Source organism: Sutcliffiella sp. NC1 (assembly GCF_027594365.1).
In the GTDB taxonomy this organism is placed as follows: Bacteria; Bacillota; Bacilli; order Bacillales; family Bacillaceae_I; genus Sutcliffiella; species Sutcliffiella cohnii.
Genome location: NZ_CP115153.1, coordinates 4,641,279 through 4,698,607, shown reverse-complemented (window position 1 = coordinate 4,698,607; position 57,329 = coordinate 4,641,279). Strand labels below are relative to the sequence as shown.

General features: G+C 39.3%; 64 protein-coding genes (2 of these 64 cut by a window edge). 55 read left to right on the top strand and 9 right to left on the bottom strand.

All coding sequences use genetic code 11. From position 1 onward, the window contains the following. From O1A01_RS24205 to spoIID, 15 genes are all read left to right on the top strand, one after another. Positions 1-258: the 3' portion of an NADH-quinone oxidoreductase subunit A gene (locus O1A01_RS24205; protein WP_066420492.1), read on the top strand. Its footprint begins 117 nt before the window's first position; the window shows 258 of its 375 coding nt (coding positions 118-375); the start codon falls outside the window, past its left edge; it ends in the stop codon at positions 256-258. Then, complete coding sequence (locus tag O1A01_RS24200) at positions 249-761, top strand: NuoB/complex I 20 kDa subunit family protein (protein ID WP_066420496.1); 513 nt, start codon at positions 249-251, stop codon at positions 759-761. Before O1A01_RS24205 ends, O1A01_RS24200 begins: the two co-directional genes overlap by 10 nt. Positions 762-764: 3 nt before the next feature. Next, positions 765-2,105 (top strand): NADH-quinone oxidoreductase subunit C, encoded by a 1,341-nt coding sequence (locus O1A01_RS24195; RefSeq protein WP_270065243.1) that lies wholly within the window; start codon positions 765-767, stop codon positions 2,103-2,105. Positions 2,106-2,108: 3 nt separating this feature from the next. After that, positions 2,109-3,209, top strand: coding sequence for an NADH-quinone oxidoreductase subunit D (locus O1A01_RS24190; protein WP_270065242.1), 1,101 nt, complete (start codon positions 2,109-2,111; stop codon positions 3,207-3,209). Next, a complete protein-coding gene (gene nuoH / locus O1A01_RS24185) occupies positions 3,209-4,219 on the top strand; it encodes an NADH-quinone oxidoreductase subunit NuoH (RefSeq protein ID WP_066420501.1) in 1,011 nt (336 codons plus the stop codon). The genes O1A01_RS24190 and nuoH overlap by 1 nt, the downstream gene beginning before the upstream one ends. 43 nt (positions 4,220-4,262) lie before the next feature. Continuing rightward, on the top strand, positions 4,263-4,682 hold the full coding sequence (nuoI, locus tag O1A01_RS24180) for an NADH-quinone oxidoreductase subunit NuoI (protein ID WP_066420504.1): 420 nt from the start codon (positions 4,263-4,265) through the stop codon (positions 4,680-4,682). Next, positions 4,679-5,194 carry an NADH-quinone oxidoreductase subunit J gene (locus O1A01_RS24175; RefSeq protein ID WP_270065241.1) on the top strand — a complete coding sequence of 172 codons (516 nt, stop codon included), beginning with the start codon at positions 4,679-4,681 and terminating at the stop codon, positions 5,192-5,194. The genes nuoI and O1A01_RS24175 overlap by 4 nt, the downstream gene beginning before the upstream one ends. Next, positions 5,191-5,505, top strand: coding sequence for an NADH-quinone oxidoreductase subunit NuoK (gene nuoK / locus O1A01_RS24170; protein WP_066420506.1), 315 nt, complete (start codon positions 5,191-5,193; stop codon positions 5,503-5,505). The genes O1A01_RS24175 and nuoK overlap by 4 nt, the downstream gene beginning before the upstream one ends. A gap of 73 nt (positions 5,506-5,578) precedes the next feature. Continuing rightward, a complete protein-coding gene (gene nuoL, locus O1A01_RS24165) occupies positions 5,579-7,447 on the top strand; it encodes an NADH-quinone oxidoreductase subunit L (RefSeq protein ID WP_270065240.1) in 1,869 nt (622 codons plus the stop codon). Beyond that, a complete protein-coding gene (locus O1A01_RS24160; protein ID WP_066420509.1) occupies positions 7,444-8,970 on the top strand; it encodes a complex I subunit 4 family protein in 1,527 nt (508 codons plus the stop codon). Before nuoL ends, O1A01_RS24160 begins: the two co-directional genes overlap by 4 nt. A 7-nt stretch (positions 8,971-8,977) precedes the next feature. Next, positions 8,978-10,519 carry an NADH-quinone oxidoreductase subunit NuoN gene (gene nuoN / locus O1A01_RS24155; RefSeq protein WP_066420510.1) on the top strand — a complete coding sequence of 514 codons (1,542 nt, stop codon included), beginning with the start codon at positions 8,978-8,980 and terminating at the stop codon, positions 10,517-10,519. Positions 10,520-10,698: 179 nt separating this feature from the next. Beyond that, positions 10,699-10,932 (top strand): DUF1146 family protein, encoded by a 234-nt coding sequence (locus tag O1A01_RS24150; RefSeq protein ID WP_066420511.1) that lies wholly within the window; start codon positions 10,699-10,701, stop codon positions 10,930-10,932. Between the two features lie 168 nt (positions 10,933-11,100). Next, positions 11,101-11,895, top strand: a complete 795-nt coding sequence (locus O1A01_RS24145; RefSeq protein ID WP_066420512.1) for a YwmB family TATA-box binding protein — start codon at positions 11,101-11,103, stop codon at positions 11,893-11,895. A gap of 32 nt (positions 11,896-11,927) precedes the next feature. Continuing rightward, a complete protein-coding gene (gene murA / locus O1A01_RS24140) occupies positions 11,928-13,229 on the top strand; it encodes a UDP-N-acetylglucosamine 1-carboxyvinyltransferase (RefSeq protein WP_066420513.1) in 1,302 nt (433 codons plus the stop codon). Positions 13,230-13,655: 426 nt separating this feature from the next. Continuing rightward, positions 13,656-14,675 carry a stage II sporulation protein D gene (gene spoIID, locus O1A01_RS24135; RefSeq protein WP_270065239.1) on the top strand — a complete coding sequence of 340 codons (1,020 nt, stop codon included), beginning with the start codon at positions 13,656-13,658 and terminating at the stop codon, positions 14,673-14,675. 47 nt (positions 14,676-14,722) lie between these two features. On the opposite strand, the gene O1A01_RS24130 is transcribed toward spoIID, so the two are convergent. Beyond that, complete coding sequence (locus O1A01_RS24130) at positions 14,723-15,157, bottom strand: pentapeptide repeat-containing protein (RefSeq protein WP_270065238.1); 435 nt, start codon at positions 15,155-15,157, stop codon at positions 14,723-14,725. 14 nt (positions 15,158-15,171) lie between these two features. Beyond that, positions 15,172-15,630 (bottom strand): AraC family transcriptional regulator, encoded by a 459-nt coding sequence (locus O1A01_RS24125; RefSeq protein WP_270065237.1) that lies wholly within the window; start codon positions 15,628-15,630, stop codon positions 15,172-15,174. A 235-nt stretch (positions 15,631-15,865) separates the two neighbouring features. Here O1A01_RS24125 and O1A01_RS24120 point away from each other — a divergent pair, with 235 nt between their 5' ends. The 16 genes from O1A01_RS24120 (at position 15,866) to O1A01_RS24045 (ending at position 32,987) form a co-directional block, all read left to right on the top strand. After that, positions 15,866-16,735, top strand: a complete 870-nt coding sequence (locus O1A01_RS24120) for a hypothetical protein (protein ID WP_270065236.1) — start codon at positions 15,866-15,868, stop codon at positions 16,733-16,735. A 659-nt stretch (positions 16,736-17,394) separates the two neighbouring features. Continuing rightward, the gene (locus tag O1A01_RS24115; protein WP_235858330.1) at positions 17,395-18,165 is read left to right on the top strand and encodes a stage II sporulation protein SpoIIQ; all 771 of its coding nucleotides are present in this window, start codon (positions 17,395-17,397) and stop codon (positions 18,163-18,165) included. Between the two features lie 241 nt (positions 18,166-18,406). Beyond that, entirely contained in the window at positions 18,407-20,110 is a 1,704-nt protein-coding gene (locus O1A01_RS24110; protein WP_270065235.1) for a two-component system sensor histidine kinase NtrB, read from the top strand. A gap of 157 nt (positions 20,111-20,267) precedes the next feature. After that, positions 20,268-21,950: a two-component system sensor histidine kinase NtrB gene (locus O1A01_RS24105; RefSeq protein ID WP_270066464.1), complete on the top strand. Its 1,683-nt coding sequence runs from the start codon at positions 20,268-20,270 to the stop codon at positions 21,948-21,950. A gap of 132 nt (positions 21,951-22,082) precedes the next feature. Next, complete coding sequence (locus tag O1A01_RS24100; protein ID WP_270065234.1) at positions 22,083-23,696, top strand: gamma-glutamyltransferase family protein; 1,614 nt, start codon at positions 22,083-22,085, stop codon at positions 23,694-23,696. A gap of 280 nt (positions 23,697-23,976) precedes the next feature. Then, positions 23,977-24,537, top strand: a complete 561-nt coding sequence (locus O1A01_RS24095) for a chromate transporter (protein WP_066421188.1) — start codon at positions 23,977-23,979, stop codon at positions 24,535-24,537. Further along, positions 24,537-25,067, top strand: a complete 531-nt coding sequence (locus tag O1A01_RS24090) for a chromate transporter (protein ID WP_066421216.1) — start codon at positions 24,537-24,539, stop codon at positions 25,065-25,067. Before O1A01_RS24095 ends, O1A01_RS24090 begins: the two co-directional genes overlap by 1 nt. 29 nt (positions 25,068-25,096) lie before the next feature. Then, positions 25,097-25,696, top strand: coding sequence for a pyroglutamyl-peptidase I (pcp, locus tag O1A01_RS24085; protein ID WP_270065233.1), 600 nt, complete (start codon positions 25,097-25,099; stop codon positions 25,694-25,696). 635 nt (positions 25,697-26,331) lie between these two features. Beyond that, complete coding sequence (locus O1A01_RS24080) at positions 26,332-27,165, top strand: DUF1028 domain-containing protein (protein ID WP_270065232.1); 834 nt, start codon at positions 26,332-26,334, stop codon at positions 27,163-27,165. Positions 27,166-27,446: 281 nt separating this feature from the next. After that, the gene (locus tag O1A01_RS24075) at positions 27,447-27,629 is read left to right on the top strand and encodes a hypothetical protein (RefSeq protein ID WP_066421198.1); all 183 of its coding nucleotides are present in this window, start codon (positions 27,447-27,449) and stop codon (positions 27,627-27,629) included. A 20-nt stretch (positions 27,630-27,649) separates the two neighbouring features. Continuing rightward, positions 27,650-27,955 carry a DUF4212 domain-containing protein gene (locus O1A01_RS24070; protein WP_066421203.1) on the top strand — a complete coding sequence of 102 codons (306 nt, stop codon included), beginning with the start codon at positions 27,650-27,652 and terminating at the stop codon, positions 27,953-27,955. Between the two features lie 41 nt (positions 27,956-27,996). Beyond that, a complete protein-coding gene (locus tag O1A01_RS24065) occupies positions 27,997-29,652 on the top strand; it encodes a sodium:solute symporter family protein (protein WP_066421206.1) in 1,656 nt (551 codons plus the stop codon). Positions 29,653-29,771: 119 nt separating this feature from the next. After that, positions 29,772-30,215 (top strand): hypothetical protein, encoded by a 444-nt coding sequence (locus O1A01_RS24060; RefSeq protein WP_066421207.1) that lies wholly within the window; start codon positions 29,772-29,774, stop codon positions 30,213-30,215. A 16-nt stretch (positions 30,216-30,231) separates the two neighbouring features. Further along, positions 30,232-32,070 (top strand): DUF294 nucleotidyltransferase-like domain-containing protein, encoded by a 1,839-nt coding sequence (locus O1A01_RS24055; protein WP_270065231.1) that lies wholly within the window; start codon positions 30,232-30,234, stop codon positions 32,068-32,070. A 10-nt stretch (positions 32,071-32,080) separates the two neighbouring features. Continuing rightward, positions 32,081-32,722 carry a 3'-5' exonuclease gene (locus O1A01_RS24050; RefSeq protein ID WP_066421209.1) on the top strand — a complete coding sequence of 214 codons (642 nt, stop codon included), beginning with the start codon at positions 32,081-32,083 and terminating at the stop codon, positions 32,720-32,722. A gap of 16 nt (positions 32,723-32,738) precedes the next feature. Continuing rightward, positions 32,739-32,987 (top strand): hypothetical protein, encoded by a 249-nt coding sequence (locus O1A01_RS24045; RefSeq protein WP_443081792.1) that lies wholly within the window; start codon positions 32,739-32,741, stop codon positions 32,985-32,987. 11 nt (positions 32,988-32,998) lie between these two features. Here O1A01_RS24045 and O1A01_RS24040 read toward each other — a convergent pair whose 3' ends face one another. Continuing rightward, a complete protein-coding gene (locus O1A01_RS24040) occupies positions 32,999-33,445 on the bottom strand; it encodes a GNAT family N-acetyltransferase (protein WP_270065230.1) in 447 nt (148 codons plus the stop codon). Between the two features lie 126 nt (positions 33,446-33,571). On the opposite strand from O1A01_RS24040, the gene O1A01_RS24035 reads away from it, so the two are divergent. The 16 genes from O1A01_RS24035 (at position 33,572) to O1A01_RS23960 (ending at position 46,905) form a co-directional block, all read left to right on the top strand. Continuing rightward, positions 33,572-34,057, top strand: a complete 486-nt coding sequence (locus O1A01_RS24035; RefSeq protein WP_066421214.1) for a tetratricopeptide repeat protein — start codon at positions 33,572-33,574, stop codon at positions 34,055-34,057. Positions 34,058-34,091: 34 nt separating this feature from the next. Beyond that, positions 34,092-34,793 (top strand): ribosomal eL19 family protein, encoded by a 702-nt coding sequence (locus O1A01_RS24030; RefSeq protein ID WP_270065229.1) that lies wholly within the window; start codon positions 34,092-34,094, stop codon positions 34,791-34,793. Then, the gene (locus O1A01_RS24025; protein WP_270065228.1) at positions 34,790-35,347 is read left to right on the top strand and encodes a YdcF family protein; all 558 of its coding nucleotides are present in this window, start codon (positions 34,790-34,792) and stop codon (positions 35,345-35,347) included. Before O1A01_RS24030 ends, O1A01_RS24025 begins: the two co-directional genes overlap by 4 nt. A 12-nt stretch (positions 35,348-35,359) precedes the next feature. Continuing rightward, positions 35,360-35,839 (top strand): GNAT family N-acetyltransferase, encoded by a 480-nt coding sequence (locus O1A01_RS24020; protein WP_270065227.1) that lies wholly within the window; start codon positions 35,360-35,362, stop codon positions 35,837-35,839. Between the two features lie 141 nt (positions 35,840-35,980). Beyond that, a complete protein-coding gene (locus O1A01_RS24015; protein WP_270065226.1) occupies positions 35,981-36,997 on the top strand; it encodes a LacI family DNA-binding transcriptional regulator in 1,017 nt (338 codons plus the stop codon). Between the two features lie 148 nt (positions 36,998-37,145). Next, positions 37,146-39,230: an amylo-alpha-1,6-glucosidase gene (locus O1A01_RS24010; protein ID WP_270065225.1), complete on the top strand. Its 2,085-nt coding sequence runs from the start codon at positions 37,146-37,148 to the stop codon at positions 39,228-39,230. A gap of 64 nt (positions 39,231-39,294) precedes the next feature. Continuing rightward, the gene (locus O1A01_RS24005) at positions 39,295-40,551 is read left to right on the top strand and encodes an ABC transporter substrate-binding protein (RefSeq protein WP_270065224.1); all 1,257 of its coding nucleotides are present in this window, start codon (positions 39,295-39,297) and stop codon (positions 40,549-40,551) included. A 185-nt stretch (positions 40,552-40,736) separates the two neighbouring features. Then, on the top strand, positions 40,737-41,579 hold the full coding sequence (locus O1A01_RS24000; RefSeq protein ID WP_270066462.1) for a carbohydrate ABC transporter permease: 843 nt from the start codon (positions 40,737-40,739) through the stop codon (positions 41,577-41,579). A 14-nt stretch (positions 41,580-41,593) separates the two neighbouring features. After that, positions 41,594-42,421 carry a carbohydrate ABC transporter permease gene (locus O1A01_RS23995; RefSeq protein ID WP_270065223.1) on the top strand — a complete coding sequence of 276 codons (828 nt, stop codon included), beginning with the start codon at positions 41,594-41,596 and terminating at the stop codon, positions 42,419-42,421. Positions 42,422-43,152: 731 nt separating this feature from the next. Beyond that, positions 43,153-43,677 carry a GNAT family N-acetyltransferase gene (locus tag O1A01_RS23990; protein WP_270065222.1) on the top strand — a complete coding sequence of 175 codons (525 nt, stop codon included), beginning with the start codon at positions 43,153-43,155 and terminating at the stop codon, positions 43,675-43,677. A 49-nt stretch (positions 43,678-43,726) separates the two neighbouring features. Beyond that, positions 43,727-44,017 carry a hypothetical protein gene (locus O1A01_RS23985; protein WP_066421147.1) on the top strand — a complete coding sequence of 97 codons (291 nt, stop codon included), beginning with the start codon at positions 43,727-43,729 and terminating at the stop codon, positions 44,015-44,017. A 15-nt stretch (positions 44,018-44,032) separates the two neighbouring features. Continuing rightward, complete coding sequence (locus tag O1A01_RS23980) at positions 44,033-44,524, top strand: GNAT family N-acetyltransferase (protein WP_270065221.1); 492 nt, start codon at positions 44,033-44,035, stop codon at positions 44,522-44,524. A 303-nt stretch (positions 44,525-44,827) separates the two neighbouring features. Beyond that, positions 44,828-45,412 (top strand): hypothetical protein, encoded by a 585-nt coding sequence (locus O1A01_RS23975; RefSeq protein ID WP_270065220.1) that lies wholly within the window; start codon positions 44,828-44,830, stop codon positions 45,410-45,412. A gap of 15 nt (positions 45,413-45,427) precedes the next feature. After that, complete coding sequence (locus O1A01_RS23970; protein ID WP_066421137.1) at positions 45,428-45,613, top strand: hypothetical protein; 186 nt, start codon at positions 45,428-45,430, stop codon at positions 45,611-45,613. 230 nt (positions 45,614-45,843) lie between these two features. Further along, complete coding sequence (locus O1A01_RS23965) at positions 45,844-46,392, top strand: hypothetical protein (RefSeq protein WP_270065219.1); 549 nt, start codon at positions 45,844-45,846, stop codon at positions 46,390-46,392. A 276-nt stretch (positions 46,393-46,668) separates the two neighbouring features. After that, positions 46,669-46,905: a hypothetical protein gene (locus O1A01_RS23960; protein WP_270065218.1), complete on the top strand. Its 237-nt coding sequence runs from the start codon at positions 46,669-46,671 to the stop codon at positions 46,903-46,905. Between the two features lie 25 nt (positions 46,906-46,930). Here O1A01_RS23960 and O1A01_RS23955 read toward each other — a convergent pair whose 3' ends face one another. The 3 genes from O1A01_RS23955 to O1A01_RS23945 form a co-directional block, all read right to left on the bottom strand. After that, entirely contained in the window at positions 46,931-47,263 is a 333-nt protein-coding gene (locus tag O1A01_RS23955) for a BsuPI-related putative proteinase inhibitor (RefSeq protein WP_270065217.1), read from the bottom strand. Between the two features lie 90 nt (positions 47,264-47,353). Next, on the bottom strand, positions 47,354-47,725 hold the full coding sequence (locus O1A01_RS23950; RefSeq protein ID WP_270065216.1) for a type II toxin-antitoxin system HicB family antitoxin: 372 nt from the start codon (positions 47,723-47,725) through the stop codon (positions 47,354-47,356). Positions 47,726-47,738: 13 nt separating this feature from the next. Next, positions 47,739-47,936 carry a type II toxin-antitoxin system HicA family toxin gene (locus tag O1A01_RS23945; protein WP_270065215.1) on the bottom strand — a complete coding sequence of 66 codons (198 nt, stop codon included), beginning with the start codon at positions 47,934-47,936 and terminating at the stop codon, positions 47,739-47,741. Positions 47,937-48,121: 185 nt separating this feature from the next. Here O1A01_RS23945 and O1A01_RS23940 point away from each other — a divergent pair, with 185 nt between their 5' ends. The 5 genes from O1A01_RS23940 to O1A01_RS23920 all read left to right on the top strand — a co-directional run bounded on the left by O1A01_RS23940 (position 48,122) and on the right by O1A01_RS23920 (position 52,012). Continuing rightward, positions 48,122-48,682, top strand: coding sequence for a hypothetical protein (locus O1A01_RS23940; RefSeq protein ID WP_270065214.1), 561 nt, complete (start codon positions 48,122-48,124; stop codon positions 48,680-48,682). An 11-nt stretch (positions 48,683-48,693) separates the two neighbouring features. Continuing rightward, positions 48,694-49,524: an SMI1/KNR4 family protein gene (locus O1A01_RS23935; protein ID WP_270065213.1), complete on the top strand. Its 831-nt coding sequence runs from the start codon at positions 48,694-48,696 to the stop codon at positions 49,522-49,524. Positions 49,525-49,596: 72 nt separating this feature from the next. Then, a complete protein-coding gene (locus O1A01_RS23930) occupies positions 49,597-49,977 on the top strand; it encodes a hypothetical protein (RefSeq protein ID WP_066421107.1) in 381 nt (126 codons plus the stop codon). Between the two features lie 114 nt (positions 49,978-50,091). Further along, positions 50,092-50,916 carry a phytoene/squalene synthase family protein gene (locus tag O1A01_RS23925; RefSeq protein ID WP_270065212.1) on the top strand — a complete coding sequence of 275 codons (825 nt, stop codon included), beginning with the start codon at positions 50,092-50,094 and terminating at the stop codon, positions 50,914-50,916. Positions 50,917-51,013: 97 nt separating this feature from the next. Further along, entirely contained in the window at positions 51,014-52,012 is a 999-nt protein-coding gene (locus O1A01_RS23920; RefSeq protein WP_270065211.1) for a zinc-binding dehydrogenase, read from the top strand. A 34-nt stretch (positions 52,013-52,046) separates the two neighbouring features. Here the strand turns inward: O1A01_RS23920 and O1A01_RS23915 are convergent, their stop codons facing one another. Together O1A01_RS23915 and O1A01_RS23910 are read right to left on the bottom strand one after the other, a co-directional pair. Continuing rightward, positions 52,047-52,499, bottom strand: coding sequence for a DUF2269 family protein (locus O1A01_RS23915; protein WP_066421098.1), 453 nt, complete (start codon positions 52,497-52,499; stop codon positions 52,047-52,049). Positions 52,500-52,616: 117 nt separating this feature from the next. Next, a complete protein-coding gene (locus tag O1A01_RS23910) occupies positions 52,617-52,775 on the bottom strand; it encodes a hypothetical protein (protein WP_157076715.1) in 159 nt (52 codons plus the stop codon). A 743-nt stretch (positions 52,776-53,518) separates the two neighbouring features. Between O1A01_RS23910 and spoIIID the strand changes: the two genes are divergently transcribed. The 3 genes from spoIIID to O1A01_RS23895 all read left to right on the top strand — a co-directional run bounded on the left by spoIIID (position 53,519) and on the right by O1A01_RS23895 (position 57,183). Further along, a complete protein-coding gene (gene spoIIID, locus O1A01_RS23905) occupies positions 53,519-53,782 on the top strand; it encodes a sporulation transcriptional regulator SpoIIID (RefSeq protein WP_066421805.1) in 264 nt (87 codons plus the stop codon). 334 nt (positions 53,783-54,116) lie between these two features. Then, positions 54,117-55,118, top strand: coding sequence for a rod shape-determining protein (locus tag O1A01_RS23900; protein ID WP_270065210.1), 1,002 nt, complete (start codon positions 54,117-54,119; stop codon positions 55,116-55,118). 622 nt (positions 55,119-55,740) lie between these two features. After that, positions 55,741-57,183: a glycoside hydrolase family 1 protein gene (locus tag O1A01_RS23895; RefSeq protein ID WP_270065209.1), complete on the top strand. Its 1,443-nt coding sequence runs from the start codon at positions 55,741-55,743 to the stop codon at positions 57,181-57,183. Positions 57,184-57,280: 97 nt separating this feature from the next. Here the strand turns inward: O1A01_RS23895 and O1A01_RS23890 are convergent, their stop codons facing one another. Continuing rightward, a protein-coding gene (locus O1A01_RS23890) for a hypothetical protein (protein WP_066421819.1) crosses the window boundary here: on the bottom strand, positions 57,281-57,329 show its end. It continues 380 nt past the right edge of the window; only the last 49 of its 429 coding nucleotides appear in the window; the start codon falls outside the window, past its right edge; its stop codon occupies positions 57,281-57,283.

Below are 57,329 nucleotides of genomic sequence, written 5' to 3'. Positions count from 1 at the left end.
CCAAACGCAGCAAAGCAAACAACGTATGAAAGTGGTATCGACCCGTTTCACGATTCTCGTGTTCAGTTTAATGTTCGATATTACATTTTCGCATTACTGTTTGTCATCTTTGATGTAGAAACCGTATTTTTATATCCATGGGCTGTTGCTTATGAGAAGCTAGGAGTCTTTGCATTAATTGAAATGCTTATCTTCGTTGTTATGCTTCTTATCGGACTTATCTATGCATGGAAGAAGAAGGTGTTAAAATGGACCTAAATTTAGAGAATATTTCACCAGAGGAAATGGAAGAGTTAAAGCAAACTGTATTTCTTACCACGTTAGAAGAGCTAAAAGCATGGGCGCGAAGTAATTCAATTTGGCCAATGACGTTTGGTTTAGCTTGTTGTGCAATTGAAATGATGGGAGTTGGATCGTCTCACTACGACTTAGATCGTTTTGGGTCGTTTTTCCGTACATCTCCTCGTCAGTCAGATTGCATGATTGTATCAGGTACCGTTACGAAAAAAATGGCGCCTGTTTTAAAACGTTTATATGATCAAATGCCTGAGCCGAAATGGGTCATAGCGATGGGGTCCTGTGCGACTGCTGGCGGTCCATATATTAAATCCTATTCCGTAGTAAAAGGAGTGGACCAAATAGTACCGGTTGACGTATATATTCCAGGTTGTCCTCCAAATCCTGCGGCTCTTATTTATGGAATTAATAAACTGAGAGAAAAGATTCGCTATGAAGCAAAGACTGGGAAGAAGGTGATCTAGTCCATGAGCGATGAGAAAAGTTTAGAAGAATTAAAGAAGGAAGCAGCTGCGAAGGCGAAAGCGGCAGCTCTAGCTAAAATGAAAGCTAAACAAGATGAAGCAGAAGCAAAGGATGAATCCCCTTCTGAAGAAGAAAGCGACCTTGACTTAGCGAAGAAAAAAGCAGCAGCGGTAGCAAAAGCGAAGGCGGCTGCACTAGCGAAGCAAATGGCGAAAGAAGCTGAAACTCAAGAAGAAGCACCATCCGCAGAAGAAGAAAGCGATCTTGATTTAGCGAAGAAAAAAGCAGCGGCGGCAGCAAAAGCGAAGGCAGCGGCATTAGCGAAACAAAAGGCGAAAGAAGCGACTGAGGCAGAAGCAGGCAGTAGTAATTCGGATGATGACAAGGAAAAAGCAATTGCATTAGCAAAAGCAAAAGCGGCGGCAGCGGCAAAAGCAAAGGCAGCAGCGTTAGCGAAGAAAAAACGTGAAGGCGATGCAGAGGAAAGCGAAGACGCATCGGATGACAAGGAAAAAGCAATTGCATTAGCAAAAGCAAAAGCAGCAGCGGCGGCAAAGGCAAAGGCGGCCGCACTAGCGAAGCAAAAACGTGACGGTGGAGCAACTGATGGAGACCCATCAGATGAAAAAGCAAAAGCGGCTGCAGCAGCAAAAGCAAAAGCAGCAGCGGCGGCGAAAGCAAAGGCGGCCGCACTAGCGAAGCAACAGCGTGACGGCGGAGCAACTAGTGGAGACGCATCAGATGAAAAGGCAAAAGCAATCGCAGCAGCAAAGGCAAAAGCAGCGGCGGCGGCAAAAGCAAAAGCAGCTGCAGCAGCGAAGGTAGGCGGCAAAGCGGCAACAGAAGCGGAACCGGAAAAGCCATCGCCTAACCAAAAATATTTAGATAAATATTTAAAAGTAATTCAAGAGCATTTAGGAGAAGATGTGCTTGAAGACTCCTATATTAATAGACTATCGAAAGACGTGCCAACATTAATAGTGAAGCGAGAAAGCTATTTTAAGCTAGCAGAGTTCTTAAGATACAATGAACAGCTCGGTTTTGAATATTTGTCTGAGTTACATGGAACTGATTTTGAGACACATATGGAAATATATATACACTTATATTCCTATAAAAATAGTCAATCCGTTGCTGTAAAGGTGAAAGTAGACCGGGACAATCCAGAGATTCCATCTCTCCAACCAGTTTGGGCGGGAGCAGATTGGCCAGAGCGTGAAGCGTATGACTTATTAGGAATTATTTTTACAGGTCATCCGAACTTAACGCGAATTATGATGCCGGATGATTGGGTTGGATATCCATTACGTAAAGATTATGAGCCGTTTGATGTGGAGGTGTAGCAAATGATTCGTACAGAGGAAATGCTATTAAACGTTGGACCTCAGCATCCAAGTACACACGGAGTTTTTCGTCTTGTTGTAAAAATTGACGGGGAAATCATTACAGAAGCTACACCTGTCATAGGGTACCTTCATCGTGGTACAGAAAAATTAGCTGAAAACTTGCAGTATACACAAATTATTCCGTATACAGACCGAATGGATTATCTCTCTGCGATGACAAACAACTATGTAATCTGTCATGCAGTAGAAACAATGATGAATATTGAAATTCCGGAAAGAGCGGAATATTTACGAGTACTTGCAATGGAATTAGGACGCGTCGCGAGCCACCTTGTATGGTACGGTACATACTTGTTAGATATCGGGGCTGTATCTCCTTTTCTTTACGCGTTTCGTGAAAGAGAAATGATCATTAATCTATTAAATGAGCTTTCTGGAGCACGCCTAACGTTTAACTACATGCGTGTAGGAGGCGTAAAATGGGATGCGCCTGAAGGCTGGATTGAAAAGGTAGAAGAATTTGTTCCATATATGCGCGAACAACTGAAAGGCTACCACGAACTAGTAACGGGTAACGAAATTTTCTTAAGCCGTGTAAAAGGAGTTGGACGTTACACGAAAGAGGACGCTCTTCAATACTCACTAAGTGGGGCAAACTTACGCTGTACTGGTGTGAAGTGGGATCTTCGCAAAAATGAGCCATATTCGATTTATGATCGTTTCGACTTTGATGTTCCAGTTCAAAATGGTGGAGACGCATGGGCTAGATATCAAGTACGCATGGCTGAAATAGAAGAATCATTAAAAATTATCGAGCAAGCGGTCGCTCAGTTCCCTAGTGAAGGTCCAATTATGGCAAAAGTACCGAAAATAATTAAAGCACCTAAAGGAGAGGCGTACGTTAGAATTGAATCGCCTCGTGGTGAAATTGGTTGCTACATTAACAGTGATGGTAAAAAAGAGCCATATCGATTAAAGTTTCGTAGACCATCTTTCTACAACCTTCAAATTCTCCCAAAACTTTTAAAAGGAGAAAATATGGCAAACTTAATCACGATACTAGGTGCAATTGATATCGTACTTGGGGAGGTGGATGGCTAATGATGCAAGAGCTACTCCATTCTACTCCTAGTTTAACGAATTTTTTTATCTTTTTCGGATTAGCGGTAGCGCTATTATTAGCTGTATTAGGATTCGTAACGTACGGAATTTTAGCAGAGCGTAAAGTAATGGGATTTATGCAAGCACGGATGGGGCCAAACCAAGTAGGTGGGAAATGGGGGTTACTACAAACGGTAGCCGACGTTTTAAAGCTTCTTTTAAAAGAAGATACGATACCAAAATTAGCGGATCGTCCACTTTACATTTTAGCACCAGTTATCGCTTTTACACCTGCATTCATGGTGTTAGCAGTTATTCCTTTTACAGATAAATTTCAATTTGCGGATATTGGAGTTGGCTTATTGTACTACATTGCCATCTCTGGTATTACAACAGTCGGTGTAGTCGCAGCAGGTTGGGCATCCAACAACAAATACTCCTTACTTGGAGGAATGCGCGCGGCGGCCCAAATGATTTCATACGAAGTACCGCTTGTTATGTCGGTAATCGGAATTATCCTTTTAACAGGAAGTTTAAACTTAAACGATATCGTCCTAATGCAAGGGGAGACAGCTTGGTTCATTATTCTTCAACCGGTAGGGTTTTTAATATTCCTTATTGCATCAGTGGCAGAATTAAACCGTACACCATTTGACTTACCAGAGGCAGAATCAGAACTAGTTGCTGGTTATCACGTTGAGTATTCAGGGTTCCGTTGGGCATTCTTCATGCTTGCAGAGTACGTTTATTTATTCGCGATGGCTGCGCTAACAACTGTATTATTTTTCGGTGGATGGTTACCACCATTCGAATTCTTAGGATTCATTCCGGCAGGCGTATGGTTTGCACTGAAGTTCAGTTTTGTCGTCTTCCTACTAATCTGGTTCCGTGTAACGTTCCCTCGTTTGAGAGCGGATCATTTAATGGAGTTCGGTTGGAAAGTACTATTACCAGTAGCATTAGCAAATATTTTCGTCACAGCAATTATTAAAGAAATTTTCTTTAAGTAAATAAGCCCGTTTTATCGGGAAAAAAATGTAGGGGTGAAGCGAAATGCGCGGTCTTGCAAAAGGTTTGAAGTATACCCTTAAAAACTTAACTATGAAAAAAGTAACGTATAATTACCCGGAAGAACCGCTTCCACTACCTGATCGTTTTCGAGGTATTCAAAAGTTTTACCCGGAAAAATGTATCGTTTGTAATCAGTGTGCCAACATTTGTCCAACTGATTGCATTCAGCTAACGGGTAAGAAACATCCAGACCCAAACAAAAAAGGAAAAATCATCGATACGTACGATATTAACTTTGAAATTTGTATTTTATGCGACTTATGTACAGAAGTTTGTCCGACAGAGGCGATTGTCATGACAAATAACTTCGAGCTTGCAGAATATAGTAGAGATCGTTTATTTAAAGATTTAGAATGGCTAGATGAAAATGATACAAACGTCCGAAGGGAGAATAAAGCATGAGCGGAGAATTTCTCATATTCTTATGTTTAGCACTTGTTGCAATCGCTGGCGCCGTGCTGATGCTCAATCTTACGAAAGTAGTACACATGGTTGTTTCCTTAGTGTTTACATTCATAAGTATTGCAGGTATTTACGTTCTTCTTTCGGCAGAGTTTGTAGCAGCTGCACAAATCCTTATATATTCAGGTGCGGTCACAATTATTATTTTATTCGGAATCATGTTAACGCGTCACAACGACCATAGTGAAACTTCAAGTGTAGGCCGAAAACTACTTGTCTTTGTCGGTATCCTTGGTTTCGCAGCTGTTACGTATTTCGGTATTTATAATTTAGAGCTAGGAGAACAAGCAACGGAGTTACACGTAAACAATACGGAGCAAATTGGACTAGCGATTTATGCACATTACGTTATTCCGTTTGAATTAACGTCTGTTTTACTATTAGTAGCTTTAATTGGGGCTATTGTATTAGCAAAACGGGATGATGATGAAGAGGAGGCGAAAGATAAATGAGCAGTGTACCTTTATCAGCCTACCTCGTGCTAGCACTTATTTTGTTTTGTATCGGCCTATACGGTGCATTTACAAAACGAAATGTCGTCATTGTACTCATTTCAATCGAGCTAATGCTAAATGCAGTGAACATCAACTTAGTCGCATTTAGTAAATTTGGGATGAACCCATCGATTACAGGGCAAGTTTTCTCCCTGTTTGTCATAACGGTCGCAGCGGCAGAAGTTGCAGTAGGAATAGCAATACTCATTGCACTTTATCGCAACCGTCGTACCGTCAATGTCGATGAAATGAATTCATTGAAGCATTAAAAACAGTGGAAGAACTTGTTTGAGAAAGCATGAGGTAACATAGCCTCGTGAATAGAGAAGGGGATTTGATACGATGATGGAGAATGCTTGGCTTATCCCGCTTTTTCCGCTGATCTCCTTTATCCTATTAATACTAGTAGGTAAAAAACTGAAAGAATCGAGTGCGTATATCGGTATTGCGCTCACACTCGTATCATTCGTTCTATCTACATTAGTATTATGGGATCGGCTATCAGCACCAACATATTATCAATCATTTACTTGGTTAACGATTGGAGATGTACAGCTTACAGCGGGATTTGAAGTAAATCAATTAAATGCATTAATGCTTTTCGTAGTGTCATTAGTCAGCTTACTCGTACATATTTACTCTAAAGGCTATATGCACGGGGAAGGCCGTTTTCCAGTGTACTATTCCTATTTAGGTCTTTTCACCTTTGCGATGCTGGCACTAGTTATATCACCGAACCTTTTACAACTTTATATTTTTTGGGAATTAGTTGGGGTCGGTTCATTTTTATTAATCGGATTTTATTTTTACCATGATGAAGCGAAAGCCGCTGCGAAAAAAGCGTTTATTATGACGCGTATCGGGGATGTAGGATTATTCATCGGGATCATTCTATTATTCTGGCAAGTTGGCAGCTTCGAATATCGTGATATATTTGCTAGTTTAGAAGCGGGTGCTATTTCCTACGAAATGATAACGCTCATTGCGATTCTTATTTTCGTTGGGGCAATTGGGAAATCTGGTCAGTTTCCGTTACATACTTGGCTACCAGATGCGATGGAAGGTCCAACACCAGTTTCTGCTTTAATCCATGCAGCGACAATGGTAGCAGCAGGGGTTTACTTAGTAGCAACACTATTCCCGCTATTTAATGCAAGTGAAGCTGCAATGATGACAGTAGCAATTGTTGGGGCATTTACAGCCATTTTTGCAGCATCGATCGGTCTTGTACAAAAAGACATTAAACGAGTATTAGCCTATTCAACTGTCAGTCAGCTTGGATTTATGATGCTTGCTCTAGGTGCTGCTGGATATGTTGCAGGTGTTTTCCATTTAACGACACATGCGTTCTTCAAAGCACTTTTATTCCTTGCAGCCGGAAGTGTCATCCACGCTGCTCAATCACAAAATGTAGAAGAACTCGGCGGATTATGGAGCAAAATGCGCTTAACTGGGATACTCTTTTTAATCGGTACGTTAGCGATTAGTGGATTCCCGCTATTCTCAGGTTTCTTTAGTAAAGAGGAAATTTTAATAGCAGCATGGGTAAACGGTAATCCGTTCTTATTCATCATTGCACTAATTGCTGCATTTTTTACAGCTTTTTATATGTTCCGCTTATTCTTCATGGTGTTTACAGGAAAGAGTCGTGGAGATCAACGTCATGTTCACGAATCACCATCTGTCATGACGATCCCGATGATTGTTCTTGCTGTTTTAGCAGTAGGAGCAGGGTTTATTAATACACCGTGGTTCGGTCATCATTTAGGCGATTGGCTTACAGAAGGAACGGTTCTCTATGGACCAGCACATATTTCAGGTCCAGCTTGGATCATGATTGTGGCAACGTTAGTATCGTTCGCAGGAATTGCGTTAGCTTACTTTATGTACAATAAAGGGTCCATTCCGCGTGACTATTTCAGCGAAGGAGCTCCTGCAGCGTATAGCATGTTATACAACAAATATTGGATAGATGAGCTTTACAAAGGGACGTTTGTATACGGGTCAAAAGTGATCGGTCTATTCTTTAAATATATCGATGAATTCCTCGTACAAGGAACGATGAAAGGAATTGCTTCTTTCACGCAAACGCTCGGTAAAATAGGTTCGAAAATGCAAAACGGTCAAACACAAACGTACGGTGCTGTCGCGTTTGTCGGTTTAGCAGTATTATTAGTCATCTTTGCGTTAGTAGGGGGGTATATCGGATGAGTAACTACTTCTTATCTCTATTAATATTTGCCCCACTAATCGGTATGGTAGTGCTTTTCTTCTTACCAAAAACGAATGAAAAGCTAATTAAAACGGTTGGAGTTTTAGCGACGCTACCATCCTTACTATTAGCGTTTATCGCGTACTTCCAGTTTAGAGGCGGTACAGAGCTTACACAATTTGCAGAAAATCGTAGCTGGTTTCAAATTGGAAGCCCACGATTTATATCGGAATTTTATGGGCCAGATGTATTTTTAGGAATACCGTATGAATTAGGATTAAACGGCTTTTCACTCGTGATGATCCTATTAACAGCAGTTCTTTCAACTCTAGCAGCTATCGCTTCCATTCATATTAAAAAAGAATGGAAAGGCTACTTTCTACTATTCTTACTTTTACAAGTTGGGATGCTTGGAGTATTTGCTGCTGAAAACTTACTATTATTCTTCATTTTCTTTGAAATTACGTTAATACCGATGTTCTTCCTTATCGGAAAATGGGGTTATTTTGAAAAGGAAAATGCCGCTTATCGATTTTTAGTTTATAACGGACTCGGTTCAGCTATTTTATTAATCGTATTTATCGTCCTTTATACAAAAACAGGTACGATGAATATCGCGGAAATTACACAAATTGTGACAAGTAATAGCGGGATCGTTCCTTTAACAGATTCCTTTAAAATGGGACTATTAATTGCTTTACTCGTTGCATTCGGTATTAAGTTACCAATCGTCCCGCTACATAGCTGGATGTTAAAAGTACACGTACAAGCACCACCGTCGATCGTTATGCTTCATGCAGGTGTATTATTGAAAATTGGAGCATACGGGTTAATTCGTTTCGGATTAAATATTTTTCCAGAACAATTTGCTAGTCTCTCTGTTATTTTAGCGATACTCGGGGTTGTTAACTTACTGTACGGTGCGTTTTTAGCGCTCATTCAAACGGAGTTTAAAATGGTTCTTGCTTATTCAAGTATTTCGCATATGGGAATCGTACTAATTGGATTATCGGCATTAAACGAAGCTGGAATTCAAGGAGCAATATTCCAAGTCGTTTCTCACGGATTTATTGCAGCGCTTCTCTTCTTCCTCATTGGAGTAATGTATGAGCGTGTAGGTACAACGAATATCGAAAAACTTGGTGGTTTAGCGAAAGTAATGCCAATTACGGCTGGATTTTTCCTAGTTGGAGCACTTGCTTCCCTTGGGTTGCCAGGGATGAGTGGATTCGTTAGTGAATTTATGGCATTTTTAGGATTATTCCAAAAAGAGCCGATTATCGCCGCAGTTGGTGCGTTAGGGATTATTTTAACGGCTGCTTACCTTTTACGAGCAGTACTTCGAATCACATTCGGTAAGCCAATCGACTATAGCGAAAAAGTAGTCGATATGCGCGGAGCTGAATATGTTCCAGTGCTTGTATTAGTGTTCTTTATTGTATTAATAGGTGTGTATCCAAATATTTTAGTTTATCCGTTACAAGCAACAATAGAAGCCATTATGTTAGGGTTAGGAGGGTGAATAGGAGATGGATATAGAAACTTTACTCAGCTTTGATTGGGGCGCTATGATGCCAGAATTCATCATCCTTGGTGTTGCAACCCTTCTTTCACTACTCGATTTATTTCTGAAAAAAGAGTTTGATCGCCGCTATCTTGGCTGGATTGGATTTGCAGGAATTCTCGTAGCAATTGGCTTTTTAGTCGGTACATTTGAAAGCGTGGGAGCTGGCCAACCAAAAGTAACATCGATTCTGCATGAAACGTTTCGTTTAGATAGCTTTGCACAAAGCTTTAAGCTTCTGCTCCTCATCGGTTCTGCACTTGTGATGTTAATGGCCATTAGTTATGAACCGAAAGAAGGAATAAAAACTTACAGGGGAGAGTTTTATTACTTATTTTTAACGGCCCTCCTCGGTACGATGTTCATGGCATCAAGTGGAGACTTAATTACATTATTTATCGGACTAGAGCTATTATCATTATCGTCCTATATATTAGCTGGCATCCGTAAATACCATGGACCTTCGAATGAATCAGCGATGAAATATGTGATAAACGGAGCCATCGCAACTGCGATTACGTTATTTGGGATGAGTTACGTATTCGGTTTAACAGGAACAACAAACCTGTTAGAAATGCAACAAATTTTAATGCAAGCATATGCAACAGAATTACAGCATATGTTGCTAATCGGTTTTATTATGATGTTTGTAGGACTTTCCTTTAAGCTCGCAACAGTGCCGTTTCATATGTGGGCACCAGACGTGTATGAAGGTGCACCAACTCCAGTCGCCGCGTTTTTAGGAGTTGTTTCCAAAGCAGCAGGATTTGTTATTGTATTACGTATTTTCGTTACGCTATTTATCATGACACCTGCTGAAGGTGGAGAAACATCGATGTTTTTATCGCTTCAAGAATTTTTAGCAATTATTGCAGTAGCATCGATGGTTATCGGTAACGTTGTTGCTCTACGTCAACGAAACGTAAAGCGTATGCTTGCGTACTCGAGCATTGGGCACGCAGGTTACATCCTCGTTGCGGTTACAACGTTAAACTTCTTATACATGTTTGATGCGATTTGGTTCTACTTATTAGCCTACTTATTTATGAGCATCGGAGCATTCGCAGTCGTTCAAATCGTCACAACGAAGTACGGGACGGAAGATGTTAGTGTTTTTGCGGGACTTTATCGCCGTTCACCAGCATTAGCAGTAATTATGTCGATCTTTTTACTATCACTCGCTGGAATTCCAGGAACAGCTGGTTTTATCGCGAAAGTAAATATTTTCATCTCGGCTATTTCGGAACCGTCGAATGCTTACGTATTAGCATCGGTTTTAATTGCAACAACGGTCGTATCGTATGTCTACTATTTCGGTATTATGACGCAAATGTTCTTCCGTCCAACAGCAGACGAGGAAAAAGTAAACATACCAGTTCCAATGTGGATTGTATTAGTAATAGGAGTGATTGGAACGGTTATTTTAGGTATTATGCCTAATATCGCTCTAGACTTTTTCCACAACTATTTCAATATTTTATATGATTTCTTTCTACCTGGTCAGTAATTTGTCACTATTTTTGGGGGAAAATAGGATTTTTACTGAACTATGGATTGTGCAATAAATGGGGTATATGGTTTAATAGAAGAAGGAGTGTCGAAGCTCCTTCTTTTTTTGATGGAACAATGTCGAAAAATTTTGATTGATGACTGTCACTTGTCGGAAAGTGTCGAGGAGGGTGAATGATGGAAGCAGATATTGGTGCTCAAGCATTAATTAGTATTTTGTCGCATATCGTATTTATTGCCGTCACTTGGTGGGCGTTACAAAGTGTACAATATGAAAAATGGATGAAGCCAAACAAAGTACTACAAATCCGTCTTTTACTCATACTCGTAACAATCGCAATTGGTTCTACTGTCAGCAATTTCTTCTTAGATTACTTATTCTTATCACAAAGAATACACTTTTTATTTTAAATTTCACTGTACATAAAAAAGATACTAGCTTGATCGTCTTTTATAGTATGGAAAATCGACAATAGTATGTATACATCCACATTTTTCATAAACAATTTGACGACAATTCCCATGTATGTAAAGCCTCCTCCTGGCAAGAATGGTAATAAGGAGAGGGGACGAGGGGATATGAAAAATAATTGGAAGAATGTTTTATTTGGAATAGCTATTTTTGTATGTATAGGTTTCGTTGTCGTAGCGATTGGGAATGAAAAAAATATCGCGCGTGCAGATGAAAGTGATAATAAAAAACAAGTTGTAACGAGTAATGAATTTGAAGAAATCGTAAATGTTTTTGAAAAAAATAAATTTTCCATGGATGAGTGGAAACTTTATGGCAGAAAATACGTCAAAACAATTAGTAACTTAGACGGATTTCAAACGTACGCAAATGAGTTAAAAATAAAGATGGACCAATTTACTTGGAATGAGTCGATAGAAGAGGACAGTTGGAGTCTAACAGGAACGTTTATTAATGAGTCGACGAAAGAAACTGAGACCATTCAATTCATAACAACCCACACAAAAACTAATCCAACCACGTATATACTTTTTGAGATGAAAGGGTCCGACTTTAGTTTTGAATCTCCTAAAAAAATCCAGCAACAATTCGACCAGAAATCTGCCAATATTTTTCAAGGCGAATATGAAAGTTTTGCTTGTATAGTAGGCACAGCAGGTGATAAGATTAACTTTGGTTTGCATGATCTGTCAAACAATTTGCTTACTGATTTTAATGCTTCAGAAGTGGAGTCATTAAAAGAGGATACATTTGTATCAATCTCTGCATATAATGGGAAGTGGGACCGAGTAATTCCTACACACCATGGACTGATAAACTTACAAATTGGACTTAGAAAAGAACGATTAGGCGAAAAGATTACAGTTGTAATCGGCACGCCAATTATAACGATTGAATATTAATATAGAGAACATAGGACGCGGAGGGGAAGACCTTGGATAAAATCATCGTCCGTGGCGGAAAAAGGCTTACGGGTACTGTGAAGGTAGAAGGTGCAAAAAATGCAGTACTGCCTGTTATCGCTGCAACATTATTAGCAAGTAAAGGTAAATGTGAAATTTTGGACGTTCCAGAGCTTTCTGACGTTTATACGATCAACGAAGTATTACGTTATTTAAATGCTGATGTAAGCTTTTCGAACAATCGTATTACGGTTGATGCTTCAAGAGAGCTTATGATGGAAGCACCGTTTGAATACGTTAGAAAAATGAGAGCATCCGTATTAGTGATGGGGTCTTTATTAGCTCGTGAAGGTCGAGCGAAAATTGCCCTACCAGGAGGATGTGCAATCGGTTCCAGGCCTATTGACCAACACTTAAAAGGTTTCGAAGCAATGGGAGCAAAAGTAAAAGTTGGTAATGGTTTTATTGATGCAGAAGTCGAAGGAAGATTAAAAGGTGCAAAAATCTATTTAGACTTCCCAAGTGTAGGAGCAACAGAAAACATTATGATGGCAGCTACATTAGCTGAAGGTACAACAATTATTGATAATGTAGCGAAAGAACCTGAAATTGTGGACTTAGCAAACTTCCTAAACGGAATGGGAGCGAAAGTTCGTGGTGCAGGAACTGGCACAATTCGTATTGAAGGTGTAAAAGAACTTCACGGTACAACTCATCATATTATTCCAGATCGAATTGAAGCTGGGACGTTTATGGTAGCAGCTGCCATTACTGGCGGTAACGTACTAGTACAAGGTGCAGTACCAGAACATTTATCATCTCTAGTTTCAAAAATGCAAGAAATGGGCGTAACAATTCAAGAAGAAGAAACTGGATTACGTATTATCGGTCCAGAGCGTTTAAAGCCTGTAGACATTAAAACGATGCCACATCCAGGATTTCCGACGGATATGCAATCGCAAATGATGGCATTATTACTTGCTGCTGATGGCACAAGTATGATTACAGAAACAGTTTTCGAAAACCGCTTCATGCATGTAGAAGAATTTAGACGCATGAACGGCAATATAAAAATAGATGGCCGCTCGGTAATTATCGATGGACCTTCTACTCTTCAAGGTGCTGAAGTTGCCGCAACTGACCTACGTGCAGGAGCTGCATTAATTTTAGCTGGATTAATTGCGGATGGTTATACACGTGTAACGGAACTAAAACATTTAGACCGTGGTTACGTAAACTTCCATCAAAAATTAGCAAGCCTTGGTGCAGACGTAGAACGTATTACGTTAGAAAGCGCACCAGCTGTTTCAGAAGTAGAAGTAAAAGAAGCATAAAATAGACACACAGGTTCAGATTCTTTTAATAGAGTCTGGACCTTTGTTTTTTTTATCGGGCCAACCATTTTATATGCGGTACTAGCTCCGGCGGCTAGGCACGGCTCAAACTTCACTTTTCCTCCGTACGATAAGTCATCATCGCCTCGAAGATCGCTCGCCGTGATTCCTTTATCTCCTGCGAAAAAGCTCCAGTTTGATTGGACCTAAGCGAGCTGCCTCCGCTTATATGCTTTCCTCTAGTTTATTTCTGATAATTTTCGCTCATACCTTCTATTGTTTTACATAATCATGACAATTATGTAACAAAAATAAAAAAAAGTTGTCATTTCTTTTTGTGAGACAAATCTTGTCATAATTGCTTGTCCAAGCCCATAAGAATGGAATATACAAGTATTTCATTTCAAACGGAGGCTCGACACATTTATGAAAAACATAAAACCAATTATCGTACTCTCATCTATCCTTTTTGTTATGATCCTACTAATTCCAGCTCTAGTAGTCGTACCGTTTGCAGACAAGGAAGGCGGAAAGCTAACCGAAAATGTACAAACGAAAGACATGGAACCGATTGATTTAAGCTCGCCTGTTGACGTTCCAGTATATCGAAGCCAAGCTGGAAACATCGAGGAAATTCCGCTAGAGGAATATATTGTAGGTGTGGTAGCGTCAGAAATGCCAGCAGATTTCGAGCTGGAGGCATTAAAAGCACAGGCATTGACGGCAAGAACGTATGTAGTGAGACAGATGCTCATAAATGACCCGAAAGGTGTTCCAGCAGGTGCAATCGTCTCTGATACCGTTCAACATCAAGTATACAAAAGTCCAGCACAATTAAAAGAACAATGGGACCCAGGAGACTATGAATGGAAAATGGAAAAAATCCAAAAGGCTGTTCAAGCAACTGCTGGCCAAATATTAACATATGAAAATGAACCGATCGATGCGAGCTTTTTTTCAACAAGCAATGGTTTTACAGAAAACTCGGAAGAATATTGGTCCAACAAATATCCATACTTACGTAGTGTAGAAAGTCCTTGGGATACAGAATCAAAAGAGTTTTTAGATCAAACGGTTGTAACGGTAGAACAATTTGAAAAACTCCTCGGTGTAAAGCTAGCAAATGACGGCTCTGTCGGTAATATCGTGTCAAGGACAACTGGTAACAGGGTGAAAACGGTCCAGATTAACGGCAAAGAGCTATCCGGCAGGGAAGTTCGTGAAGCGTTAAAACTCCGCTCTAGTGACTTTGCATGGGAGCGTAAGGGCGATCAAATTGTCATCCAAACAAAAGGCTATGGTCACGGAGTTGGAATGAGCCAGTACGGCGCTAACGGAATGGCGAAAGAAGGTCGTACTCATGACCAAATCGTTACGCATTATTACCGTGGTGTTGAAATAGCAAGCGCAGAACAATTTGTAACGAAACTAACGGCAAAACAATAAGAATAAATGGTGATCTTCGCAAAATACGAGGATCACCATTTTTGCGATTATAACCTTTTATAGGATGCTAATAAGTCTTCTACTAATATTCCATTAATTTTTAATCCAGTAAGCTCACAGTCATTAATTTCAACATTTGTAAGGTTACAGTTAGAAATACGGCTTCCTTCGAGTTCACAATGTTCAAACGTTAACGGTCGTTGTTTTGCTCCTGGAACAAAGTTTTCATGGCCCTCTGGAGGTAAGCCGATGTGATGAATGTATGCCCCACCTAATTGGGCGCCATTAATTTCTAAATCACTTAAGTTTGCATCCGTAATCGTCACCTTGCTTAAATTCACATCATGAAAAGTAGTTCCTTCAAGTGTAGCGCAAGTAATGTTCATACCTTCTGCAAAAACTTCAAAGAAAGAAGAACCTCCAATGTTTGCTTGCTTTGCCTCCAGTTGTTTCGCTTCATTTTGAATTTTTATTTTTTCCATCCCTTAACACCCCTCTATATAATAGGTAAAGAATACCTAGAATACCCTTCACCGTCATATTCGTATTTTTCGCAGATTGTATATTTACGGCCATCAGCTGAAAAAGAATAATCTTTATCCTCCAGGAAAGCCTGCATTTTCTCTCCCGCGGCATTGAACGGATTATCACTATTATCTACGGCTGCAACACATTGTTGAGGCGCTAACGTTGTTCGGAAGTACCATTCAGGTATTCCATCAAAAGAGGATACTTCTACACAGAGGATATATACATGAGTGTCCGGATTTTTTTGTGATGCACCTTGTGGCCAAATACCGTAATGAATAGTAGGACTAACAATATTGGGCAAATGTTTGGAAGCGGATAATAAAGATTCTTTTGCATTTTGATACTTGCTCGGCATCTCCTTCAAACTTACACACGGAATTCCGACTAATTTTAATTCATTATGTTCCACGACTTTTACTGACATACAAAAACCCCTTTCTATTTCCGACAGCTCCATTATACAAACAAACGTTCTTGTTGTAAATGGATTATGAATTATTTTTGTAACAATTTAGAACTTTCATAATAAAATAACAACACAAATCTCTCTTACTTGTTAACGAAAACAGTAGGAGGGGTTTATTTGTTTATTGATACTACTAGTACGGAGTGAATAGGCGGGGGAGTTGCGTTAATAAAAGCGGGAAGAGCGTCAATTATTGAATTCAGTAGGCGTGAAAGTCGGTTCGGTTGGCCGAAAAAGCATTGTGGTTGGCGTGAAAGAGAGTTCGGCTGGCCGAAAAAGTGTGGCAGTAGGCGTGAAAGTCAGTTCGGTTGGCCGAAAAAGCGATGCAGTTGGCGCGAAAGTGAATTCAGTTGGCCGAAAAAGCAATGCAGTTGGCGTGAAAGTGAATCCGGTTGGCCGAAATAGAGTCACAGCTGGCGTAAAAGCGAGTTCGGTTGGCCGAAAAAGTGTGTCGGTTGGCGTGAAAGTCAGTTCAGTTGGCCGAAAAAGTGTGGCAGTTGGCGTGAAAGTCAGTTCGGTTGGCCGAAAAAGCGATGCAGTTGGCGCGAAAGTGAATTCAGTTGGCCGAAAAAGCAATGCAGTTGGCGTGAAAGTGAATCCGGTTGGCCGAAAAAGCGATGCAGTTGGCGTAAAAGCGAGTTCGGTTGGCCGAATATGGGGCGCAGTAGGCGTGAAAGTCAGTTCGGTTGGCCGAAAAAGTGTGGCAGTTGGCGTGAAAGTCAGTTCAGTTGGCCGAAAAAGTGTGGCAGTTGGCGTAAAAGCGAGTTCGGTTGGCCGAAAAAGTGTGTCGGTTGGCGTGAAAGTCAGTTCAGTTGGCCGAAAAAGTGTGGCAGTTGGCGTGAAAGTCAGTTCGGTTGGCCGAAAAAGCGATGCAGTTGGCGCGAAAGTGAATTCAGTTGGCCGAAAAAGCAATGCAGTTGGCGTGAAAGTGAATCCGGTTGGCCGAAATAGAGTCACAGCTGGCGTAAAAGCGAGTTCGGTTGGCCGAAAAAGCGATGCAGTAGGCGTGAAAGTGAATCCGGTTGGCCGAAAAAGAGTCGCAGCTGGCGTAAAACCGAGTTAGTTAGGCTGGAAAAAACGTCACGGTTGGCACAAAAAAGAAGCGGTCTTTGTCCGAAATTTTGATTGGTCCCAAAGGTAGTTCCGAATTGGCAAGTGCGTCAATAAATCTTCCAAGTGCGTCAAAAAATGCGAGAAGAGCGTCAATAAAATTTCTAAGTGCGTCAAAAAATGCGAGAAGAGCGTCAATAAATCTTCCAAGTGCGTCAAAAAACGCGAGAAGAGCGTCAATAAATTTTCCAAGTGCATCAAAAAATTCGAGGAGTGCATCAATAAATCTTCCAAGTACTTCAATAACTCAACAGGTACATCGTATAGTGCATTAAATGACTAAAAAAATCTACCAGCTAGCAACATTAATATGAAAATATAAGTTTAAGTGAGTTTTAAGCGTACAGGAAACGGATGAAAGACTAGAACTCAGGCTCCGCGGATAACTGCAACGGACAACCCCTACAAACAAATCTAATACGAAAAAAATAAAAAACCTCCTAAATCTATGAATAATTCCATAAAAAGTAACGAATATTAACTATTTAAAAAATTTTTTTGATAGATATGTATATTATTCTCGGATTCTGTTCAGAATGATTGCTGAGGTGATGATAAATGAGAGAGGAAGAAAAGAAACGGACTTCTCTAAATTCGAAGTGGCAAAAGGTTATGAAAAAGCGTTGGGTATTCCCAGCAATCTATTTAGCAAGTGCAGCAATAATTTTAACGGCAGTACTAATGTTCCAAGCAGCAAATTCAACTGAACCAGATTTAGGAAATGATACGAACGGTCAAGGGGATATTTCACAAGGAGATCAACCAGCAGTAGAAGTTACTAGTCCAGTAGAAAACTTCTTATTTCCAGTAGTGGATGTTGACTCTACTGTTATTGAAAAACATTTCTGGGATCCTACAAGACCGGAAGATGAGCAAGAAAAATCTTTCGTATCCTATAATGGAATTTATCGTCCAAGCACAGGAATTGACATCGCATTAAAAGATGGAGAAACATTTGAAGTAGTCGCTGCATTAAGCGGTACAGTAACTCGTGCAGAATCAGATCCATTACTAGGATTTGTAGTGGAAATTGATCATGGCGATAACGTAAAAACGTTCTACCAATCTTTAAATGAACTATTTGTAGAAGTAGGCGATTCCGTTAAGCAAGGTGAATCCATTGCACAAGCTGGAACAAGCGTAATGAACAACGAATACACTCATGTTCATTTTGAAATTCGTAAAGATAGCATTGCTGTAAATCCAATTGATTTCTTCAATAAGCCATTAACTGCCTTATTAGAAGAGGAGAGTACTCAAGTAACAGCTCCTCCAGTGGATGAGGAAGAAGATGCGCCAGCAGACGAGGAAGAAGACACTCCTGCTGAAGATGAAGAAGAAGAGCAAGACGAGCCACAAGAATCTTCAAATTCTGATGAATAAAAAATAATTAATCGGGTAATACTATAAATAACCGATGTGACATTAACAACATAAAGTATTTTATGGAGAATGTCGACCAAGCAAAAATCTTTTCTAAGAGCTTTCTTAGGAAAGATTTTTTGTTTTGTATGAATTAATGTACTAATTTGTGTATTTTTGAATCTATTGTATATTTTTTACGTATAAACTAAACTAATAGTAGGTTTGTCTAACAATATTAAAAAAATGAGTGTGGTCTTATATGGGGAATCTATCATCTTTAAGAAAATCCCACAATCTATTTGCAACCTTCATAATAATCATCGGAGTGCTTCTATTTTTAATGCACTTTTCTTTTTCTATGCCGTTAACGAACGGGTTTCAATTGGGGTTACTTGTAATTACGATAATTTTATTAAATATTTTTATGATTTATTTACCACCAAAAGATAATAGATTATGTTTGGATACGACTGTGTATTTAAGCGTAATGTATTTATATGGAATTGAAATTACATTACAAATTTTATTAATAAGTACGATTCTCTACTACATTGTTCAACATAGTACCAATTGGATTACAGACGGAACCGAATGGTGGAAACATATAGTAAATTTTGGTATGTACAACTGGATAATAAATGGTGCGTATTATGCCTTTATTTATACCGGTGGAGAAATAGGATTATTCGGCTTAAATTATGCACATGCTTATATCATTTCTACAGCAGTTTATTATATCGTGAACATTTTTATTGTTACTTCTTATTTTGCTATGGCAAACGATACCAATATGTTTTCTATTGCAAAAAGCATTGCGGAAGATTCTTTTTTTCACTATTTAGCAACGCTGATTTTATCCTATATTTTACTTATTCTAATGGGAACGCACCCAATCTTCGGCCTACTAATTTTCATGATTATAAACGTACTAGTATCGATTGCATTTAAAAACTATTTTAAAATGTATGAACAAGCAAAAAAAGATAAAACGTATCGAGAACAAATTTTAGATTCGTTACCAGTCGGAATTATCACATCCGACGATACGTTAAATGAATTCTTTCTAAATTCAACAGCAAAAGAGCTTCTACAAATAGAGGAAAAGGACGTAAAGCCTCATTTATATAAAGATCAGGAATTTTGGAAAGTAATCTATTCTAGAGACTTGTGCCATAATAAAAATGTAAAACATAACGATCGATTATTTCTATTGTCACAATCCGAATTAAAAAATAAGAAAGAACAACTTATCGGTAGGATTATCCATTTTATTGATATGACAGAAATAGAGGAAATGCAAAGAAAAATAAACCAAACAGAGAAACTTGCACTATTAGGAGAAATGAGTGCAGGAGCGGCGCACGAAATTCGGAACCCATTAACCGTTATTTCAGGATTTTTAACGTTAATGAAACAAAGCTTTACGAAAGAAAATAACGAAAAGTATCAACTGCCTTTATTGCTTAAAGAGCTAGAGCGGATTAATACGATAGTAGAAGATATGCTCACGGTTGCACGACCAGCATCTCCACAACTTATGCGCATGTCGATTAAAGAAATATTAAATGAACTGCCCAAAAACCTATTACTTAACGATTCTATGCACGTTGCGATTCAGTTGGATGATACGAAACTACTAGTTGATCCGAAACAGATGAAGCAAGTTTTGTACAATTTAATACGAAACAGTGTGGAAGCGATGGATGGGCTCGGGAGACTTTCCATTTATTCAGTAAAAAAGGAACAAACATATGAAATATATATTAAAGATAGTGGAACAGGAATGGACGAAGCGACAGTAAAAACGGTATTCAATCCGTTTTTCACCTCCAAAGAAACTGGTACAGGGCTCGGCTTAACGATTGTACAAAGAATAATAGACGACCATCACGGAAAAATAGAAGTTTTTGAGACATCAGAAAATGGGACAACTTTCTTAATTACGTTACCTTTACAGGATTAGAACCTCTTTGACAGAGAGGTTCCTTTTTTCTTCCAAAAAAGTCGAAAAAACTCGAATGCTGTCAAACAAAGTTAAATATTGTAAAATCAAAACAAATAAATTAAAATGAGAGTAGTAGTAAAATGATAAGGACTTTCGTGGATAGAGTGTGATAGTGATGGGAATTCAAGCCCTTTTTAAAAAACCGAGTAATTTATATATAGCAAGCATTATAATGATAGGACTTGCTCTATTTATTACGCATTTTTCATTTAATATTGTTGTGCCTCATTGGAGTATTATCCTATTATCAATTTTTGCTGTTGCCCTATTAAATATTTATTTAATTTACATTCCTCCCCGTGATAACTCATTGTGTTTAGATGCTACCATCTATTTATCCACCCTTTTTTTCTATGGACTTGAAACGACACTTTTCATATTATTGCTAAGTATTGTGCCAAATTACTTTACTCATAAAGGGACGGAGTGGTGGAAGCATTTATTTAACTTTAGTCTCTATGTTAGTTTATATACGATTGCTTATTATATTTATAAAACCCTCGGTGGAGAAATTGGCGCATTATCACTAGAGTATGCGCACGCTTATATCGTTTCAACGGCTATTTATTTCGTTGTAAATATTGCCGTTATAGCATCTTATTTTGCTATTGCCAACTCAGTAAAAGTAACTACTATGGTTAAAAATCTAAGTGACGGATCGGTGACACACTATTTTGCGACACTAATATTATCTATTATTTTATTAATATTAATAGATCCTTTTCCTATTTTTGGCTTAGCCGTTTTTACTATTATAGTTGTAATCGTGTCAATTGCCTTTAAAAATTATTATAAAATGTTTGAACAAGTGAAAAAGGATAAAACATATCGTGAACAAATATTAAATTCTTTACCAGTAGGGATCATTACGTCAGATGATACGGTAAATGAATTTTTCCTAAACGTAACAGCGAAGGAAGTATTGAAGATTAATGAGAAGGAAGTTATTGGTCAGCTAAGATCAGATGAACAATTTTGGAAAATAATTCGCTCTAGAGAATTTTGCAAAAACCAAAAAGTTCTATACAAAAGTCAAGTTCTTTTATTTTCCCAATCTGAATTGAAAAATAAAAACGAACAGCTTATCGGGAGAATTATACATTTCATCGATATAACAGAAATTGAAGAGATGCAAAGAAAAATTCAACAAACAGAAAAACTCGCACTGTTAGGAGAAATGAGTGCAGGAGCGGCCCATGAAATTCGCAATCCGCTGACAGTCATTTCTGGATTTATAAAATTAATGAAACAAAGCTTTACTAAAGAACAAAATGAAAAATATCAGTTGGCACTATTACTAAAAGAGTTAGACCGAATTAACTCCATCGTGGATGATATGCTACTCATTGCAAGACCAACTACACAACATTTAATAAAAATGTCCATTATTGACATCATTAACGAAATCCCAAAATTGTTTAACAATAATAGTCGTTTAAAAGTTACTATTAACCTAGACGATACGAAGCTTTTCCTCGACCCAAAACAAATGAAACAAGTACTATACAATTTAGCAAGAAACAGCATGGAAGCGATGGGCGGTACGGGGGAACTTTCGGTTTATTCAGTAAAGAAGGAAAAAGAATATCAACTATTTATAAAAGACACCGGTATAGGGATGCCTGATGAAACGAAAAAGTTAGTTTTTAATCCATTTTTCACTTCAAAAGAAACCGGTACAGGTCTTGGCTTAACAATTGTGCAACGAATTGTAGATAACCATGGTGGTACAATTGAAGTGTACGATACGTCAGAAAAAGGAACAACGATCTTAATAACATTACCACTACCATCTTAAGTGAACCCATTATTGTTAGGGTTCTTTTTTATTTGCCTACCCTAAAAATGATAAATTGCTTTAAAATAGTAGAGAAAGTAAGTATAATAATAGATAATTTCGAAAATCGAAATATTAGGGGGATTGGGAAAAATGAAACAAGATTATTTATACCATCCATATCCATCGCAGCGAAATACAGTGTTCGCGAAAAATGGTATGGTCGCAACATCACAACCTTTAGCTGCACAAGCAGGATTACATATTTTAAAAAAAGGTGGAAATGCCATTGATGCAGCCATTGCAACAGCAGCCTGTTTAACAGTAGTGGAACCAACATCTAATGGGATTGGCGGAGATGCGTTTGCGCTTGTCTGGACAAAAGGGGAATTGCACGGATTAAATGCAAGCGGTCCAGCCCCTGCCTCTCTTTCCATCGATGCGGTGAAGGAACGAGGGTACACAGAAAAAATGCCAAAGCTCGGATTAATTCCTGTTACAGTACCAGGAGCACCAGCAGCGTGGGCGACACTTTCGAAACGATTTGGAAAATTACCATTAAGCGAAGTATTAGAGCCAGCTATCCAGTACGCAACAGAAGGCTACCCAGTATCACCGACGTTAGGAAAGTACTGGAAGGGAGCTTATCGAGCATACAAACAGCAAGGAACCTCAGAAGAATTTTCAGGTTGGTTCGAAACGTTTGCTCCAAAAGGTCGTCCACCAGAAATCGGCGAAATTTGGGCATCAGAAGGTCACGCAAATACGTTACGTGCAATTGGCGAAACGAATGGCGAAGCATTTTACCGTGGAGAATTAGCAGAAAAAATCGCAGCCTTTTCAAAGGAACATAACGGATTTATTTCGTATGAAGACTTAGCAAACTATGAACCTGAATGGGTAGACCCAATTCGTGTAGATTATAAAGGGTACGACGTTTGGGAAATTCCTCCGAACGGCCAAGGAATAGCAGCCCTAATGGCATTAAACATTTTAAACGATGATGTGTTTACTGATAGAGATACGGTAGAAACGTATCATAAACAAATAGAAGCGATGAAGCTTGCGTTTGAGGATACAAAAAAATACGTATCTGACCCGCGCACAATGAAATACAGTGCAGAGGAGCTTTTAAGCAAAAAATTCGCAACAGAGCGACGTGCTTTAATTGGAGAGGAGGCCATTACGCCTGAGCCTGGAACTCCGCCAAAAGGTGGTACGGTCTACTTAGCTACAGCTGACAGCGAAGGAAACATGGTATCTTTCATCCAAAGCAACTATATGGGCTTCGGCTCAGGAGTAGTCGTTCCCGGAACTGGCATTGCCTTACAAAACCGTGGACACGATTTTTCATTAGATCCTGAACACGAAAACGCATTAGCGCCAGGAAAGAAAACATATCATACAATCATTCCAGGCTTTTTAACGAAGGGTGATGAAGCAGTCGGACCTTTCGGTGTTATGGGCGGTTACATGCAGCCACAAGGTCACATGCAAGTAATTATGAACACAATTGACTTCCATTTGAATCCACAAGCAGCATTAGACGCACCTAGATGGCAATGGATGGAAGGGAAGAAAGTGATGGTCGAACCAACCTTCCCGACCCATCTCGCACAAGCGTTAGCGCGAAAAGGTCACCAAATCGAAGTCGCGTTAGACTCTGGCAGCTTCGGACGCGGTCAAATCATCTGGCGCAACCCGGAAACAGGCGTCCTAACAGGTGGAACGGAATCAAGAACTGATGGTGAAGTAGCGGGGTATTAATGTAGTAAGGGGACTGGCGTTGGTGAGTGGGGGATCGCAAATAAAGCTTGGTTATCGCAAATAAAAGCGTGTTAACGCAAATAAAAGTGGGTAATCGCAAATAAAAAGTAGTTGTCGCAAATAAAAGCGTGCTACCGCAAATAAAAGTGAATTACCGCAAATAAAATGCAATACCCACCCGCGATTAACCCCAACCCAACGCCGTTTAACGGAAATAAAATGAAACTAGATGAAGATCAATACTAATCTTGATCCATCTAAAAAGAAAGTAGGTTTCAGCATGAAGCAATGGCATATTTTTATCGCATTTTTTCGTTCTGGAATGCTAGGCTATGGCGGTGGTCCTTCAAGTATTCCGCTCGTACATAAGGAAGTAGTCGAGCGATTTAAATGGCTCACGGACGATGAATTTTCAGATGTACTTGCGCTTGGCAATACGTTACCTGGACCTATAAATACGAAAATGGCAGGTTATATCGGCTACCGAGTAGGTGGAGTGCTAGGTATGTTGAATGCGATCTTTGCATCCATTATGCCGACCATTCTATTAATGATAGTCATTTTAACGACCTTAACGCAATTTAAAGATAATCCAGTCATCCAAGGAATGACAAAAGCAGTTGTTCCTGTCGTAGGGGTGATGCTCGCAGTGCTAACTTGGGATTTTTTCAAGAACTCAAAAAAAGGTCTTGGCCTCCTACCTGCAATTATTTTAGTAGTAGCAAGTCTTCTACTTATTGAAATGTTAGGTTTGCACCCTGGTATTCTAATTGGAGTGCTACTAGCTGCGGCATTTTTTAAAAAAGATAAACAACCGGAAAAAGGAGGCGAATCAGCATGATCCTTTATTGGGAAATATTCCTCGCCTTCTTTATTCCAGGGATACTAGGGTATGGCGGTGGTCCTGCTTCTATCCCATTAGTTGAAAATGAAGTGGTTCATCGTTACGGTTGGTTAACGGTTCAAGAGTTTAGTGAAGTGCTTGCTCTCGGAAACGCTTTGCCAGGCCCAATTGCAACGAAAATGGCAGGTTACATTGGCTATGAAGTAGGCGGAGTACTTGGTGCGAGTATCGCTGTTTTCGCAACGGTTGCCCCGTCGTTACTACTAATGATCGGCCTCATGAGCTTACTTTATAAATTTAAAGATTCACCAAAAGTAAAAAGAATGACAAATTACGTACGCCCAACAATTGCCCTATTACTTGGCGTTATGGCGTACCGATTTTTTGCACAGTCGTACGAAGGAACTGGCCTCCTACAAACAATTATTTTAATCGTTGTTAGCTACTTACTTTTAGAAAAGTGGAAAGTACACCCTGCTTACGTGATAGTTGGAGCGCTAGTGTACGGAGCGCTAGTTCTTGCATAAGTAACAACGAAAGAAAGGAGTGACTACCTATGAAAAAACTACTACTAACTGGGTTCGTCCCGTTTCTTGATTTTCCAGTTAATCCAACAGAGGAAATCGTTAAAAAGCTCGATGGAGAAACAATTAACGGGTATCAAATCATAAGCAAAGTACTCCCGGTTGATTTTCAACAGTCGGAAAAAGAAATCATTCAACATTACGAAGAAATCAAACCAGATGCAGTAGTCTCACTCGGTTTGGCAGCTGGCCGCCAGCACATAACACCAGAGCGGATTGCGATTAACTGCAAGGACGGTGCGCCTGATAACAATGGTGTTATATGTGAGGATGAGCCTATTTCTAATGACGGACCAGCGGGGTTCTTTTCAACATTACCGATCCGTGCAATGGTGAACTCGTTAAAAGAACATGGGTACCCTGCGAAAATATCAAACACAGCGGGTACCTATCTTTGCAATAACGTAATGTATGCTGTTTTACAGAAAATAGAAAAGGAAAAAACGCCAATCCCTGCAGGCTTTATTCACATACCAGCTTCTCATGAGCTAGCGATTCAATTGAAAAATAGCGCGAGCTGGTCACAACGTGATTTAACTGAGGCGATCCGTATTTGTTTGACGACTTTATAATAAAAAAACAACGACAGCTGCCATTAATCGACAGCTGTCGTTATGTTACTAGTTGTACAATTAATTTAATCCAACCGAAAAAAGAAATCCAAAGTGGTACGCTTAACAATGTTCCCCAAATCATCCCGAGTGCTAGACCGTTTTTTTCTACCATCAAAACCCCTCCAAGGTTGTAACATAACTAGGATGGTATAGTCATAGGCAGTTCTTAATAGTTTTATACATGCTACTAATATTTATCTGAATTTTTCTATCAATAGAACAAGAAGATTGCTCAGCCTGTTAAGTAAATGCTCAACCTGTTAAGTAAATTCACAAACTTGTTAAGAAAAACGCCAAATCTGTTAAGTAAATTCACGAACCTGTTAAGAAAAAAGCTAAATCTGTTAAGTAAATCCACGAACCTGTTAAGAAAAACGCCAAATCTGTTAAGTAAATCCACGAACCTGTTAAGAAAAACGCCAAATCTGTTAAGTAATTCACCAATCTGTTAAGAAAAAATCGCAACCTGTTAAGAAAACCAACAAACCTATGAAGAAAAAGGCGAAAACAGCTAAGAAAATCCGCAAACCTGTTTAGAAAATCAAAAAACTTTTTAAAAAAATCGCAAACATATACTAAAGGAGGAACATATAATGACATATTCCATTATCGGTTATTGTGAAAAAGAGAAAGAGTGGGGAGTTGCTGTTCAATCGAAGTTTCTTGGCGTTGGGGCGGTAGTTCCATTTGCTCAAGCTGGAGTAGGAGCAATTGCCACTCAATCCTATGCGAATACTTCCTACGGACCGAACGGTTTGCAACTACTTTCAGAAGGAAAATCGGCACAAGAAGTCGTTAACTTACTAAAAGAAGCCGATTCAGAACGAGAGCTCCGTCAATTCGGTGTAATAGACGCAACCGGAAATGCTGCCACGTTTACTGGCGAAAAGTGTTATGACTGGGCAGGAGGAAAAACAGGCAAGCATTACGCGGCACAAGGTAACATCCTCGTCAGTGAAGCAACCGTACTAGCGATGGCGGAAACGTTTGAATCATCAAGCGGTACGTTAGCTGAACGTCTTTTAAAAGCATTAGCCGCTGGACAAGCTGCAGGTGGAGATAGTCGTGGACAACAATCAGCCGCACTACTCGTCGTAAAAGAAAAAGGGGGATACGGTGGCTTCAATGATCGGTACATTGACCTACGAGTGGACGACCATCCTCAGCCGATTGACGAACTTATTCGCATCTATGAACTGCAACAACTATATTTTGCACCAACAAAGAAGGAAAACATTTTAAAAATAGAAGGAGAAACAGAGGAAGAGCTTACGGCACACCTTGCACGGCTAGGTTATTTAAGTAAAAACAATACACTTCAAGAAGCACTCACAGCCTATTTACATACAGAGAATTTCGAAGGTCGTGAACTAGCACCAGGCTACATTGATCGAGAAGTCCTTATTTATATGGAAAAACAAGGGTAACGTAAAAAAGAAGGGGAAAACGATTCAATTTCTCCCTTCTTTTTTGCGTAAAAAACGATAGCCCTTCCTTCCTGTTATATAAAAGCGAAATGTAAAAAAGTGAGAATTGTCCTAGAATGACCCCCTTGACGTATGAATATATATACTGCATAATAAATTATTATTTGGAATAGTCTCAAAATTCTGTATTAAAACAGATAAGACGAGTAGAGGTTGAGGTGATGATTCACAAGCAAAAATTAAAACGCTTACATTCCTTTAAAATGAGGTGACACTCCATCATGATTATTTTAGTTTTTATGTTGCTCGTCGTTGGAGTTAGTATATTTTTAGCCATAAAAAAACAACGACCAGCTTTTTTATCCTTACCGGTTTTAGCTCTCATTACTTATGTCATCGTTGAAATTGCACTTGTACCAGCACCGTTTTTAGACACAGTTAAATTTATATTTAGCTTACAGTAAAAGTTTAAAGGAGGTCACGTATGAAAAAAATTGATAAAGCGGTAGCAGATGCGTACTTCAAGGAAAAAAATCGTTACATTGCGATTTACTTAATTATTTGGTTTGCTGTCTCTTACGGAATTGTCCTATTTGCAGAGTCACTTCAGTTTACGATGCCAGGATTAAACTTCCCGTTCCATTATTTTATGGGGGCACAAGGGTCGGTCCTCGTTTTCATCATTTTATTATTTGTTAATGCAAAAGTAAGTGACAAAATTGATGCGAAATACGGAATTGACGAAAAAGCGAATGAAGTATTAAGTGCAGGCAAAACGCTAGACCATTAAATTAGAAAAAAGAAACACGGTATTATAAGGGGGACGTACGGTTGGAGAATACACAGTTTCTCGTTTCACTAGGGTTAATTTTAGCGACATTTGCATTATATATCGGAATCGCGATTTACAATAAAGCGAGACAAACGTCCGATTTCTACGTGGCAGGGCGTGGAGTACCACCTGTTTTCAATGGAATGGCGATCGGAGCCGATTGGATGAGTGCAGCTTCATTCATTGGAATGGCTGGTACCGTCATGCTACTAGGCTACGACGGGCTTGCTTACATAATGGGTTGGACCGGGGGATACTTACTACTCACATTTCTATTAGCTCCCCAACTTCGTAAATACGGTCGTTACACCGTTCCTGAATTTATCGGTGACCGTTTTGATAGCCACACAGCGCGTGTTATCGCAGCAATTTGTACGATTATTATTTCATTCACCTACTCAGTAGGACAGCTTTCTGGTTCAGGAGTTGTTATTGGAAGACTACTAGAAGTGGATGCAAAAATCGGTGTAGTCATTGGTGTCGTGTTAATTTCTTTCTACGCAGCATTTGGTGGGATGAAAGGGATTACTTGGACGCAAGTTGCGCAATACGTTATCCTCATCACAGCATACATCATCCCAGTTATTTTCATGAGTTTACAAATAACGAATAATCCACTTCCTTGGTTATCATATGGCACAATCGTGCAAGAGCTTGGCGAAATAGACCGTCAGCTAGGGTTTACCGAATATTTCGCTCCGTTTGACACAGGGTCAAAATGGCAGTTCATGGCCCTTATGTTTACGCTCATGGCCGGAACAGCAGGATTACCTCACGTTATCGTTCGATTTTACACAGTTTCAACGATGAAAGCAGCTCGCTGGTCGGGTGCGTGGGCACTACTTTTCATTGGATTACTTTACCTTACAGCACCAGCATACGCAGCATTCTCTCGTTTTATTTTAATGAAAAACGTTGTTGACCAACCAATTAACAATTTACCAGCGTGGACAGAATCGTGGATTAAAACAGACAAATTAAAAATTGCCGACACGAATGGAGATGGAATTCTCCAATGGAATGAGCTGATGATTTCAAACGATATCGTCGTAATGGCAACACCTGAGATTGCTAATTTAGGAGTTTTCATTATCGGTTTAGTCGCTGCAGGTGCAATGGCAGCAGCATTATCAACGGCAGGTGGATTAATGATTGCCATTTCTTCCTCGTTTGCTCATGACATTTACTATCGCGTGTTAAGACCGAATGCAACAGATCAAAACCGTTTACTCGTAGGACGAATTACAATCGTTACAGCAACAGTTTTAGCAGGGGTTATTGCGTTAAACCCACCAGGTGCGATTACGCAAATTGTCGCTTGGGCATTCGCGCTCGCATCAGGAACATTTTTCCCAGCACTCCTACTCGGTGTTTGGTGGAAACGTGCTAATGCACAAGGTGTTATTGCCGGAATGCTCGTTGGGCTCACGGTAACCATTTCCTATTTAGTCGCAGCCAAATATTATGGCTTTACTATATTTGGCATTATCGATACAGGTGCCGGGGTGTTCGGAGCAGCCTCCGCAATCATCGCCATTATCGTCGTAAGTTTAAGCACAAAAGCACCATCACAAAAATTACAAGAAGAAGTAGTCGACTTGCGTTATCCAGAACAGATGACATACAAAGATGGAGACGTTTGGATCGACAAATAAGTAGGATAGAGGGACGCTTGTAAAAAGTGCGTTCCTCTTTACACGTTTTTAGTTTTTTAAAAAAATATGTCAACTTCCCTCCTACTAAAAAATAAACTGAAGAAAGGAGGTGAAGAAGTATGGGGGTATTGGCACGAAATACAGAAGGATATCAACTGTTAGCTATTAAAAAAATTAGAGAGAGAGATTTAGAGAGGTATCGACCACTAAAGGGAGCGTTTTTTGTCATCAAGCAAGAAAAGAAATTTGTACTTAAATGGGATAAAAATCGACTATCGTGGCGACTGCTTTATACTTCTGTTTTACCCGAAGAATTAACAACTATCCAATGGAACGAAAATGTCTTAATACCAGTACAGCAGACAGCCTTTTCTAATTTGATGATGATTAAAACGCCAAAAGGAGAAGTACGGCATTATCCAGTGTATACAGCAGAACTAGCGAATGAGTTTGTTTACCATGACGCCTCCTTTATCCTCTGGGATGGAGTGCAAGATATCGGTTACATCGATTCCATTCATCATAAATTACTAGAACATTATATTAATCTTTCTAACAATTAAAAAGGGGTCAAACACGTTGATCGATCATTTTTTATGGGACCATCTATCTGATGAAGAAAAAAATAAAGTATTTATTCAATGTACACAACAAACATTTGAACATGGTCAAATTATTCATCCTGCTAACGAAGTACGAAAAGGGCTTCATTTAATAATAGCAGGAACAGCAGAAGTGTATATTCCAGGTCTGACAGCTACGGAGGATGAGGTGCTTGAAATGGTGAAAGAAGGAGAATTCCTAGGCCTTTCCCAATTTTACGCATTTTTGTCCCCAACAGTCGACCTGGAGCCTTCTACTTTAGAAGTACGAGCAATAGATGACGTAGAAACGTTGTACATTCCTTTTTCACTTTTGGACAAGCTGATCACACAACCGTCTATTCGCGAAAAAATGCTCCAGGAAGTGTCGCTTCGTTTATATGACGTGTACCAATCACTAGCCCTCCAAGTAAAGCATAACCGTAAAAGAGCGGAAAGAAGTACAATCATTCAAACGATTGGTGATGTGATGGATGAAACACCACTGATTTTACCAAGAGACGTAACAATTCAAAAAGCCGTACAAGAGCTTCGTGCAAATCGGAGAACGGCAGTGCTAGTAGTGGAGCAAGATCAATTAAAAGGAATTGTCACCGAGCAAGACTTTATTGAGCGCGTACTTGCAAGTGGGGAATCAACAGAGCGCCCAATTTCTTCCATTATGACAAATAACCTTCTCACGATAACCCCCCATCATTATACGTACGAAGCTTTAACGATTATAATTGCTCACGGAGTCAAACATTTACCCGTCGTGCATAACGGAAAAGTAGTAGGTATTGTTCACCTTTCCCATGTTATTCAAAAAGAACAGCTTTTCCACGTTAATGAACTGTTAAGCAATGTGAAAGAAGAACAACTACCAAAGATGAAGCATCACTTATATGAAGTGTTAAAAACGTTAGTGCAACAAAACGTGCCAACGTCAACGTTATTACAAGTAATGAACGGATTGTACGACCAACTGCTAGAGCAGTGTTTAAAAATAGTAGAAGAGAAAATCGGACATGCACCATCTCCATACGTTTTTTATTGTATGGGAAGCGCCGGTCGGAGGGAGCAATTTTTATTAACAGACCAAGATCATTTTCTCGTATATGAAGACGAGGAGGATTATGAATATTTCGCTACATTTGGTGAAAAAATCGTGGAATTGCTAGTGAGTGCAGGATACAAACGTTGTCGTGGTAACATGATGGCGAGCAATGAACAGTGGCGAGGCTCTTTAGATGCGTGGCAAAGTCGATTACGTGATTGGGTACTGCACGCAACGAATGACCGCCTCTTGCTAGCTCAAAACTTCTTTTCTTATCGATATATAACAGGTGACAAGCAAATTCACGACCGGTTCATTACGATTGTTGAGCAAGGGTTAGACAGAGCAAAAATATTTTTATACCGTCTATCCCAGCATGAACGAGAGCATCCAGTTCCAACACTTGAACAACCAATTCGAGCGATTTTTAACATGCACAGAAAAGAAATTGATATTAAAAAACAACTCCTTTTTCCGTTCCATCATAGTTTACAAATTCTATCCTTAATGCATAACATCGTTTACGGAACACCGACGGAAAAGTTGAAAGCTCTTTACGAAAAAAAGGTCATATCAGAAAACTTTTATAAAGACTTACGTGCAAGCATGGAAGCTGTTTTAAGCTATTATGTAAAAAAACGAGTGGATGAGTATAGCGCTGGGAAGGAGCTAACAACCACACTGGAGTTAAGGTCGTTAACAACTCGTGAAAAGGAAGAATGGATGTTAAATATTCGTTTAATTAAAGAGCTGCAAACGTACATGTTGTCATATTACTAGGAGGTAAACGATGTTACTACGAAAATATTTCCCAAGCAATCTTGTCGAAAACACACCATTATCTACTCCAATCGACAAGCTCGAATTTACTGTTTTTGATACAGAAACGACAGGATTTGATATTTCGAAAAGTGACCGTCTTATTGAAATTGGCGCAGTAAAAGTGAAAGGAATGCAAGTAATAGAAGAATCTACATTCCAAACGTACGTGAACCCATATCGACAAATTTCTCGGGAAATAACAGAGCTAACAGGGATTTCCGACAGTGAAGTTTTACGTGCACCAGACTCCTTACAGGCTATTGAAGCTTTTCTTGAACTAGGAAACGAATCTTCCGTATGCTTCGTCGGCCATTACATCGCATTCGATTTATACACGATTAAATATGAACTAAAGCGCCATAAGCTCCACTGGAAAATGCCACCTGCAATTGATACACTTAATTTAATTGGATATATCGCACCTTCTTACGACATGCGCGACCTGGAAAAATACGCTCGCGAGTTCGGAACGCGAATATATAGGCGTCACTCTGCCATCGGCGACGCCCTCATGACCGCCTATCTGTTCACTGAATTACTACAACGTTGCCACGACCGCGGCTGTCGAACGTGGGGTGAGCTATTAAGAATCGGGGAAATAGATAGATAGAAAGAGGAGGAGTAGATTGAATAAATCCGGCTTGCTTTCGATTTTACTGTTCGTTGTTAGTGTTATTTTCTTTTTTATGTTTAGAGGCCCAAACGCCAATATGGAATTGGGAATAACCGTATTCGGAGTGCTATCGATACTAGGAATTATTTTTGCCTTTTTATCAAAAAAGTTAATGTATCTTCTAACAGGAATCATTTTAAACGGTGCGGTTCTAGCTTTTGCAGCACTTTTACTATTAGCATGGGGAATAGGAGAAAGCTGAAATTCTCCCTTTTACCCGTGCTCTAATTTTTTCATCATTACAATATGCGGCCCAATCGGTGGGTAATCAAAAACATCTCCATGTGCATGAAAGCCTAACCGAACGTAATATTCTTCAACGGACGTTCTCCCTTTACACCATAAAAGGTCAACGCCTTGCTGCTTTAATTTGTTCTCTGCATATGTAACGACAGCACGCCCCGCGCCAAGCTTACGGTATTCTGGCACAGTTGCCATCGCTCGTAACCGGTATGGTAAAGCAGCTGTGACATCTGGAAGCTCTTCCGGATAAAACGAAGCAACCGTAACAAGTTTCCCATCATAAAACGCCCCAACATGAAACACTCCCTCATCTTGATCCGTATCATATATACAATCCTCAAACCGTTGATGTGGCCGCAAAATAGAATGACGAAGAGGATATGTTTCCTCAGCCTTCACTTCTTTCACTTCTAACATTTTTCTCCCTCCAAACAAAAATATGTTAATAATAATATTCTTCTACTCTTCCTTTATTCCTCCTAAACGGAAGGAATGTGACAAGTTTTGTGGAACTTATTGTAAGGAGAAATGGAGTGGTAGCAAATGAAAGCACAATTAGAAAAAGCAATCAGATTAAGAAAGAACGGAAAATATAAAGAATCAAATGAACTCTTAATGAAGTTGATAGAAGTTGATCCAGAAGGCGCAACGCTAAACTACCAGTGTGCCTGGAGCTTCGATTTGTTAGGAGAAGAAGCAAAGGCAGTCCCTTTTTATGAACGAGCAATTAGCCTAGGTCTTCCATCCGCTGACCTAGAAGGAGCACTACTCGGATTAGGCAGCACCTACCGCACCCTCGGACAATACGAAAAGTCAAAAGAAGTATTCCAAAGGGCGATGGAATTATACCCAGAGAACAGGGCCATTCGAGTATTCTATTCTATGACGCTATACAACTTAAACGAGCACAGCGACGCAATGGAAACTCTACTAAAATGCTTAATCGAAACAACAACAGATGAGGAAATATTAAATTACAAAAAGGCCATTACCTTTTACGCTGATAAGTTGGATCAAGTTTGGAAGTAGCGTAGGTGTGGGGTGCGGGGAGAGTTTGACTTCTGTGTTTGCAAGCTGTGTCAATTATTTTTTTAAGTGCGTCAAAAAACTCCCGGATAGCTCCAAAAATTTCGCTGATTGGCCGAAAAAGTGTGATGTTGGCGCAAAAGGGAAGTCGGTTGGCGCAAAAGCGGTGTCAGTTGGCGCAAAAGCGGAGTCAGTTGGCGCAAAAGGGAAGTCGGTTGGCGCAAAAGCGGTGTCAGTTGGCGCAAAAGCGGTGTCAGTTGGCGCAAAAGCGAAGTCAGTTGGCGCAAAAGGGAAGTCGGTTGGCGCAAAAGCGGTGTCAGTTGGCGCAAAAGCGGTGTCAGTTGGCGCAAAAGGGAAGTCAGTTGGCGCAAAAGCGGTGTCAGTTGGCGCAAAAGGGAAGTCGGTTGGCGCAAAAGCGGTGTCAGTTGGCGCAAAAGGGAAGTCAGTTGGAACAAAAGGGAAGTCAGTTGGCGCAAAAGCGGTGTCGGTTGACGCAAAAGGGAAGTCAGTTGGCACAAAAGCGGTGTCAGTTGGCGCAAAAGGAAGTTCGAATGCACAAAAGAATGCAGGACTTTGCATAAAAAGTATCCTGGTTGGCACAAACATGCACCCCACCTCGCAGTCTTGCTTTAAATGCAGCTCAAATGGAAGACTAAGTGCATCAATCAACCACCCGAACCAAGCATTCAGCACGAAAAACAACATTCAATTTAAAGAGGAGGAACCCAAACCACCATGAACACCCCATTCGATAGCGTTACCGACTTTATTTTCGTTGAAACAGAAATTTCCCCTGCCGATGTGATCGTCATTCCGGGCTCTGACCATCCACCATTAATGGAAAAAGCGGTGTCCCTGTTCCAAGCAGGATTTGCTCCATACATCTTACCGTCTGGGGGCAGTCAACCACATATGAACAGAACAGAATGGGAGTATTTAAGAGACATAGCTTTGAAGAGTGGAGTCCCGCCGGAAGCGATACTAAAGGAAGATCAAGCACGCCACACGTTGGAAAACGCGCAATTTTCATTAGATGTTTTAAAGAAACAACATATAGAACGACACAAAGTCATTATCGTATGTAAAGCATGCCACTCCCGTCGCACTCTATTAACTTACCAATCCGTATTCCCACTTGAAACAGAGTTTTACGTTGCTCCCGTTGTGGACAGATACGACATTACGAAAGAAAACTGGTTTCAATCGGAAATAGGAATAAAGCGCACGATGGCGGAGGTGGAAAGAATCGGGAAATACTTTAGCGTTCTATTCCCGATTGAAGCTAGAAAGTAGGAGGAGAGTAATATGCAACTCACAGATACAAAAAACATACCAAGCGAACAACTAACACAATTTTTCATCACCCATTGGGGCAGCACTGAAATGGTCATCTCCTCTGGAGTGTACGATTGCATCAAATTAGACGGATTTGCCATGCTAAATGAAGCCACTGAGATTATCGGATTAATTACATATATAATTCGTGAAAAAGAATGCGAAATCATTTCGCTCGATAGCATACAAGAAGGAAAAGGCATTGGAACAAGATTAATACAAGCAGCGGAAACGGCAGCAAAAGAATCGAACTGTAGCCAAATGAAATTAATTACGACAAATGACAACTTGCATGCATTAAAGTTTTATCAAAAAAGAGGGTACTATTTAGCAAAACTGCATAGAAACGCAGTTGAGAAAGCACGAGAGCGGAAACCATCTATCCCTCTTACCGGAAATGACGGTATTCCGATAAGAGACGAGTTGGAGTTAGAAAAGGTGTTACAGTAAAAATAAAAAGATTTCACAAAGTTTTAACAGCCTGAAAAACGTCATAAGAAATTTTAAAAAAAGATATTGCAATCGTTTACATAAATGTGTTATTCTTTCCTTAGTTGCTTATCCGAAACGTTTTGGAAGGATGGAATATCAATGACAACGATAAAAGATATAGCGAAAGCAGCTGGTGTTTCGGTTACAACTGTTTCAAGAGCTTTGAATGGCTATTCAGATGTAAATGAAAAAACACGTGCAAAAATAATGAAAGTAGCAAAAGAGCTAAACTATAGCCCAAACACAGTTGCTAGAACGCTAGTGATGAAAAAGTCAAAAACGATTGGATTGCTAGTTTCTGACATGAATCGTGAAGGGGTAAAGGATAATTTTACGTTCGAAGTGCTATGTGGAATCAATGAAGCCTCAGCAGAACTCGAATATGACCTTGTCCTATTTAGCACAACTTCAACGAAACAAAAAGAAAAAACATATACACAGTTGTGCAGAGAGCGAAGAGTAGACGGTGTTATTATACAAGGAATAAAAGTTGACGATCCTTACTTGTTAGAAGTAGTAGAAAGTGATATTCCGTGTGTGCTCGTTGATTTACCAATCGAATCAGATACAGTCGGATATGTAACAACCGACAATGTAGACGGTGCAAAAAAGGCTACTCAATATTTAATTGAAAACGGCCATAGAAACATTGCGATGATCAATGGCCATAGTAAAGCGGATGTTAGTAAAAGAAGATTGGCTGGCTATTTAGAAGCGCTACAGGAAAACAATATTAGTATGAATCCCGAATGGATATTAGACGGTAAGTTTGAAGAAGAAAAGGCTGAAAAAGCAGCTTACGAGCTGTTGTCAAACGATCAAAATATAACGGCAATTTTTTGTGCGAGTGACTTAATGGCACTAGGAGCAATAAAAGCTGCAAAAAAATTAAACAAAGATGTACCGAAGGACATTTCGATTATCGGGTATGATGACATTATGCTCGCATCGTATTCAAGTCCAAGCCTAACGACAATTAGACAAGATAAATTTATGATTGGCTATGAAGCTGCTATTCTATTAATTAATATGCTAGAAGGAAAAGCAGAATCACATGTTAAAGTGTTACCTACAGAGCTAATTGCGAGAGAATCAACAATAGAAAAAAGCCACTAATAGAAATAGTGGTTTTCAAAAAGTGTGAATCCGAAACGTTTTCATATAAGTTTGCGCATTTTCCGAAACGTTTTGGAACGAACGCTTATATTTTTTAGGAAAATCCGAAACGTTTTGGATTATTTAAATAAACATCAGGAGGCTACTAATGGATTACAGAGTAATTAAAGATAACGACTTATTTTTATTATCAGATACAAATGGAAACATACCGGAAAACCATCCGTATGGACTCGGTTTATATACGAAGGATACACGCTTTTTAAGCAAATTTGATTTAAAAATTAATGGAGAAGCGCCAATTCTTTTACATTCCGACGCTGCAGAAAACTATATGGCTACGATTCTTTTAACGAATCCTCATATGGAAAAAGACGGAGAATTAATTTTATGGCGTGAATCCGTACAGATCTCAAGAACTCGTTTTATATACGATGAAGTGCTGTACGAGACAATTAACGTGAAAAACTATTACCCGAAAAAAGTTGCGTTCAATATTAGTGTTCACATGGATGTAGATTTTACAGATATGTTTATCGTCCGTGGTTTTCAAAATGGAGACGTTGGTAGCAGACAAGGTCAAACAATAGAAGATAACACGCTAACATTCCATTACGAAGGTGCAGATAACGTTGATAGAAAAACAAAAATTAGCTGGGATCGTGAAGCTGCCAACGTTTCAGAAGCTGGCGACGTATCTTTTGATTTTGAATTAGAACATTCACAAGAAGAAAGTGTCACGTTCATTATTCAACCTCAAGTTGGAAGCGCTGTTACGAAAGAAATAATGGAAAAAGAAGAGGCGTTGGAAAAATTAAAAGCATCGTTCCACGATTGGAATGACTCGATTACAAAAGTGTCAACAGATGTTGCCCCACTTCAGCGTTTAGTAGACCGTGGCATTAACGACTTACGCGTACTATTAACAGATTTAGGATACGGAAAATTCCCAGTAGCAGGCTTACCTTGGTTTGGAGTTCCGTTTGGTCGCGATAGTTTAATTGCTGCGCTTCAAATGCTAGCTTTCCAACCAGAAGTTGCAAAAGGAACACTTTACACAATGGCACAATACCAAGGGACGAAAGTAGACCCTTGGCGTGATGAGCAACCAGGTAAAATTATGCATGAAATTCGCTACGGTGAATTGGCAACGACGAACCAAATTCCATTCACACCATACTACGGCACGATTGATGCGACACCATTATTTTTAGTGTTATTAACAGAATATGTGAAGTGGACGGGAGATTTACAAATCGTTCATGACCTAGCATCTAATATCGAAAGAGCAATAACGTGGATTAATGAGTACGGCGATAGAGACGGTGATTTATTCGTAGAGTACCACCAAGAATCTAGCAAAGGCATTGCAAACCAAGGGTGGAAAGATTCAGGTGATTCAATCGTACATCGTAACGGTGACTATGCGAAAACACCAATTGCCCTATCCGAAGTACAAGGTTATGTATACCAAGCAAAAATGGGGATCGCCTCTATTTACGAACAGCTAAACAAGAGTGACCGTGCAACACAATTAAGAGAAGAAGCGAAATCGTTAAAAGAGAAGTTCGAAAATGAGTTTTGGATGGATGATGTAAACTTCTATGCGATTGCTTTAGATGAGAAAAAAGCGCAAGTTGGCACAATCACTTCCAACCCTGGCCATGTACTATTTTCTGAAATGTTGGATGAGGATCGAGAAGTGAAAGTAGTAGAAACATTAGTTTCACCAAAAATGTTCTCCGGCTACGGAATTCGTACGATGGGAGAAGGAGAAGCTGGTTATAATCCGATGAGCTACCATGATGGCAGTATTTGGCCGCATGATAACTCTATGATTCTACTTGGGATGAGCAAACTAGGACACCAACACGTTGCCAATACCATAATTAACGGATTAATAGACTCAGCAGCGCACTTTGAATATGATCGTCTACCAGAATTATTCTGTGGATATAGTAGCGAAATTGGTAAAGCGGTAAAATATCCTGTTGCTTGTTCACCACAAGCATGGGCTGCAGGTACTCCGCTAGTATTTGTTCAAACAATTCTTGGACTATTCCCGAACAGCTTAGAAGAAACGATTACACTTTCACCAGTGTTACCTGACGGGATGAACGAACTAACAGTGGAAAACATCAAAATTGGTAGCGGTAAGCTTTCTGTTAAAGTGATAAATGATAGTATAACTGTTTTAGAAAATACAACAGGCTTTTCGGTTGTACAAAAATAATGGTTTCAAGGGGAACTAACCACTCCCCACCAATATAAAAAAAGAGTGAGAGGGGTTTTACAGAATGCGAGTAAAAAAATGGTTGGCAGCATTAGGTGTTTCGACAATGTTACTTGGCGGTGTTTTAGCTGGATGTAGTAGTAATGACAACAAGGCTTCTCAAAATGGTGGTAGCACGGATGGACAAGTAGAAATTACACTTGCTGGATGGGGAGGAAATCCATCTGAAACTCGATTGCTTAAAGAAGCACTAGAAGCATTCGAAGAGAAACATCCAAACATTAAAGTAAAACATGAAGTAATCTCTGACCAATATATGGACGTAATGAAGACTCGTTTAATCGGTGGGGAAGCTCCTGACGTATTTTACTTAGATGCTTTTGAAGCACCTGCACTAATTGAAACAGGAGTTTTAGAGCCACTAGACCAATACGTAACAGATGAATTTAATGTAGAAGATTTTGAAAAACCAATGTTAGAAGCATTTCAAAAAGATGGCGTAACGTACGGTTTTCCGAAAGACTACTCTACACTAGCACTTTTCTATAATAAAACGATGTTTGAAGAAGCTGGCGTAAAAGTTCCAACTACATGGGATGAATTAGAAGAAGCTTCGAAAGCATTAACAAATGATGGTGTAGTCGGATTTGGAGTTGCACCTGAATTAGCTCGTATGTTCTACATTGCCGAGTCACTTGGTGGAGATGTTGTAAAAGACGACCGTGCAAACTTCGGTTCAGATGAAGTAGTAAATGCACTACAACGTATTATTGACCAACGTAACATCGACAAAACGTCTGCGCAACCAACAGATGTTGGCGCAAACTGGGGCGGAGAAATGTTTGGCCAAGAAAAAGCAGCAATGGTTATTGAAGGAAACTGGGTCATTCCTTTCTTAGAAGATACATTCCCGAACGTAGAATATGGAACGGCGGAAGTACCAACAATCAATGGTCAAAAAGGAACAATGGCTTACACAGTATCTTACGTAATGAACGCTGCGTCTGAGCAAAAAGAAGCCTCTTGGAAACTAATTGAGTTTTTAACTGGTCCAGAAGGAATGGAAATTTGGACTTCAATGGGCTTTGCATTACCAACTCGAACGTCTGTAGCAGAAAAATTAGGATTTGACCAAGATCCGTTACGTGCAGCACTTGTAGAAGGTGCATCTTACGCAACAGTTTGGTCAGAAGGTGTAAACTTACCAATCATTATGAACAACTTTAACAACCAGTTCGTATCTGCATTCTTAGGCCAACGTCCACTTGACGAAGCATTAAAAGAAGCGGAAGAACAAGCAAATAGAGAAATTAGAGAGTAATGCTATGTGGGGGAGGCTCCTGCTTCCCCTTTCCACTATTTGAGTTCTTTGTAAAAAGGAGAGGAGATCCTTTTTAGAAAGAGTTCAAATAAGAAGGACTCTTAACAGAAGGAGTGAGAAACTTGAAACAGAAGCGAACTTATTCACAAAAAGCACTTCGACAAGCTACACAAGGATATACATTTATGGCACCAACCATCTTTGTACTAGCACTTTTTATTATTGGACCAATTCTTTATGCATTTTTCTTATCTTTTCATAAAGTACAATTGCTTGGGCAAACGTCATATGACTTTGTTGCCTTTCAAAACTTTGCCGATATTTTAGATGACCGACGTGCACAAATAGCCCTTTGGAACACCTTTAAATACGTAATAATCGTAGTACCTGCTCAAACAGCATTAGCACTTATTTTAGCCGCAACATTAAACGCAGGCTTAAAAGGGCAGACGATGTTCCGAATTGTCTATTTCTTACCAACGTTAACGTCATCTGCCGTATTAACATTAATTTTCATGTGGATGTATAACCAAAATGGCTTAATTAACAAAATTTTATCAACAGTTGGACTACCAACGTACAACTGGATGGGAGATCCCAATGTCGCGTTAAACGCAATTATGATTATGAACATTTGGGCAACAGCACCATTTTTTATGGTCATTTACTTAGCTGCACTGCAAGATATTCCAGATTCATTATATGAAGCAGCAGATTTAGATGGCGCAAATGCAATTCAAAAGTTCTTCTATATTACCGTTCCTAACCTTAGACCTGTCACATCATTTGTTGTCATCATGGGGTTAATCGGAACATTCCAGTTATTCGACCAATCGTTCATCTTCTCCGGTGGATCGGGTGGACCAGATAACTCAACATTAACAGTAGTACTATTAATCTACCAATATGCATTTAAGAGCTTAGGAACAATGGGATATGCAGCTGCGATTGCAGTGTTATTATCGATTGTTATCCTTGTGGCAACATTACTACAACGTAAATTTTCAAAAGAAGAAACACTTTACTAAGGAGGGAACATGTGATGAAAAAGAAAATGAGTTTTACAAAAGGTTTATTGTACGGAATACTCGTTACGTATGCCATCATTACGTTAGTACCATTCCTTTGGGCCGTTTCCTCCTCCTTCAAATCACTGGAGGAAATAGTAAGTGGTGCGATCAATTTTATTCCTAAAAACTTTACACTAGATAACTACCGTCAAATCTTTTTAGAACAAGAGCTATTTCCTCGCTGGATGTTTAATAGTTTAGTCATCGCAACCGTTGGAACAGCACTGAATTTATTGTTCAACTCAATGGCAGGATACGCATTAGCACGCTTAAGCTTTCCTGGCCGCAAAACCTTGTTTATTATCGTGCTTGCAGTTTTAATGATTCCAGCACAAGTGACAATGATACCGAACTACTTAATCTTACGTGAGATTGGCTGGTTAAACTCGTACCAAGGAATGATTGTACCGGCGATGATCAACGCAACATTTATCTTTATGATGCGCCAGTTCTTCATTAACTTCCCGAAAGAGTTAGAAGAAGCTGCAGAAATGGACGGCTTAAGCAAACTAGGAACATTCTTCCGAATCGTACTACCACTTGCAAAGCCAGCCCTAGCAGCACAAGCAATCTTCGTATTCATGGGATTCTGGAACGACTTTATGAGACCGCTAATCATTTTATCCGATCCGTCCATGTTTACCCTCCCACTTGGGTTAAACACATTCAAAGGACAATACATTAGCTACTGGAACTACATCATGGCCGCCTCCATGGTATTTACACTACCAGTACTAATCATATACGGATTCTTCAACAGATACTTCATTAAAGGAATATCATTCACAGGCGGTAAATAAAAGATACGGGTTTTGAACCCGTATTTTTTTTGTGTTCGAATAATTATTGGAAGGAATTAGTTAATTAATGTGGAATATATTGGGATGTTACGTTGTTTGTGTGGCAACGGGTTGGTGGTGTGCGTTAATTGATTATAAGGTGCGTCAAAAAGTTTGCGTTTTGCGTCAATTAATTTTTCAGGTGCGTCAAAAAACTCGCGGAGTGCGTCAATTAAATTTCCAAGTGCGTCAAAAACTCGCGTGAGTGCGTCAATTAAATTTCCAAGTGCGTCAAAAACTCGCGTGAGTGCGTCAATTAATTTTTCAAGTGCGTCAAAAACTCGCGTGAGTGCGTCAATTAAATTTCCAAGTGCGTCAAAAACTCGCGTGAGTGCGTCAATTAATTTTTCAAGTGCGTCAAAAACTCGCGTGAGTGCGTCAATTAATTTTTCAGGTGCGTCAAAAAACTGGCGTAGTGCGTCAATTGAATTTCCAAGTCCGTCAAAAACTCGCGTGAGTGCGTCAATTAATTTTTCAAGTGCGTCAAAAACTCGCGTGAGTGCATCAATTAATTTTTCAGGTGCGTCAAAAAACTCACGGAGTGCGTCAATTAATTTTCCAAGTGCATCAAAAAATCGCGCGAATGCATCAATTAATCTTTCAATCCGACTTCAAAAACTACAAACCAACTACCCTTAACCTAAATAGAAGTCAAAAGTAAAGCAAAATTTAAGAAACTAGGAGAATCCAACATGTTTATAGCGACAAAAAGGCTAAAAATAAGGAGATTTATAAAAGATGACCTTCATGCTTTAATAGAGTACACGTCCGACCCATCCGTGATGGAATATATTCCGGAAGGCGTTTTTACAGAAGGGGATGCCAAGGAATTTATCGATAAAAATATGGGTGATGAGCCCGAGAAGTTTGCTGTTGTATTGAAAGACGAAAACCGCCTTATCGGACATATCGTATTTCATCGGTATTTTGGTGACCATACGTACGAAATTGGCTGGGTGTTTCATCCGCAATACTACAATAAAGGGTATGCATCGGAAGCGGCACTCGCAACTTTACAGTACGGTTTCGAGCAACTTCAGCTGCATCGAATTATCGCTACCTGTCAGCCGGAAAATATTGGCTCTTACCGTGTGATGGAAAAAATCGGGATGAAGAAGGAAGGCTTCTTTAAAAAATGTATTCCTCATGGAGATGACTGGTGGGATGAGTATTATTACGCGATTTTAAAGGAAGAATGGAAAAAGAAAAATATGTAAACTATTTACTGAATACAATGTAAAAAAACAGAGAGGATGGTCCTGAAAATTGAAATCATTTTTAATAAACGGTAATGCAATTGTTTGTGGTCTTTTCATGCTGCTAGTTGCCTTCTTTTTCGCCGGTGGAGCAATCAGTGAAAACTATACAGATAAAACGTATGTGGCACCGCAGTTTTTTCTGCTTATTCCGGTTTGGCTCGTTGCTGCGTTTTTTGTCTTAATGTATTTTTACAAAAACAAAATTGAAAACAATTCTTACGTAGCCATCGTGGCGTTGAATTTTCTCCTATGGGCAATGATTCCTGTTGGGATTAAGCTTTCGGCGATGTTTCTTTAAAGGAAGATTCTCAAGATGAAGTCTATAAAACTTAGACAAATTGCAATGGATGATTTCCCCGACGTCCACAAGTGGAGCAAAGATGCGACGTTTTGTAAGGCAAACGGCTGGCAGCTCAATCAAGAGGATAAAGAACTCTTTCAATGGTGGTCAAATTGTGTTCAGAACACGTCCGATACTTTTCTTCGAATGGGCATCGAATATGAAGCCAAATTAATAGGATATGTAGATGTAGCTTGCATAAAAGAAAATAGCGCTGAACTAGGACTCGCAATTGGTGATAGCACGCTATGGGGAAAAGGTCTTGGCTCCCGTGCGGCATTACTTATGATCAAATTTGCTTCAGAAAAGCTAGGGATTACGATGTTCGACGCAGAAACGCATGAAGGAAATGTCCGCTCGCGGAAAATGTTGGAGAAAATACGGTTCAAAGAAATTAGTAGGACTGGCAAAGAAGTCTACTTAGGAGAGGAAAGCCGATTAATACAATATCAATTAACTTTATGAAAATAGTAATAATAGCATTCCTACTTTTTATTCTTTCTGGATGTAACTCACAGGAAGATGAACAATATATGTACTGGGCCGATCATTCGAACAATCAAGTAGAGAGGTTAGATCAGGCAAGAATTAAGTACGAAGTTAGGGACGGAGAGATATGGATCAAAAAGAAAGATTCACTCAAAGTAGCAGCATGCTGTTCATAAACGAGGTTGCTTCTAAATAGAACGACCTCATTTTTTATTTTTAGAAGGAAATGGAAGAAGTTTGTCGAAATACAATAGAAAATAAATTTGGGGGATGTTTCTATTGTATGTTGTTGTTGGGTATTTAGCGCTGTATGCAGTAATTTGGCTGCACGAAGTAGGTCATGGCATTATGTACTCGAAGTATGGGGCGAAAGGGAATCCTTTCAAAGTGCACGTGCCGTTTTACTTGTTTTTTTCTAATGCTAATCCTATTGATATAGAAAAAGCACAAACGTTAACCTTGAAAAAATTATATAACATCGGAATTGCGGGAATCGCGACGAATCTCATCTTTGGTTTACCACTTTCTTTCATCTTGCTTTCGATGGATTTTTCACACACTCTTCTTTACTTTTTCATCTATTCATTCGCGTTGTTTCACTTAGTGGAAGCGGCGACGTATTTAGTAATCAGTAATATTTTTCTATCAAGCGATATCGTTCTCGTCCAACAGTACAAGCCAGTGCTACGAATTCCGTTATTTATTATTGGTTTAGCGGTGACTGCGCTCATCTTTTATATGATTATCCAAAGCCCTACGAACTGGCAAATCGGCTATATTGTAACGATTTTCACGATGACTGTTTGTATGGGGCTAGGAAGAATGATTTATTCTTTAAAAAATAGACGAGTAAGCACAGAATAAAAGGAGAGACATGTTATGTATTTATTATCAGCCGGGGGACTAACAGTAGGAGATAGCATTTTTCAATTAATAGTAATTCTCGTAGTTTTTGTTATTCCAGTTACGATTATTGCCGGGCTTTTTATCTTCATGAAAAAAAGAAATGAACGATTAAAAAGGGTAGAGGAAAAATTAGACGATTTATTAGAGAGGAAAAAATAATGCTCTTCAAGTCTATGACAAAATCAGAAACATCGAACTGGAGAAAAGCTGTTTTTCTAGGCTTTTATGTACTGCTAATCCTGCTTTTCATAGACACCATTTTTATGATTTTTATGGATAAAAGCGTCCTCAACTCCCTCGTCCTTTTTTGGACAGCTTTAATTATTACGAACGGTTATTATTATTTTTTAAATGGTAAAGAAAAGCGGGCTAGAAAGGATGTGTAAAAAGTGACATATAGCATCCACCACCATACAACAAATGAACAGGACTGGGTCGAGATAGATGGGAAGTACGAAGCTTTTTCCATTTGGCCAGAAGCAGAAGAGTATGTCGCGGAAACGAGCAAGCTAATGCAACGAACAGCCGAAAAGCTCTTCACTTATCCGTATTACGTACATTTTGAAGGCTATGACGACGAAATTGAAGAGACGTTGTCAAAAAAGGATACATATGAAATAACGTGTCAGCTTTCGGGAAGAAAAGTGCTCACAATGCACGCGAATAAAACGTATAACGCCGACGTACCGAGTTACACTGTGAAAATAGCGAACGCGGAAACATTACGAACTGTTTTTTCAGACTGGTTTCATTTAGCTAGTCAAAATATGATGTGGCTCGTAACACAACATGAATCTCTCACCTATAAAAATGGATATGCCTACACGACGATGGAGGAAAACCCGAAAATGCTCATTGCCGACCACGATGCGCAAGGGTTTACCCTCATTAGTAAAACGATTCAAACAAAGGAAGATATAATAAACATCCTAAAGTAAAATACAGCATACAGTCTCTGCATAATTACTGGTTTTATTTCGAAAACTAAAATAAAATCTACTTGCAAATGGACTGAACGTTAATGCTATATATGACAATTGTAATTATCATCATGGCTATCGTTAATTGGTTTATGCCGAAAAGAATGGACCGTCGAGACATACTCGTCCTTATTATTTCTTACGTAGAAATTGTCGTGGACCTATACTTTGATAAAGTTTTTCACCTATATTACTTTGGTGGAGTCGAATGTGTTAAGTGGAGCGGTTCTTACAATGAAGCTAGTAACGGCTCCATTATTCGGTATTCCTTATCTAAACTTTATGCCAGAAAAGTTTTCACGTTTCATCCCGTACTGGCTTTTCTGGGCACTATTTTCTACCTTTTTTGAGTGGACAACCGTCCATTTTGGCTATTTAAACTATACAGGCTGGCCAATATGGCTTTCGTTTCTTTTCTATGTACTAGTTATTCCGATAGTGAGATGGTTTTATTACTATATTAGGCATTGAAAAAGGGCAGATTGAACGCTGCCCTTTAAATCGTAAACTCCACCGACTCCCGCAATGTTGGCCAATCGCGGTCTGCTAGCCACACTTTCACTTTGTAATTACCCGGCTCTAAGTTTTGAAGCGGTATGAGAAAATCCATCGATTCCCCAGGTGCAATTGGCAGCTCCTCATAAATCATAATGAACATTTTCCCTTCTGAAAAGCGTTCAATTAATTGCCCATCCTTATATAACACGTAATCATAACGTTGCCCACTTCGAAATGTAATAATTTGCTCCTCGTCTGTCGTGTTCGTCACCGTAAATAGTAGATCAACTGAATCTTCACTTACCTTTTTATACGTTAAACTCGCCTTCATCCTCTTCCCCCTTGTGAAAAGTCATTAGTTAAATATATTCGTTGGAATATGGTAAATACCTTTTTTAGAAAGGGAGAGATAGGAAATCGTTTAATCGGTGCTAATAGATTGACTCAACTTATATATCATATATTGATTTAATGAAACACCTTCCTGTTTCGCTTCACCAGCTAACCTCCAGTGCAACGTTTTTGGCATTCTAAGTACAATCTTTCCACTCGGCATTTCATTAGGCTCTGGTATTGGGTCCCCGAATTCTAACTTTATCTCGATGTAATCCCTCTTTACCTCTTCTAAGTCCTTTATTAACTCTTCTACAGAATCTGCAGTTGTATGACAACCATCTAATTCAGCTATTTTTCCATAGTAATAAGACAAACTTTCTTCATGTACCTTGTTAATAACAACTGTGTAATCTAGTGACATATAATAATCTATATTTTTAGGTTTTATATTTGACATATTCAACCACTCCTTAAATTTCATTCAATCTACTTAGAATGTCTTCTATGTAAGAAATCTTCAAGGGATTATCTTCTTTAATAACAACCAAATCTCCCGCGTCATTTCGAAAATGCCTATGAGAACCTCTTTTTCTTACTAGTATATATCCATAATGATTCAATACTTTGGTAACCTCGGCATATCGTATTCCTCTCGGTTGATTTTTCATTTATTCTATAATTTTTTCAACACTAGCCAAGTTCACACCTCTTTTTATTATAGTATCGTATCTAGTATCATTATACCGAATTTTCCTCATCCCTTCAAAAAATACGTTTACTTACTTTATGAATCAGGAGGAAAAAGAAATTATATGTAGAATAAACTGTTTTGTAATAGATAATTTGGATCCCAATGTACAAGTGGGATAAAAAGAATGAGGTTAATCGAGCTACTAACGTTAAATGCGCTATATATATTTTTTTCGGACTGTTTGTATTAACGAATATTATATGGTTGAACACGAATTCATTAAAACATACGTTTATTGTCACTGCCATCATCCTTATCATCCATTCGACCGTAAGATTACTGCAAAGGGATAAAACAACTTCTATTATCCCGATATTTACGACGGTACGGAAATTCGAGAGAGGAATAATGGGAGATGATTGGGATCAAGAACAAAAAAAGGCCATCGTCGGGAATTATTTTACGGCCGGACTATTTTTGTTACAATCATCCATCGTTCCACCTTTTCATGAACCATTAACCTTAGAAAAGGAAATTTTGGCGAGTTTCTTCATCCTTTTCGTTATTTTAAACATCTTACAATTTTTTAGAGTGCGAAAAATTGATAACTACGTACCGAAACAGAATACAACGAACAGTGGAAATAATGCATTCATCATCATTTTTGCGTCCATTATGATAATGTACGGAGCTTTTGCTGGCATGCTTTTACTATTTTTTTAAAGGAGAATACGATGAGTACAATTTGGTTTCTTGACGAAGAAAGCCATTTGCCTCCATTCACGGAGCAAACCGTTGGAGCTGTTGAGAAAAAACTTCATGTTAAACTGCCTAAAAGCTACATTGAGCTAATGAAACAAAAAAACGGCTTTTATTTAGAAAAAAATTGCCACCCGAGCCCAAAACCGACTGCTTGGGGAAATCGTGTCATTGAGTTAGATAGTTTGATTGGCATTGGACTAGGGGAGAATAGTATCGGTGACACAGATTACTTTTTACAAGAGTGGGGATTACGACGTGATGTTGTCATTATTTCAATGAATCCACCATCGTTCGTTTGCTTAGACTATCGAAATACGAAGAGTAATCCACCAGTTGTATATATAGATGTTGATGAAAACCACGACTTCCAAATCGCAGCTAGCTTCGAACAGTTTGTACAAGGGCTCCATGTTAGAAGCGACGAAGACGAGATTTTGCCTGCTACTACTACTATCGAGCTCTCCACTTCGATAAATCTACAAACTTACAAAACAACGATTGATAACGTAATCGAAGAAGGGACAGCGGATGAAGTAGATTCGCTCTTTTTAGACGTTGCTGAGCATGGAGACGATGAGACAATCCAATATTTTATTAGAAAAATAAAAAATTATCGTGATGCCCGTGTACGCTACAATATGACGGTTATCCTTTATTACATCGTGACAGGAGAGCGACAGAAACTACAAAACAACTTGGAGTTCGTAGAAGAAATTTTAACTGAACTGTCAGGCGACAAAAATAAAAATATTAAAAAACTAGCCGAACAAGCGATACTTGAAATGCGGAAAAAACGAATATAAAAGCGACATTGTACAATTAGAAGGAAGCGAAGTAAAATAGACTTCAAGTCAACTATAGAAAAGGAAGATAATATGAATAAGCTACACGCAAGTATTATTGGAATAGGAATGATCAGTTTTATTATAACGCTCATTCTCGTATATACAGATTCACAACACCCACTAGCGTTTCCGTTCGTTATCGGTTTTTTAATTTATATTTTTATCGTAATTATATATTTCATCATTTCAACAGCCGTCAAGCTAAAAAGCATATCTGGGAAGGAAAAAGCGAAAATTGTTGGCAAGTGGGCACTATATTTTGTCCTACTAACGGCCGTTCTATATGTGCTAGGCTTATTCATCGAAATGCCAAACAAAGGAGGAGGCTACGGCAATATTGCGATTCCGTTCGGCCTTACGTTAGGGATGATGTTTTATGAACTATGGAGTAAAGGAAAGCCGAAATCGTAAAGGAAGTAGTACTTATCGTTGGAAAAATAGTTAGAAAAAGATTTACAATAGGTAATAAAATACGAATGGTTCGTAACATTTGTTGATAAGATACCTGCTTAGAGGAGGAAGGAAATGAGTAAAACGAATGAAAAATTTCCGAAAGCTGCTTTACGTGTTTTAAAAGAAACAAGTCGTACGTTTTATATTCCGATTACCTTTTTACAAAATGAATTAAAACATACAGTAGCATCTGCTTACTTAGTATTACGCGCAATTGATGAAATAGAAGATCATGATGAAATAGACAATGATGTAAAACATACCATTTTAATGCAAGTAAGTGAATTATTCCAACAGCCGTTCAGTGAAGAAAAGTACCTACAAATTATTGAGCCAATTGAAGATAAAATGCCGGAAGTGACCCTTCGTTTAGGTGACTGGGTAGAAGCGTGTCCGAAAAGTACGCTGCCATTTGTGTTGGACGCTTCTAGTGAAATGGCGTTTGGTATGGCGAAATGGGCGAAAGCAAACTGGCAAATCAGAACACGTGAAGATTTAGACGACTATACATATTACGTTGCAGGACTAGTTGGAGTTTTATTATCGAAATTATGGGAAGTTTGTGCTGGTGTAAAAACAGACCATGAGCTTGCAATTGGGTATGGCCGTGGCCTTCAAGCTGTCAATATTTTGCGAAATGAAAAGGAAGATTTAAAGGAACGCGGTGTTAGTTTTGTACCTGAAGGATGGACACGCACCGAGCTGTTTAAATATGCAGAAGAAAACTTAGCGAAAGCGGACGAATACATGAAATCGCTCAATAAGCGAAGTATAATTTTATTTTGCCGATTACCACTCGCTCTAGCTCATAAAACATTAAAAGCGATGAAAGATGGACGTGAAAAAATCACGCGGGCAGAAGTAGAGGAAGTAGTAGAAGATATCCAGGTGAATTAGAATTGTGGATGTTCCTCACGTTAAAACAGAAGCAGGAATTTATAATCGAACATAGAAGTGTATGAGTAGACTGTTATTTAACTAGAGGTGAATGGAAATGAAAGCAGTAGTGCATGCAGAAAAAATTGGGTTAGATGGGTTAACGTTAACGAACATGGATGTTCCGACCCCAGCAGAGGGTGAAGTAAGAGTAAAGTTGAAAACAGCTGGGCTTAATCACCGTGATCTTTTTGTACCGAATCGCCATAAACTAGAAGATGGCCCGTTAATTCTCGGTTCAGACGGTGCAGGAATTGTGGACGAGATTGGACCTGGAGTGGAAGATGTGCAGGTCGGAGCGGAAGTAATCATTAATCCAGGCTTAGGTTGGAAAGAAAATACACCTGCGCCACCCGAAGGCTTTGAAATTGTTGGGCTTCCTTTTCACGGGACGTTTGCAAACTATATTATCGTTCCGGCCGAAAATGTGTTACCGAAGCCAAGCCATTTAAATTGGAATGAGGCAGGCGTACTGTCACTAGCAGCACTTACAGCCTATCGTGCCCTGTTCACACGAGGGCAAGTGAAGCAAGGGATGAACGTTTTGATTCCTGGGATCGGAAGCGGCGTAGCAACGTTTCTTTTACAATTCGCAAAGGCGGTTGGAGCGACAGTTTATGTAACGTCGCGTTCAGAAGCGAAACGACAAAAAGCGCTCGAGCTTGGGGCGGATGTAGCGATTGATAGCGCAGCAGAAGATTGGGAAGCAGCCCTTAATGGCGTGAAAATGGACCTCGTCATTGAATGTGTCGGAGCGGCAACGTTTAATAAATCGCTCGCACAGTTGAAAAAAGGCGGCACAATCGTAACGTTCGGTTCGTCTACTGGCGACACGTTCCAGTTTGACTTACGCTCATTCTTTTACGGGCAATATAACCTATTAGGCTCGACGATGGGAAGTGGAGAAGAGCTTGAACAAATGCTAGAGTTTATTTCTACGAACAATATTAAGCCAGTTGTTGATACGATGTACACGTTGGACGAATTCGAAGCAGCGTTCGACCGCATCAACAAGGCAGAACAATTAGGGAAAATGGGCTTTATTATTGAAAAATAAGATGTCGGACGCAGGGAGCGAATCCCCTGCGTTTTTAAAATGGTTTAACCGTCATTAATACAATTAAAACAATAGCAGCAACGTGTAAAATATTGTTTAACGGAGCAGATTCTTTCGCAAGACGTAAATATTGCTCTGGAAGATCATCGCCACTAACTCCTTCCAGCGCTTCCATTTGAAGTTTCGCCTTCTTCGGCAACATCCCAGCCGCTATCGGTTGAACCCCAACATAAATGACGAGAGACGCGATGTACCAAATCTCTTTAAATAAATATGGATGAATAATTGCCATAACGATTCCCGTAACTAATAGAGTAAGACTTCCGGTTTTCGCGAACTTTTCAATTTTTTCTGATACGTTCAGAGCAAACCTCGCATGTGAAACAGTCCTCACTGTACTCATAAGTGCCGGCATCGCAAACGTCGCACCTAATCCGACGACCGCCGCCACAATATGAAGCACTAATAAAAACGTATAGAATGTCATACTTTTCACCTCCATCTTTTTGACTACGTTAAATTTTACAAAAATGTTCGCAAAATAGAACAAAAAAGAAGCGGGGGAAGGAAAAATTTTCTCACCCCACTTCGACGATACGAGCAATTAGTCGTTATTTTCTTCTTCTCCAAAGCAAAACTCTACACAGCCAAGCGGACCACAAACTTGAACGCAGTCATCCTCAGCCGTAACGGTAATACCTGCACGACGCAAAGCCTCTCTCACAAGACGTTGTTTCGCTCTTCTTTTCGCAGCAATTCCCATTCTTTCTCACCTCCCTATTCCAATCTATTCAAAAGGAAAGACAAGCGTATAGTTAAAAATCTAGCAAACTATGAAAATGGTAAAAACGGTGTCCTCCGGTAATAGAAGCTCACTGAGTATGATGGTTACATATATTTTTGACAGTACTGATAGATGGGTGACGATCGGTAATAGGAGTGGGCTACCGTAAATAAGGCGTGAGGATCGAATCGCAAATAAAATGGCGCTACCGCAAATAAAATTGGTTTACCGCAAATAAGAAGGTGGGTATCGCAAATAAAATTGGGTTACCGCAAATAAGAAGGTAGTAATCGCAAATAAAACAGGCTTACCGCAAATAAAAGGACTATAATCACAAATAAAAATGCAGTACCCCCAATAAAAATTAACTAATACAAAAACTTTCACAGCGTTTCACACTACGTTCCGTTTTTCCCAACACGTTTCATTTTTAAAAAAGCCCGTCTCCCCCAAAACCGCCCCGAAAATTAGAAAATAATTAAAAATTTCGAAAAACCACTTGTCCCTCTTGACATTTGTAGCATAATCCTTCATCCAAGCTAATAAACATATACAAACCAAACATATAAAGAGAGTGTTTGAGGTGAGGATCGTATTTGTCTCGAAGAAGTTTTAGGAATATAACAGCATTTTTCGAACGAGTATAAACAGTACTTCGTTACATCTGATAAGCGGGTCTCATTTCACACTTCTCAACATCCAATTTAGGGAGGGCGAGTGGTGTGCACGATTACATCAAAGAGAGAACTATCAAGATTGGAAAGTATATCGTGGAGACGAAGAAAACTGTTCGTGTCATAGCGAAGGAATTTGGAGTTTCCAAAAGTACAGTCCATAAAGACCTGACGGAAAGACTACCTGAAATTAACCCAGAACTGGCCAACGAAGTAAAAACAATCCTTGATTATCATAAATCCATTAGGCATTTAAGAGGTGGAGAAGCAACGAAGAAAAAGTACAAAAAGGAAGAAGAAATCGTAAAGTAAATGTGTATGAGTGCCAGTTGAAGCACGGTCAATTTCTAAAAAAACGAATAAAAGTATCTACATAAAACAGTTTCCAAGAAGGTTGGGCATACTACCTTTATGGAGACTGTTTTATGTTTAGAAAAGGATTTTACATTCATAAAAAGGGATGTTCCGACGTTAATCGACAAACGTTTGCACCTAAAACGACAAATAGTACGAAATTTCCTTACAAAATTGCAAAAAATGTACATAAAACAATAGTTTATTTCTGGAATTGTGATAAAATATAAAATTAGGACTACAAGTTGTCGGACAATAGTCATACAGCTCATTTAAGGAGGCAAAAAGGAAGATGTTTGCTAGGGATATAGGAATAGATTTAGGTACAGCAAACGTGTTAATTCATGTCAAAGGAAAAGGGATTGTGCTAAACGAACCTTCTGTTGTTGCACTTGATAATAATACAGGAAAAGTACTAGCAGTTGGAGAAGAAGCACGCCGCATGGTCGGACGTACACCAGGTAATATCGTAGCTATGCGTCCACTTAAAGACGGAGTCATCGCAGACTTCGAAGTAACAGAAGCAATGCTGAAACATTTCATCAATAAGTTAAACGTAAAAGGTTTCTTATCGAAGCCTCGCATTTTAATTTGCTGCCCAACAAACATCACATCTGTCGAGCAAAAGGCAATTCGTGAAGCAGCAGAGAAAAGTGGCGGAAAGAAAATTTATTTAGAAGAAGAGCCAAAAGTTGCAGCAATCGGAGCGGGAATGGACATTTTCCAACCGAGCGGTAACATGGTAGTCGATATCGGTGGAGGAACGACAGACGTTGCCGTACTTTCCATGGGTGATATCGTAACAGCTTCTTCCATAAAAATGGCCGGAGATAATTTCGATAATGAAATTTTACAATACATCAAGAAAAAATATAAATTACTAATCGGGGAAAGAACAGCAGAAAACATTAAGATCGAAATCGCAACAGTGTTCCCTGGTTCTAGAAATGAAGAAATGGAAATTCGCGGACGTGACATGGTGAGCGGCTTACCGCAAACAATCACAGTTAATTCGAAAGAAATCGAACAAGCATTACGCGAATCTGTTCATGTCATCGTACAAGCTGCGAAAAGCGTGTTAGAACGTACACCACCAGAACTATCAGCGGACATCATCGACCGCGGTGTTATTTTAACAGGTGGAGGAGCACTTCTTCACGGTATCGATCAGCTTCTAGCGGAAGAATTAAAAGTTCCAGTACTAATCGCTGAAAGCCCAATGGACTGCGTTGCCATCGGAACAGGCATTATGCTAGACAACATGGACAAACTCCCAAAACGCCAATTCGCATAATCCGAGTGGACACCGGGACACATACCGTGGACGGAGGGACAGGTCCCTTGTCCCACGAATAGCTCCATTTAAATAATTTACAGCAATCGGAGTGGGCAGGCTGATTTCCAACGGACTTCAAGACCTGAAAAGCTAAAAGTGAAAGACGGTTCTCTAAACAAAATGGAGGACTGTTTTTTTATTTATTATTAAGAAAGCCGGCTTAACGGTTGAATTTATTTAACAGTGAACTAAAATTATTTAATAACTTTTTGAATTTACTTAACAGAGATTGAAAATTACTTAACAGCTTTTCGAAATTACTTAACAGAGATTGAAAATTACGTAACACCTTTTCGAATTTACTTAACAGAGATTGAAAATTACTTAACATCTTTTCAAATTTACTTAACAAGAATCGAAAAATACTTAACAACTGTTCAAATATATTTAACTAGGAATTGAAAAACTACTTAACCTGGGCTGAGGGACAAATCCCTTTCCTCCCAAAACTGGGTAAGAGCAACTCTTTGTATCGTTTTTGATAAGGGAAAGTACCTAATAATTAGCTAACATGTAGGGGATGTTTATAAAGATACATATTGTGTAAGCTAATCATTTTATCTTTTTGGAGGATTTTAGTATGAGCGTTAGTAACAAAAGATTTCCGGAAGGTTTTTTATGGGGCGGTGCAACAGCTGCGAACCAAATAGAAGGTGGTTTTGATGAAGGAAATAAAGGACTAAACATTGCGGACGTTCTTCCTGGCGGGAAAGGAAGACTAAAAGTAGTTAATGAACCTGGCTTTAATTATGAAATCGACCATGAAAAACACCGTTATCCAAACCACGAAGCTATAGATTTTTACCACCGTTATAAAGAAGATATTGCACTATTTGCAGAAATGGGATTTAAAGTGTTCCGTATGTCGATTGCATGGACAAGAATTTTTCCTAATGGAACCGAGCTAGAACCAAATGAAGAAGGGCTTGCATTTTATGACCGTGTTTTTGATGAGTTACATAAGCATGGCATTGAACCGGTTGTCACCATTTCTCACTATGAAATGCCGGTAAATTTAATGAAAGAGTACGGTGGATGGAGAAGTCGCGATGTAATAGCGTTTTTCGAACGAAATGCGAGGGCAATTTTAAACCGTTATAAAGATAAAGTGAAATATTGGATGACGTTTAACGAAATCAACAGTGCGATGCATTTTCCGATTATGAGTATGGGCTTCACCACAAAAGAGGGAGAACATCACTATCAAGCAATTTTTCAAGCGTTTCATCACCAGTTTGTTGCGAGCAGCCTTGCGGTTAAAGCGTGCCGAGAAATCATTCCGGATGCAGAAATCGGCTGTATGATCCTTGCAGCTCCTGTTTATTCGTACGACAGCAACCCAGAAAACGTCATGCATGCGTTGCAAAAAGAGCAAATGTTTAACTATTTTTGTGCAGATGTTCACGTCCGAGGAGAGTATCCAGCTTATGCACAACGTTTCTTCAAAGAACACGATGTGAAATTGGAACTTCATGATGGAGATATAGAGCTAATAAAAGAATTTACAGTTGATTACATTGGGTTTAGCTATTATATGAGCATCACCGAAAAGAAAGACAAAAAACCAGAAGAAATCATCGCTGGTAACGTGCTAGAAGGGGTGAAAAATCCATTCTTACAGGCGAGTGACTGGGGATGGGAAATTGACCCAACAGGATTACGCATTATTTTAAACAAACTATACTATCGTTACCAAGTTCCTCTTTTCGTTGTAGAAAACGGGTTAGGTGCTAACGATAAAGTCGAAGAAGATGGCTCGATCAACGACGATTACCGTATTGATTACTTGCGTAGCCATGTGGAAGCTATGGCTGAAGCAATCGAAGACGGCGTCGACTTAATGGGGTACACAAGCTGGGGCTGTATCGACTTAGTGAGCATGTCAACAGGTGAATACTCGAAACGTTACGGCTTCATTTACGTCGACAAGCATGACGACGGAAGTGGTACACTCGAGCGCAAAAAGAAAAAATCATTCCACTGGTACAAAAAAGTGATCGCAAGCAACGGAGAAAACCTATAATTTGTGGGACAGCGGGACACATACCATGGACGGAGGGACAGGTCCCTTGTCCCACCCAAAAAATGGTTGGGAAAGGGACCTGTCTTCGCGTCCACTTTTATAATTCAACGTTCTTCTTAATAGATTTTCGTAGCGAAGTCGTATCC

What these genes read in the sequence shown, in the direction of transcription:
- O1A01_RS24200 (WP_066420496.1), top strand. Translation starts at nt 249, where the DNA reads ATGGACCTAAATTTAGAGAATATTTCACCAGAGGAAATGGAAGAGTTA.
- O1A01_RS24195 (WP_270065243.1), top strand. Translation starts at nt 765, where the DNA reads ATGAGCGATGAGAAAAGTTTAGAAGAATTAAAGAAGGAAGCAGCTGCG.
- O1A01_RS24190 (WP_270065242.1), top strand. Translation starts at nt 2,109, where the DNA reads ATGATTCGTACAGAGGAAATGCTATTAAACGTTGGACCTCAGCATCCA.
- nuoH (WP_066420501.1), top strand. Translation starts at nt 3,209, where the DNA reads ATGATGCAAGAGCTACTCCATTCTACTCCTAGTTTAACGAATTTTTTT.
- nuoI (WP_066420504.1), top strand. Translation starts at nt 4,263, where the DNA reads ATGCGCGGTCTTGCAAAAGGTTTGAAGTATACCCTTAAAAACTTAACT.
- O1A01_RS24175 (WP_270065241.1), top strand. Translation starts at nt 4,679, where the DNA reads ATGAGCGGAGAATTTCTCATATTCTTATGTTTAGCACTTGTTGCAATC.
- nuoK (WP_066420506.1), top strand. Translation starts at nt 5,191, where the DNA reads ATGAGCAGTGTACCTTTATCAGCCTACCTCGTGCTAGCACTTATTTTG.
- nuoL (WP_270065240.1), top strand. Translation starts at nt 5,579, where the DNA reads ATGATGGAGAATGCTTGGCTTATCCCGCTTTTTCCGCTGATCTCCTTT.
- O1A01_RS24160 (WP_066420509.1), top strand. Translation starts at nt 7,444, where the DNA reads ATGAGTAACTACTTCTTATCTCTATTAATATTTGCCCCACTAATCGGT.
- nuoN (WP_066420510.1), top strand. Translation starts at nt 8,978, where the DNA reads ATGGATATAGAAACTTTACTCAGCTTTGATTGGGGCGCTATGATGCCA.
- O1A01_RS24150 (WP_066420511.1), top strand. Translation starts at nt 10,699, where the DNA reads ATGGAAGCAGATATTGGTGCTCAAGCATTAATTAGTATTTTGTCGCAT.
- O1A01_RS24145 (WP_066420512.1), top strand. Translation starts at nt 11,101, where the DNA reads ATGAAAAATAATTGGAAGAATGTTTTATTTGGAATAGCTATTTTTGTA.
- spoIID (WP_270065239.1), top strand. Translation starts at nt 13,656, where the DNA reads ATGAAAAACATAAAACCAATTATCGTACTCTCATCTATCCTTTTTGTT.
- O1A01_RS24130 (WP_270065238.1), bottom strand. Translation starts at nt 15,157, where the DNA reads ATGGAAAAAATAAAAATTCAAAATGAAGCGAAACAACTGGAGGCAAAG.
- O1A01_RS24125 (WP_270065237.1), bottom strand. Translation starts at nt 15,630, where the DNA reads ATGTCAGTAAAAGTCGTGGAACATAATGAATTAAAATTAGTCGGAATT.
- O1A01_RS24115 (WP_235858330.1), top strand. Translation starts at nt 17,395, where the DNA reads ATGAAAAAGCGTTGGGTATTCCCAGCAATCTATTTAGCAAGTGCAGCA.
- O1A01_RS24110 (WP_270065235.1), top strand. Translation starts at nt 18,407, where the DNA reads ATGGGGAATCTATCATCTTTAAGAAAATCCCACAATCTATTTGCAACC.
- O1A01_RS24105 (WP_270066464.1), top strand. Translation starts at nt 20,268, where the DNA reads ATGGGAATTCAAGCCCTTTTTAAAAAACCGAGTAATTTATATATAGCA.
- O1A01_RS24100 (WP_270065234.1), top strand. Translation starts at nt 22,083, where the DNA reads ATGAAACAAGATTATTTATACCATCCATATCCATCGCAGCGAAATACA.
- O1A01_RS24095 (WP_066421188.1), top strand. Translation starts at nt 23,977, where the DNA reads ATGAAGCAATGGCATATTTTTATCGCATTTTTTCGTTCTGGAATGCTA.
- pcp (WP_270065233.1), top strand. Translation starts at nt 25,097, where the DNA reads ATGAAAAAACTACTACTAACTGGGTTCGTCCCGTTTCTTGATTTTCCA.
- O1A01_RS24080 (WP_270065232.1), top strand. Translation starts at nt 26,332, where the DNA reads ATGACATATTCCATTATCGGTTATTGTGAAAAAGAGAAAGAGTGGGGA.
- O1A01_RS24075 (WP_066421198.1), top strand. Translation starts at nt 27,447, where the DNA reads ATGATTATTTTAGTTTTTATGTTGCTCGTCGTTGGAGTTAGTATATTT.
- O1A01_RS24070 (WP_066421203.1), top strand. Translation starts at nt 27,650, where the DNA reads ATGAAAAAAATTGATAAAGCGGTAGCAGATGCGTACTTCAAGGAAAAA.
- O1A01_RS24060 (WP_066421207.1), top strand. Translation starts at nt 29,772, where the DNA reads ATGGGGGTATTGGCACGAAATACAGAAGGATATCAACTGTTAGCTATT.
- O1A01_RS24050 (WP_066421209.1), top strand. Translation starts at nt 32,081, where the DNA reads ATGTTACTACGAAAATATTTCCCAAGCAATCTTGTCGAAAACACACCA.
- O1A01_RS24040 (WP_270065230.1), bottom strand. Translation starts at nt 33,445, where the DNA reads ATGTTAGAAGTGAAAGAAGTGAAGGCTGAGGAAACATATCCTCTTCGT.
- O1A01_RS24035 (WP_066421214.1), top strand. Translation starts at nt 33,572, where the DNA reads ATGAAAGCACAATTAGAAAAAGCAATCAGATTAAGAAAGAACGGAAAA.
- O1A01_RS24025 (WP_270065228.1), top strand. Translation starts at nt 34,790, where the DNA reads ATGAACACCCCATTCGATAGCGTTACCGACTTTATTTTCGTTGAAACA.
- O1A01_RS24020 (WP_270065227.1), top strand. Translation starts at nt 35,360, where the DNA reads ATGCAACTCACAGATACAAAAAACATACCAAGCGAACAACTAACACAA.
- O1A01_RS24015 (WP_270065226.1), top strand. Translation starts at nt 35,981, where the DNA reads ATGACAACGATAAAAGATATAGCGAAAGCAGCTGGTGTTTCGGTTACA.
- O1A01_RS24010 (WP_270065225.1), top strand. Translation starts at nt 37,146, where the DNA reads ATGGATTACAGAGTAATTAAAGATAACGACTTATTTTTATTATCAGAT.
- O1A01_RS24005 (WP_270065224.1), top strand. Translation starts at nt 39,295, where the DNA reads ATGCGAGTAAAAAAATGGTTGGCAGCATTAGGTGTTTCGACAATGTTA.
- O1A01_RS24000 (WP_270066462.1), top strand. Translation starts at nt 40,737, where the DNA reads ATGGCACCAACCATCTTTGTACTAGCACTTTTTATTATTGGACCAATT.
- O1A01_RS23995 (WP_270065223.1), top strand. Translation starts at nt 41,594, where the DNA reads ATGAAAAAGAAAATGAGTTTTACAAAAGGTTTATTGTACGGAATACTC.
- O1A01_RS23990 (WP_270065222.1), top strand. Translation starts at nt 43,153, where the DNA reads ATGTTTATAGCGACAAAAAGGCTAAAAATAAGGAGATTTATAAAAGAT.
- O1A01_RS23980 (WP_270065221.1), top strand. Translation starts at nt 44,033, where the DNA reads ATGAAGTCTATAAAACTTAGACAAATTGCAATGGATGATTTCCCCGAC.
- O1A01_RS23970 (WP_066421137.1), top strand. Translation starts at nt 45,428, where the DNA reads ATGTATTTATTATCAGCCGGGGGACTAACAGTAGGAGATAGCATTTTT.
- O1A01_RS23960 (WP_270065218.1), top strand. Translation starts at nt 46,669, where the DNA reads ATGAAGCTAGTAACGGCTCCATTATTCGGTATTCCTTATCTAAACTTT.
- O1A01_RS23955 (WP_270065217.1), bottom strand. Translation starts at nt 47,263, where the DNA reads ATGAAGGCGAGTTTAACGTATAAAAAGGTAAGTGAAGATTCAGTTGAT.
- O1A01_RS23950 (WP_270065216.1), bottom strand. Translation starts at nt 47,725, where the DNA reads ATGTCAAATATAAAACCTAAAAATATAGATTATTATATGTCACTAGAT.
- O1A01_RS23945 (WP_270065215.1), bottom strand. Translation starts at nt 47,936, where the DNA reads ATGAAAAATCAACCGAGAGGAATACGATATGCCGAGGTTACCAAAGTA.
- O1A01_RS23940 (WP_270065214.1), top strand. Translation starts at nt 48,122, where the DNA reads ATGTACAAGTGGGATAAAAAGAATGAGGTTAATCGAGCTACTAACGTT.
- O1A01_RS23935 (WP_270065213.1), top strand. Translation starts at nt 48,694, where the DNA reads ATGAGTACAATTTGGTTTCTTGACGAAGAAAGCCATTTGCCTCCATTC.
- O1A01_RS23930 (WP_066421107.1), top strand. Translation starts at nt 49,597, where the DNA reads ATGAATAAGCTACACGCAAGTATTATTGGAATAGGAATGATCAGTTTT.
- O1A01_RS23925 (WP_270065212.1), top strand. Translation starts at nt 50,092, where the DNA reads ATGAGTAAAACGAATGAAAAATTTCCGAAAGCTGCTTTACGTGTTTTA.
- O1A01_RS23920 (WP_270065211.1), top strand. Translation starts at nt 51,014, where the DNA reads ATGAAAGCAGTAGTGCATGCAGAAAAAATTGGGTTAGATGGGTTAACG.
- O1A01_RS23915 (WP_066421098.1), bottom strand. Translation starts at nt 52,499, where the DNA reads ATGACATTCTATACGTTTTTATTAGTGCTTCATATTGTGGCGGCGGTC.
- O1A01_RS23910 (WP_157076715.1), bottom strand. Translation starts at nt 52,775, where the DNA reads ATGGGAATTGCTGCGAAAAGAAGAGCGAAACAACGTCTTGTGAGAGAG.
- O1A01_RS23900 (WP_270065210.1), top strand. Translation starts at nt 54,117, where the DNA reads ATGTTTGCTAGGGATATAGGAATAGATTTAGGTACAGCAAACGTGTTA.
- O1A01_RS23895 (WP_270065209.1), top strand. Translation starts at nt 55,741, where the DNA reads ATGAGCGTTAGTAACAAAAGATTTCCGGAAGGTTTTTTATGGGGCGGT.